We start from the raw sequence: 57,671 nt of genomic DNA, 5'->3' as shown, positions 1-57,671 counted from the left end.
TCTGATACCGTAAAAGCAGACTCTGTTGTTGGTTTATTTATAAGTTGACGGAGATGCCTTAACATACCATCTGCTATCACTTGAATTTTTAATTTAGAAAACTGTTCCCTACTATACATCCAAATAAAATGTAACTTTTCATCTTTCACCATTCCGATAACATCAATTAGATGAGACGGTTTGGAATCTGGAGCATGATCTAAAAATGTAAATCCTGTCTCTTGCATAAACAAAGAGTCCCTTGAAAACACCTGATCAAATTGGCCCAAATAGTTAAAGCTTATTGAAGGCTTTTGCTGATAAAACGGAAGTAATCCTTTATTCAAGTAACGTAAAATACCATAGTCAACTCCGCGATTTGGAATTCGACGTAACTGTTCTTTGACAGCCTTTAACCCTTCAATAGGTGTCTGAGTTCCTTGAAAATTGAGATGAACGGGATAAATACTCGTGAACCAGCCCACTGTCCTTGATAAATCAATACCTTCAATCATCTCTTCTCTTCCGTGTCCTTCTAGATGAATAGAAACGGTTTGCTGATTTATACAATCAACGATAGCTTGTCCTAATGCCGTTAATAGTACCTCATCAATCCTTGTCTTATGAGTGACTAGAACTTCGTATAACAATGTTTGTGTTTCTTCTATTCCTAGAGTCCTCGTCACTTGATCAATCGATTCTTCTGTTGTTTCTTGTATTGGATAGTCCATTGGAATTTTCATCGTTTCTTTTTCTACTTGTTCATTCCAATAATTTTGTACTTCTTTTGAAATACCCGAATCACTGTATGTCTGGAGTCGTTCAGACCACTCTTTAAAAGATGTACTTTTCGCAGGTAAGCGAACTTCTTGACCTTGTTTCATCTGGTTATATACCACCTGTAAATCTTCCAATAGGATCCTCCATGACACTCCATCTACTACTAAATGATGAATCACCCAGAATATTCGATCATTTCCAGTCAAGTTATCTTCAAAGTACAATACTCTCATTAACGGACCAGTAACTAAATTGAAACTAGCTTGATTAATGTTCATCTCTTCTTGTATTATTTTATTCCACTCTTTTTCATTAACTTGATTACGTTTTACAACATGGAGTACTGACAGCTCATCAGTCCCTTCATTTCTCTGCCTCCACGTTCCGTTTGGTAACTGTTCGTACCGGAAACGTAAAGCATCATGATGTTTCAGTAAATTTAATATCGCTCCCTCTAGTAATTTCACATTCAATCTTTCTTTTACTCTTAAAAGCATTGATTGATTCCAATGCTCTATATGTGGATGTTCTTGCTCGAAGAACCAGCACTGAATTGGAGTAAGAGGCACATCACCTATCACAATTCCCTGCTCCGCTTGTACTCCCTGCGTTTCTATAGCCACTTGTGCCAGCTCAGCGATAGTTGGGCATTCAAACATTTGCTTTGGAGTAAGTTTTAACCCCACTTGACTTGCTTGAGATATGATTTGAATACTGAGAATCGAGTCGCCACCAATTTCAAAGAAATTATCATAGATTCCCACCTTTTTAACACCTAATACTCGCTTCCAAATGGTAGTCAGTATCTGTTCGTTACTATTCCGAGGGCCAACACATTCACTATTAATCTGCTTTTCCTCTGGCATAGGTAAGGCCTCACGATCAACTTTACCGTTAGCTGTAAGTGGAATAGCTTCCATCGCCACAAATCCCGAAGGAACCATATAACTTGGTAGTTTCGCTTTAAGATACTCTCTCCACGCATCTACATTTCCATCTCCTACAACATATGCTACTAATCTTTTATCGCCCGGCTGATCTTCTCTTACAATTACAACTGCCTCTGTTACAGATGCATATGTATTTAAAGTAGACTCAATTTCCCCAATCTCAATTCTGAAACCACGTATTTTAACCTGATGATCAATTCTTCCACGATAATCTAGATTCCCATCTGGCAAATACCTAGCTAAGTCTCCTGTCCGGTATAATCTTGCTTTCGGATTACTACTAAATGGATGAGATATAAAACGCTCTGCTGTTAATTCAGGTCTATTTAAATATCCACGTGCCAATCCTGCTCCACCAATATAAAGTTCACCATCAACACCTATAGGAACAGGTTGTTGATAAGCGTCTAGTATATACACTTCTAAATCGGGAATCCGCTTTCCAATATTACTTCTTGAAGCATGCTGCACATCATCTTGAGTAATTGGATAATATGTAACATGAACTGTAGTTTCTGTAATTCCATACATATTAATTAACTGTGTTTTTTTCTCCCCATACCTTTGAAACCACGGTAACAAGCCAATAGGTTCTAACGCTTCTCCGCCAAATATCACGTAACGCAGCTGCAAATTTTTATTCTTATCTTCTTGTTCACACACTCGTATTAATTGGCGGAATGCGGAAGGTGTCTGATTTAGAACTGTGACTTCTTCCTCCACCAATAATTGATAAAAATCCTTAGGTGATCGACTAATCCAGTACGGAACAACAACTAATTTCCCACCATATAATAACGCTCCCCAAATTTCCCATACTGAGAAATCAAATGCATACGAATGAAAAAGCGTCCAAGTATCTTTTTCATTAAACTGATACAAACAATCCGTCGATTTAAATAACCGTATAACATTGTGATGCTCTATCATAACGCCTTTTGGATTTCCCGTTGATCCCGAAGTATAGATTACATATGCCAGATTTTGGGGACCGACACTAGAAACCGGCAAAGTCTTACTTTCTTTCCCAATCTCATCTTGATCACGATCCAGGCAAATCGACTCAACATTTTCTGGTAACCAGTTCAATTCTTTTAAACTTTCTTGCGTTACGAATAACTGAATGCTAGCATCTTCTAAAATATATTGAAGTCGCTGCTCTGGGTATGTAGGATCAAGTGGAACATAAGCCCCACCAGCCTTCAAAATCCCTAAAATACCTACAATCATTTCGAGGGAACGTTCAACGCACAGTCCAACTAAAGTATCAGGTCCTACTCCCTTTTTCTGCAGATAATGAGCTAACTGGTTTGCACGTTCATTAAGCTCCTTATAAGTAATTTTTTCTTTTTCATACGTAACTGCAATAGCATTTGGATAAATCATCGCTTGCCGTTCGAACATTTCATGAATAGTTACTTGAGGTGGGACATCCAGTTTAGGATTGTTGAACTCAACTAAACTTTTTCTTTTATCTTCCTCAGAAATGATTTCTATTTCAGCCACCTTCTGCTTTGGGTTTTCAAAAATATTTTCCAGTATCACTAGCATAACGTTAAAGAATCGTTCTATCTCTTCCTTAGAAAATAGCTCCTCACGATAATCAATATGTACATGTAAAGAGTCTATATCAATTAGATTTTCAATATGAACTGCAAAATCTTGTACTTCTTCACTGTTTGGAATCCATAGTGAGTCACCACTTTCATCACGATCCCTATAATCAATCGTAGTTCCGAAAAGTCTCACATTACTGTTATTCTCTTTATTAATCTGCTTTAATAACAAATCAAATGGATATTTCTGGTGTCTTAATGATTTACTTTGTTTTCTGGACACTCTACTAATAAATGAAAGTACTTCTTCTTCTGGATCAATATCCATTCTTAAAGGAACTGTACTCACCATCATTCCAATCAATTTTCGTTCCATTTTACTCATACGGTTGCCGTAAGCCATTCCTAAACCAATATCAAGCGATGAGGTCCACCGATACATGGACAACGAAAAAGCAGCAACAAAAAGAGTATATAAACTATTTTTGTATTCTTCAGAAAATTTTTCTATCTTTCTCTTCAAATGTTCCGTTAATATAAACGTCTCACGTGATGCTTTTGTACTAACTTGGTACGTATTATAAGGCTTCAATCCAGTCACAGATGGCAGTGTTTTAAATTCCTCTAACCAAAACTTTTGATCTTTTTGAAAGCGACTACTATTCAAGTATGTTTGTTCGTTGGTCAGAAATTGAACATATGAATTTTTAATTTCGCCTTCCTCATTCTCGTTATGCATGTCATAATAATATTTTGCAATCTGCTCAGTAAATATTTGAATTGATAAACCATCCATAATAATATGATGAACATTTCCAAAGACTGCACATTCATTATCGTTTAATTTTATTAAAGCGAAATAGTATAAATTTGAATTAAATAATGTAAACGTTTCTTTTGTTTTCTGCTCAATCCATTCCTCAAGCAAATTTGTATTCTCCACATTACTGAAATCAAAAAACTCAAATTCTTGTTCTTCATGTTTAGTAAAATATTGTTTCGGTTCCTGATGCCCATTTTCTTTTAACCTAATGCACAGACCGTCATTTTCACTGATAACGCGATTCACAACTTGGTTTAATTTTGAATAATTCATTTTTCGATGAAGTTTAAATAAAAATCTTAAATTACATATTCCTTTATCAGAATGAACGACTTCTGTATACCATATTCTTCGCTGCGGATGGCTTAATGGATAGCATTCCTCATTGGTCATAAAAATCTTCCCTTCAAAAATTATTTGCTCTTATAGGTTCGTGTTTATGTTTAGCCCATAAATATTTCTGCAGTGAAACTCCAATTACTCCAATAATAACAAGCCCAATCCCTCCATAAACATAGAGTTGAGTTACTCCAAACAAATGCACTAATGGACCACTCATAGCAGGAGAAATAATTAGAACTGCGTTTGTTAAACTGCTTTGTATACCAAATACTCTTCCTACTTGATCTTGATCGGATTCTATTTGTAAAATGACTTGATTAGATACAAGCATCAGCCCACTTCCGATACCAGCGATAAAACTAATTAAATAGGCTAAAACGAAGACCGTACCGGGCGTTATCAAACCAATCCCCCCAAAACCAATTCCCATTAAAACCATACCTCCACATACTACCCAGCCATATTGAAATTGTTTTAATTTCTGAGTTAGTAATGCACCAAGTATTCCGCCAAGACCAATAATAGAAATGATATATCCCATTTTACTTTTATCATGTGGGAATAAGCTCTTAAATAAAGTTGGGAATTGTGAGTCTACTAATTGTAATACTGCCATGGCTATTGTAACGAAAATCATGGTTGATAATATTATCCGATTAGATAACACATAACCCCACCCTTGTACCCAAGCGGTCCAAGTACTTTGTTTTTGCTTTTCAACAAATTCTTTCGATATAGTTTCTTTAAATTTTATTGTGGGTATCAGAACCAAGGTAGCTAATAAACAACTTATAGCTCTTATAATGAGGCAGAACTCTGGTTGAAACCAGCTCAGCAACATGCCCCCTATAAGTGGGCCTACTATCTTTGTACCCTGCTCTACTATTCCGTTGATACTTACTGCTTTAGTAAGCAAGTCCGGGGATACAATCTGTCTTGTTAGTGTTTGCTGTGCAGGATAATAGAAAACAATAAAAATGGAACGAATCATTAATGCCACTAAGAGCCAGTGGATATCTTGTACAAATAAAAGAGCAATTGTTATTAGACCAACCATTAGATTACAGAACATCATAATTGGAATTTTTCTAAAACGATCCGCAATAACACCTGCCCATGAGCCAAAAATAATTCCAGGAAGTGCATATGCAACAGGGATCAACCCAATCATAGTAGGATCTACTTCCCATTCAAACCCAACTATAGTCATAATCGCTAACATATCAATAAAAACACCAAGCATAAGCAATGAATAGGCAGAGAAAACTTGTAAATAAACCCTATTTCCTAATAGGCCTTTTGAATCAGTAGTTTTCATAAAAGCAAGCTCCTTAGGTTACTAATATAAACGCTTTTGCGTATAAGGTACCTCTTTATTAAACCTAATTAATCATTATTGACATCTCACCTAGAATTTAACTTCGTCAAAACTCAAATCGGTCTTATTTTTCGTATATTTAAAATAGTCAGACAAACGAAAGCGTACCTATTCCTTCATTTTTATATCAACTGTTACAAAATATATCTTTACCTTACACTAATAACAGCTAAACGTTGCCTTAATATAACCCTTTACAGTCGTTTACACATTCAATTCACATCCTTTTTAAAGTTGGCTTTTTTCTATCTCAAATACTATCACACAAATATTTCACCTACTATATTCATAAAGTTGAAATATTTGAATCAGAAAATTCGGATAAAAAAACCAAATCCACAAATCATAACAAACTATTATTTAGTTATATTTTCATTTTATAGTTAGCTTTAACCATAAGGGTATTAAGAATTAAGTTTTTTAATTTTATTAACATAATAGTTTAAAGAGACCGTAAATCCAACTAAACAAAAAAAATATACAATAAAGTATATTTTTTCTAATCCTACATATTTTCTATGCAAATTAATTCCAATAACTAAAGTTGATAATAAAAATATAATATTACCAATCACTAATGTACTCATAACAAGAATTGAATAATATAGTATTAATACTTCTGCACCTACTACCTATTCTATTTATTGGATATTTATACTTCAAAAAAATTACACATCATTCACAATTAAGATACATACCCAAAATATGATTTGAACGTTTTATTATATTTTAAGATAATATAAAATCAGTTTTTCTATAAGAGAACTTAATTTTTATGTAGTACGAAACTGTTAGTAATACAGTATATACTAATTTAGTTATAAAAACATTTAAAGACCACCTATTTCCATAAGTGATCTTTCTTTGTGATTCTGTATTTGTGCACTACTGTAGAAATATATCGTAGAAACGCTTTGTTTGCTAAATGTTTAGTTCTTTCCATTTACTAAAAAACATAACTTCATACACTTAATATCATATTCGTTAAATTGCAAACTATTATTTTGCCTTCTGTACAGGCAAACTACTAAAAATTAATTCAGCAACTTTTACATATCCTTTTGAGTTTGGATGAATTAAATCCTTAGACCAAAGCGTATTATCATTAACTAAATGATGATTCCAAAAATCAACATGATGAAGCTTATACTCTCTGCTCAGTGAATGTATAACTTCATTTGCCTCTAATAATTGTTCTTTTATTACTTGTTTTTTTTCAGAAGCAAAAGGAAGCCTAACTGTAAAATCTGGAAGGTTTGCTATAATAATATCAGCCCCTGCTTTACTTAATGTATTTATCATAAATTCCATATCGTTCTTATATGCATCGTGATTCCAACGTCCTTTTAAAACATCGTTTGCCCCTGCAATGAGACTAACCAAATCTGGATTAAAAGTTAGCGCTTTTTCCAATTGCTGCGAGCGAATTTCTTTAGTTACTAACCCACGCTTTGCAAAATTGGCATATTCTATATCGTTTTCACACAGTTGAACAAAATGATCTACCCAGCTTTTTAATGCAATTCCCTCAACTTCATCCCCTATCCCCTCTGTAAAACTATCGCCAATTGCTACAAATCGCTTCCACATATGTATTCCCCCTTTATTATTAACCATATCTATACTATACAATAGCTCACACCGTAATTGTTATTTCTAAGTGGTTTTCGATTTCAATTATATTCCACTTTACTATATTTATATTTAGAATCCAAAATTGACCGATTCCTAAGTATACTTAAGAATCGGTCATATTCATATATTTACTAAAGAGATAAAATCTATCTAGAAATTATACTTTTTTCAAAAAATTTATTGTTCTTTGTTTTGCCCAGTTGATACATTTCTTTTCGATTAAATGATATGAAACTATAGAAAAAAGTAGTGTCATTGCAATGCACAAAGTAAGAAGGAAAAAGATAGGTATCTTTGTATACAAAAGTTTAAATAATACCATCATGATTGGAAAATGACACAAATAGATACTGTATGAAATTTCTCCTAAATATACAAATACACTCTTATTTAAAAATGCTTTTACTTTTAGGTTACTCATAGCCATTATAATAAATATACTAACCCCCATTACGACACCCCAATCTTTTAATAAGAAAGTTGTATCATTACGGGAAAAACCATAAATTAAAATGGAATATAAATATAGAATAATCCCTAATGCAATAAGAAATCCTTTTTTAAATTTTTTCATGTTCCTATATGAGTAGATAAGTTTTTCCTGATACTTAAAAAGTAACATTCCAACCATAAACATAGATGTAAAATGCAGTGTATCAGCATAACCATTATAAAATCCTTCAGCTTTCCCAATATGCAACATATTAAGAACAACACTAATTAAAGAAAAGCTCAATGCAAATAGTATCGTTTTCTTCCAATTCAGTTTATAAAAAAGAAGGAATAACAAAGGAAACACAATAGATATACGCATTTCTTGAGCCAATGACCAAATAACTGGATTATAATTTTCCGTAAAAAAGTTATTAAGAAGCACAAAGTGGTTTAGAATATCTAATTTTGTTATAGACCCTTGCCACCTATCATAGAACCAATCCCGTAATCCTACCACTTCATACGACGAAAATAAAATAAATAAAACAAAGGTAACGATTATCCAAAAATAATAAGGAATATAGATTCTTACAAATCTCTTAATTAAATATCCCCAATAATTTGTTTTTGAATGATAAAGTGCCATAGATAACACAAAACCACTTAGTACATAAAAAACGATAACAGCTTCCCCACCCGCCCATAAAAACCTAAGCGGGGAAAATTTAATAGAATTAGGCAACGATGGTAGCATTAAGCAAAAATGTCCAAATACCACAGTAAGTGCCGCTAACCCTCGTATGGAATCTAATTCTTTTATTCTCTTACTCATAAAATGTTCTCCTTGTAAATTGTAAATTTTGCTGTTCATAAAGGCCAATATAAGAATGTAGTGGGAGAATTGTACATATTCTTTCTTTAAATTCCTAATATAAGCAGTATAAAGTTAATTTGACCTCCATTTCTTTATATACATAATGTAAAACAAAATATTTAATACAAAGAAAAGATTTTATTAAATTTTTATAAAGTGAAACATTTAGTTGTATCCTATAAAATTAGCTTTTTACTATATCAATCGCACTATCCCACATACCACTAAAAAAAGATCCTGTTTTACGTATAAAACGTGTAAACCAATTTGCTTGTTCCACATCAGATTTTGTTACAAGGTCTATTTGTAATGATTTACCTGATAAGAACCCAGGATCTGTAGTATCTTTAGGCGAGATAATCATTTTACTAATTGTTACACCTTTTTTAATAGGCACTTCTTGTTTTTTATTCAATACTTTAAATTCTTTTTTATAAATGTCTTTATTGCCCTTCGGCATTGGAAGTGAAACAGCTTGCTTCGTTTGAACTACTACATCTTTGTCTTTTGCATTTGCTACTCGCACTGTTTCATGCCCTTTTACTACTGAATCTTTTCTGTAGACATTCTTCACTTCAAAATTCGCAAATCCATAATCGTATAATTTCTTTGTTTCATCAAAACGTGCCGTATGAGATTTTGCTTTTATCACTACAGAAATTAGGCGCATACCATTTCTTTCTACTGTACCAGTGAAACAATCTCCCGCTTCTGGAGTCGTTCCTGTTTTCAAACCATCTACACCTTCATATTGCTTAATTAAACCTTTTAACATCCAGTTAAAGTTCGCCATATCAATTGGATATTTACCACCCTCTTGGAATGTTTTTTTAGGAATTTTTGCTGTATTTAATATTTGGGGGAAATCTTGAATAAGACGTTGTGCTAAAATTGCACAATCCCTTGCAGACATTTTATTTTTCTCGTCTAGAGTTGTCCCTTCTGGATGATATCCTTTTAAATCGTGATTTGTTAAGCCTGTAGAGTTTACAAATTTATAATCTTTCATTCCAAATTCTTTCGACTTATCGTTCATCATTTTTACAAAGTTGACTTCTTTACCAGCAATCTCTTCAACTAAAGCAATTGTTGCACCGTTTGCAGAGTAAATTGCCATTGCCTCATATAACTCTTTTACCGTATAAGAGCCACCATTTTCTAATGGAACGTTTGATAATGAGCGATCTTGCGAAATCTTATGTGCATATTCAGAGATTTTAACTTTTTGATCCCATTTAAGTTTTCCTTTATCCACCGCTTCATGAACTAAGTATTCGCTCATCATTTTTGTCATACTAGCAATTGCCAATGATTCATCTGCATTTTTTTCATATAAAATTTTCCCGGAATTTGCTTCTATTAAAATTGCTGATCCTGCTTCAACCTCTATAGCAGAAACTGTTTCCGCTGCTACTCTTCCAAATGTAACGAACATGCTACAAAATAGTGTAAGCACTGTTACTATTGCAATAAATCTCTTGCAAAACATACCTTTCACTTCTGTTACCTCCAATATTTTTATACTCAAAAAAAGCGTTATTCTAACATAATCTCAAAAAATAGACAGTGTTCTCAAATTGTATATACATATAAGACATTAGAATCGCTTTCATATAGACCATCTCATCCGACACTTTTAGGTGCCCTAATACTTTGTATTCCCACACATATCACTATTTTTAATCCCCTTATATTTTTCAAAATGATTCGTACTTTCATATTTTTTAGGATTACAATTAATAGACAATCTAAATAATACATTTGTTCCACATGTACAAAAAATAAAGTGAAACTTTAATCAGTTGTGGTCTTACTGCCCGTTAATGCTTTATTAGCTATCAAGGATTTTAATTACTCAATTCAGCTATTTGCTAGACTTATATTAGAGATGAATTTTCTTTAGTCTAAACTATTAGTTTTTTGTAATAAAAAAACTACACCCTATACTGGATGTAGTTTTTCTAACAGATTTATTTATTTTTCACTTCATTTTTATAAAAAGCAAATAATGGTTCGATGGATGGACTAGATAACAGCGGAATTGCCTTCTCAATCAATTTCCTATCCCAATCAAACCAACGCATTTCCATTAACATGTTTATTTCTGTATCAGTGAATCGTTTCTTTATTTCCTTAGCAGGATTTCCACCAACTATTGTATACGGCGGAACATCTTTACTTACGACAGATCCTGCAGCAACAATTGCCCCTTCACCAATAGTAACGCCAGGCATTATTATAGCATTCATTCCAATCCAAGCATCACTTTTTATGACTGTATCACCCTTAGGTTCATATGATTGTTCAATTTGCTCAGCGAATGGATATACTGTAATCCATTCTGAGTGATGATTATGGTTACCACCCATTAAAATGACTACTCCACTTGCAATGCAAACATAATTCCCAATAATGAGTTTATCAAGATGCCATCCCATCTGTTCAATTGGATTGAAAAGTGCTTGAGACTTAGCATCCCCCCACAAATACCTTACACAGCCATCTTCAAAATTTTGATGACTATAATAGCCTGAATAATAGGAGTACTCTCCCACTTCAATGAGTGGATTTGTTACTATATCTTTTATATACTTTGTTTCTGACCAATGATTAAATAATGGATACTTCATAACTTTATTCCTCGCTTCTAAGTATTATATATTTTGCTATTTACTTAGAAGCTTACTACGACAGCTACATTTTTTAGCTTTCTCAAACGACGAATCATTATCTTCAAGCCTTTCTTTTATACTAAAAAAAGCATAACGCAATACATTACACTAGTCAAATTGTGTAATTTTGAACACATCTTAAACAGCGTAATACTGCAATAAGAACATGAAAACACTCTAACTTTGATCCAAATAATATATTGATTACATTCAGTTTATATTTTGTAAAAAAATTTTAATTGCCATGACAAAGCAAACAATAACCACTATTGGTCGTATTAATGCCGTCCCTTTTGTAAGCACCATCTTCGCCCCAATATATGATCCTATAATTTGACCAAGCATCATAATCAATCCAATTGTCCAATCGATTTGGCCAAAAATAATAAAATACAACAAAGCAGCGAAATTACTTGTAAAATTCAAAATCTTAGCATTTGCAGTTGCCCGTGTAGCACTATATCCACATAAGAGAATGAACGCTAAAGCAATCAAGCTACCTGTTCCAGGGCCGAAGAAACCATCATAAAATCCAAGTAACGGAGCCACTGTTAACGCAAACAACAACATACTTATTTTTCTCGGTCGATCTTCGTTTGCTATATTTGGAGATAATAGAAAATAAAGACCAATAATAATAAGTAAAAAAGGTAATATCATAATTAGATATTCTGCCCGTATCTGTAAAACAAGCCATCCACCGAAAACGGATCCCAAAAAGGTCATTAAGATGGACAAACGCATATCTTTGAGATTAATTTCTTTCTTCTTAATAAAAATCATTGTTGCCATGAGGGTTCCGCTACTCCCTTGTAGTTTATTAGTTGCTATCGCTACAGAAGGAGACATACCTACTAATAACATTATCGGGATAGTTATCATACCACCGCCCCCAGCAATTGTATCTATCCATCCTGCTAATACAGCTACTAAAAATAGTAGTATGAGTAATTCAATAGTAAAATCCATACAAAGAATAGGGGCAGGCTTGAGCTATTATAACCCAAACCTCCCCATCGCCCCTCCTCTCTTTAAACTAGTTAATGATATCTGTAAAGTAACTTTCTTTCTGATCACGTAATCGGCTGGAAACGTACTGCCTGCAAACAATTCTTCTTCCGTACTTATTATCTCCAATCGGGATTTTATATTCTTCCTCAGATAACCTTTCCCTACCATGAGTTACATTTGTTTGTTTATCATAGTATGAATTTGGAATAATTAATAAATCTTCAGATGTAAGTGGAACCTTATAAGTGGGCGTTGTTCGTAAGAGTTCTAAAAATATGTCAAATTTCAATTTTTCTTCTTCACTTTCTCCCACATAAATCAATCTATTTTCTGCTCCATTCAAACAAGTTGCAATAATATCACCATTATCATCCAAAAATATAATTTGGTTTATTTCCCCTACAAATCCAGATATTTCACCATCCGCCATTCCTGCGATATGAGCAATAGGCATTTTACTTATCGCCAATATATCATCTTTACTGAAGTGATTTTCTTCAAGATGCTTTTGAAGTAATTTTGGCGTTCCAATATGAGTTTGAGTTTTTAAATTTAACACTCCTTTTAATAAAAGAGCATCAACTCTAGTAAATTTTCCACAAGTAATTTCAGACACTATTTGTTCCACGGATTTATTAAGTCTATTTGATACAATTTCTAAGTTCGTATTGAATGTTTTCAATCTTGCTTCAATATCTGATTGGTCTTTCATATCTGTATACACTGTGGCATCGTTATGTTGATAAAAGTTCCCACCACCGGTGCTTGCACCGACATTTCGCAAAACTTCATCGTTGTTCAAAGGGGAAATGAGGTGAAATCTATTTTTCCCTGCATGTTCGGATGGGTGAATTAAAGCATCATAATTAAAAAGTGTGGCGAATAGCCATGTGACCCATTCTGCATAAAAATATTTTTTCATTCTATCGTCTTCGTCTTCACCATAATTAAAACCTTTGCGATTCTCCCCAGGTAATAGGGTTTCCATAGGATCACATGGAATATTTTTAATAAGAGTAGGTGGTACGTTCCCACCACAATTCGCAACTTTTATCATATGTAGTAGTTTTTTCATGTCTGAATTCGAAGTTTTCTTTAAATAATCAATCAAACAATTAAGCCACTCTCTTGAAAAGCTTGCAGCTATTTCTTGATCACAAGTATAAGGATTATGAGTTTTTAATTCATGGTCTATTAGATTCTTCATTTTATCCTTCAATACATTAGGAATGCTAATTTCTTCGATTTCTGTAATCTGCAGTGTTCCTTTATTCATTATAAAACCTCCGTTGTTTTATTTTTTCACACCATATCTTCTATTGAATGAACTACCTACTTCTTTTTTGCTCCTTTGCTTTTCTTCAAAGCTATTAGAACTACCAATTTACAAATAAAAAACGTGGAGTATAAGAGATTTCTTCTTAGTCACATTTCCCCCACGAATCTCCGTTAAATTGGCAAATTTAATTTGAAAATCTGATTCATTTTCATACTTTATTTTCAAACTATGTTTATATGATTTTCAATTCAAGTAAGAGTATTTCATTTTCTAAAGTTTTCCTGAGTTTAAAATCAGAATTTTCAAGATAAATATATTGACACTAAAAATATAACACGAAACCAAAAAATGTAAATAAATAGTTTCTTTATAAAAAATAGTCAGACTATTTATAAGGTAATTCGTATTTCATTGAACCAACTACGGCCTCTCAATTTTATTGATAACAATAAAAAGGTCCCCTAAATGGTGATAGAGGACCTTTTTCCAAGTATATTCTATTTTAAATTTCTTACTTACCTTTTATTTTAAAAGATATTGCTGTAACTTCTTTATTAACAGTTCCATCCCGTTTGGACTTACAATAATCTTCCCATTCGCTAACGAAATATTGCTGTCTGAAATATCCCCTGTAAGTGCACAAGCTCTTGGTGATTGATATTTTCGTAAAATAATCTGGTCCTCTTCTATAAACATTTCAAGAGAATCTTTTTCTACAATTCCTAAACTCCGTCTTATTTCCATTGGAATAACAATACGCCCCATGCTATCTGCTTTACGAGTAATTCCTCTTGATTTCATAAAATGCCACCCTTTATATTTATCTAATATTACGGTATTTATTTTAGCAATAAATAACAATTAGGAATAGTTCGTATTACAGTACTTTTTTTAGGAATAAATACCAATTAGGAATAACTTATGTTAGAATTATTTCTTGTTTATTCTTGATTTTTAATATATTTATCCTTGATCATTTTTATATATTGTTTTCTTTCTGTTAATTCAAATATAAATAATGCCTTTTTTATGTATGTTAAACCAACTTCATTAGAGTGCTGAACTTTTAATAAAATTGCACCTTTTTCAAAAAACAATTCACCTAATAAGTATAAAGTATTCATATTTATAGCTAATTTTATGCCTATTTCACTATACTTTATTGCTTCTTCAAATTGATTTGCAAGGTGTAAACATTTTGTTAACGTATGAATGAGTCTTAATTTGATTTCTTTTTCTCTAGGGAATTCTATCTTATTAAAATTAATTAAACTTTGTTTTAATATATTTATGCTTTTCTCATAGTCTTCATTTTCTGCATGTATTATAGCAATTGAATTCATTATGCTTATTTCTTTTTCTGATAAAAAGTTACTACTACTTAAGGTTTGTTTTAGTGCTCTATTTAAAATGTCAAAAGCATTAATTGTTGCTCCATTTACATAATATATAGCAATCGCTTCATGCCATAATAGAAATTGTTTATCTTCTTTTGATTGGAAATTATTTTCGTTTTTCTCTTTTTTCACTATTTCGTAAAGCTCATTATATTCTTTTTGTTTCACACAATCTCTCATTACACATTTTACATTTTCAATATATTTTATTTTTTTGTTTTTCGTTAGCGCAAATATATAATTTGGATCAATACCAAGTCTTTCAGATAATTGATACAACAATATGCTAGATGGATAAATAATACCTTTTTCTATCTTACTAATTTGGCTTTGTGAACATATTCCATGACATAATTCAGATTGTGACATGTTTTTTTTCTTTCTAAGTTCTTTAATAATAATACCAAGATTGTAGAATTCCATCTTTCCTCCCTCAAATGTAACACTTTATGAGTATAAGAATATTTTCCAACTTTTAATGTAATGTAAAATTAATATAGTTACAATTACTAATTATATGGATTTATAGTTTCTTTTACAAACTTGTATCACAATACGAGAAATTATTAAAATATGGTTCACTAATAATCAATGGGAGTTTTATTCATCATCACTGATTATTAGTCCACTCCAGGTAGGCTTTTACAGGGAGTCCGACTTCTTTGCCACATCTAAATTTTGAGGTAGGAGTCTTACTACCTGCAAATAGCCAGATTAAAATAAATATGGTTTTTCACCTTTATTTCTTTTAATAGTTTCTTTTGATTTTTATATAGATAATTTCGAAGGAGCGTATTTTATGAAAAGAATGTTGACCGAAAGAGAGTTAGAAGTGGCTATTTATGTAGCAAAAGGATTTACAGATGTAGAAATTTCAAAAAAAATATATGTTACCCCTCGAAGAATTTCAACGATAATTAATCATATTAAAGAAAAATGGCATATTAATTCTAGAGTGGAATTAGGTATTTTAGTTTATCATTATGGTTTTATAGATGCACCCTTATTTTCAAATAAAGAAAATCATTTATTCGAAAAGGTTGCACAATAATTGGCCAAGTATAATGTGTTCATTTACAAATAAAAACAGAAAAGTCGCTGAACTTTTATTATTTAAGATAATTCTGAAGGTGATAGGCATGTATGGATTGCTAAAAGAAAAAATATAGATTGTATTTAGATATTTTAGTAAGAATGATTGTACCAGAAACTTTTAAAACCCCAATAATAGAGGACTCTTTGGATGTTTTATTGAAGGGATTCAAACGACTTTTAAAAGGTAAAAACATACCTTTAGACAATGTTTCTTCTTCAACAGCAAGTATAGCTTTTAATGTAGAAAATCCATCCATTTTGATTAAGCTTTTTTCAAAAAGGGTGGGTTTCTTCAGTTTATAGGAAAGGTATACTTAACTCATAAAAATTACAATAAAATAGGTAAAAATACCATCGCATCTTTACCTATCCTATAGATAAACAGGTTTTCATAAGAAATAGAAAACTCCACTGAACACTATAAATATATTATTTTAAATTAATTGGTTGTTGTTGAGTAATACAATGTATCATACCACCATTTTTATAAAGCTCTCTTACATCAATCCCCACAACTTTACGATCAGGATAAAGTTTTTGAATCATCTCATTTGCTATTTTATCATTAGGATCATTATAGTTAGGAACTAAGATAACTTGATTCGCTATATAATAATTAATATATGAACCTTTATAATCAAGCTGCTTCCCATTTTCTAATGTAACATTATTCTTGCTTAGCGGCAGATATACATACTTGTACTTATTCCCCTCAGCATCTTTTGCCTGCAACAACTTGTTAATATCTTTATCAGACGTTCCCCATTCAGCTAAATCTTTTTTGTTTAATGTTATAATAGTAGATTTATCGTGGAATTTTGCAAATCCATCAATATGAAAATCAGTAATATCTAAGTTAGGTACTCCATCTAACCAAATAAAATTTGTTACCCCAAGGTCACTAATATATTTTTCAATATCTTTTTCTGACAATTTTGCATTTCTATTTTTATTCGTCACAGCACTTCTAGTTAGTAAAGCAGTTCCATTACCATCTAATTCAAATGCGCCACCTTCAAGAACAAATTTATTCCAATCAATTCTTTCAATTCCTAACTGTTTACTAAGATTCTCACGAAGACGAGCATCTTTCTTATATGGTGTTTTCTTTCCCCATCCGTTAAATCCTGGGTCTAATATCTTTAGATTTTTGTCATTATCATAAACAAAAATTGGTCCAGTATCTCTCGCCCATACATCGTCAGTAGGTGCGATAAAGAAATCAATTTTCCCCATATTTACCCCGTGATCTATTAAAACCTCAGTAATTCTTTCTTTTTCTTCTTGATCATATGCAACAATATGAACTTTTTCGCCTTTACTTAAAGCATTTGTCATTTGAATCCAAATTGGCTCTACTTCTTGCTGATATTTTTGCCCATATGTAAATTCATGAGGCCATTGTAGCCATGTTCCTTCATGTTTGTTTTTTTCATCTGGCATTGTATACTTTCCTATTTGTTTTCGCACCTCTACTTTCTTCATATCTTTTCTTTGCGTTTTTTCAATTTCCTTCGCCTGAACTTTCTCAATCCCCTTCCCTAGAGCATAACCACTGAAAATAGATGTGGTTAGTATAGCACTCATACACAAATTCGTTATTTTTTTCATTTCTTAACCTCCTTTTCTGTCTTACTGTAAACCTTTACATAGTGTGAAGGTCAAGCTTTTCTGTTTGAATTATTTAAATATTTTAAATGTGAAATGTAATTTGAATCGAACTTTATACAAAACAAGTAAGAATCAACTATTTCTACTATAATCATCATTTTTTCATAAAATCTTACACTCTTTTCTTTTTTTATCCTTTTTATACTATGTACTGTATTATTTTCGAAAATAATACAGTACATGAAATTTCATATTAAATACATATTCATTCATTTATTAATTTGTTTATTCAGTTTATATTTAACTATTCAAAAGCAGTTACAATTCTCTCTTTCATTTTCTGTAATACTTCACTGCTCAATACTTTTTGACCAGTAGGAAGTTTTAATATGGCAGCGGCACCTTTACTAAGGTATATTTCTTGATCATTATTTTGATTTACTACCAATATTCCTTGCCCTTCAAATTCGAAATAACTAATATCTTTTGTTTCATTTGTATTATTCTTTATTGCTGTATATAATCCATATAAATCTTTACTTCTATTTTTTCCGCCCGTTCGAATCGGTTCAATATCATTCGCAACAATTAGTCCTTCTGGCTGCTCACCCTTCATAATAAACCACAGCTTTTCATTTGTTGGTAATAGTAAATTCTTAAATTCAGAGCTATTTAAAATTTGCTGTGCTGGAATTGTTGCATAGATTGGTAACGAAAATGGAGATGTTGTTATTTTTTCAAAACTTAAATTTTCAGAAGAACTTCCCTTACTATATTGATAATCTTTTAATGCGATCGATTGTACTGATTCACTTTTATTTTTTGATGCATAACTAATTTTACTAGCGAAAATAATAACGGTCATTAAGCACATGCACGGTATCACAAGCTTAAGTAGTTTTCCCATTTATGAACCCCCGCTTTTAATATTATTAGTTTGCATGGATATTATAAACAGTTTCACTCCACCAAAAATTATTATTGTTATGGAACGTACTGAAATTATGATTATAATGATCACCATACCAAGGGTCCATGTACGTTATATAATCTGTTCCATTTGTCCCTTTATAAAATCCATCAAGTACTACAAAGTGTCCGATGTTAGCTCCATTTTGCCACATAATGAGTGCAATCATCGGCTGATTACTATTAATTTGACTTTTGAACCAATCATACGATTTTGCTCCAGAACTTATAGCTGAGCTAACACCATATCCCGATAATCCATATTGTATTTCACGTGAAGTTGCAGGATTATTATATGATCCACCCTTAACATACCTAACGTACTGATCTTGTGAAGGAGTTTTCCCAAAATAATTTAAAACTGAAACCGAAGTGCCTGCCCAACACCAATTTGATCTTTCTTGTAATATGTTAGGTACAGATAATTTACGATCTATTGATGTATTTGGAGGATTTCCATTAATATACGCTGACGTTACATATACTTTTTTTCCATCTTTAAAATAATAAAACCAACGATTATCTAAATTTCCTGTCCAGTAATCTTTAACCGCTTCACCATACTCCCATCCTTTAAAAGATACTTTTGTATTTCCGGGAATCACATCTACAATATTTGCATTCAAACTTTTTGCCTCTCTAACATTTACATTCAATGGAGCTGTTGTTCCTGTAAATTCAACTTCCTCTGCTATTATTTTCTGAACACCAATAAAACTAAATGTGAAGAACAATAAAAACATACAAACAATAAAATGCTTTCTTCCCTTCATTTCTCCACCCCTTCATCAGTACTAAAAAACATCAACAATTCATCCTTATTAATTGTTCAAGCTTAATATTACATACTAACGAAAAATGACTTCTCATAAAGTGAAACTTTGATCAGTAGTGGTTTTATTCATCCCCCACTGATTGTTAGTTAAACCAATCGGGCTGCTCTGCAAATAGCGGGATAAATTCCAATACAAAAAAGGAGCCTATAAATTTTTATAGGCTCCTTTTTATTTCGTCGTTATTACTTAGCTAATTCTTTTGTACCCTTCATTACATCAATGAAGAATCCCCAGTTATTCACTACAGAAGAGATACTGATATGTTCATCTGGAGTGTGGACGTTAAAAATGTCTGGTCCGAATGAAATTGCATCTAATTCAGGCATTTTTTGAACGAATGCGCTACACTCAATCCCCGCATGCACAGCGAAGATTTCAATTTCTTTATTGTATTTTTCTTGATGCACTTTTTCAAATAAATTACGAATTTGTGAGTTTGGATTGTATGGCCATTCTGGATACTCTGACTCTATTTCAAATGTAGCACCAACTAATTCAGCAATATATTTGATTTCTTCTGCAACATGTTGTTTTAAACTACTTACAGAACTTCGCACTTCGTTACGTAATTTAATTTCATCTTGCAACGTTTCAATAACGCCTAAATTTGTTGAGCTTTCTACAAGACCTTTAATATCCATGCTCATACTTTGAATGCCATTTGGAATTAAGAATAATGATGAAATAAGCTGCTTTTGTGTCTCTTTAGCAAATACTTTTTCAACTTTTTCATCCAATTTTGTCAGTGTAACATGAACATCTGGATCAACAGCACGCATTTCTTCTTGTAATACACGTGTCCATGATTCTAGTTTTTCTTCTACTTGTCCTACATCTTCTGTACGAATTAAAATTGTAGCTACACTTTCACGCGGAATTGCATTCGTTTTTAATCCGCCGTGAACTTCACTTATGTTAAACTCCGTATGTGCTGATAAATCACGTAATACTCGTCCTAATACTTTGTTCGCATTACCGCGTTGTTTATCAATTTCCATACCAGAATGTCCGCCTTTTAGACCACCAACATATAGACGGTATGCATCCATATTCGCTGGCGTTTCATCCCAAATTACGGGAATTGTTTCAACAGCTTTCGCACCACCTGCACTACTTACAAGTAATTTATGATCTTCTTCAGAATCAATATTTATAAATATCTTTCCTTCAAAATGGTTTGGATCAATAGCAAAAGCCCCGCCCATTGTCGTTTCTTCTTCAGTAGTGATAACGACTTCAAGTGCTGGATGCGTAATTTCTTTTGAATCTAATAAGGCTAATGCATACGCAACTGCAATACCATTATCAGCACCTAAAGTTGTTTGATTTGCATATAACATATCCCCAATGATTCTTAATTCAATTGGATCTTTTTCAAAATCATGTACTGTTGCTTGATTTTTTTCGCAAACCATATCCATATGACCTTGAATAATAATAGCTGGTACATTTTCATAACCAACTGTTGCTTCTTTTTTAATAATGACATTTAATGCTTCATCTTGAATGACTTCTAAGTTACGCTCTTTTGCAAAGCCCACTAAATAATCACTAATTTCCTTTTCATTACCTGATCCTCTAGGAATCTTTGAAATTTCTGCAAAATGATAAAATACAGGGTGCTTTGTTAATTGTTCTAAAGTAGAATACATTTTTCAAGCTCCTTTCAAAATGAAAAAATAGTATGTAAGTCTTTTATCATTATACCATGATTCATTATTTTACCTTTCTTTTAACTTTTATTGTTCATTTTATGTAAAACACTCTTACAACATTGTAAGGGCATTGTAATCTATATCGATTTTTCTCATTTAATAATAGCCGTATACTTTTTAAAGAAACACATTAAAGGAGATAAAGAAAATGAAAAAGTTTTTAGCAATTATTACACTATGTTTATTATTTTCTAGTTTTACTATTGGCTGTGAGAGAGCGTCACTAAATAGAATTGGTAAAGATGTATATTACATGCAGATAAAAGGCGAAGGAACTATCGAAAAGGTAGATGGTAGAAACTTACGAAACTATACGCTGCCCGCATATGATGAAGATGGCGTCAAAAAACAAATTACATTTAGAAGTACAAAAAAAGAAAACAATCATAAATTAAATGCAGACGCGTTTTTACGCCTTTATGTAGATCAAGATGATAATAATAAAAATGAAATATCATCAATTGAAGTAAAGTCCTATGAAGAGATTCAGAAAGCAGATTTGCCTGAAAAAATAAGAGAAAAGTTTACTATTAAATAAAAAAACAAAAGAAAATGCTCTATGCATTTTCTTTTTTTCTTTTCACCTGTATATATTTTGAACTACTATTATTCATCAGTTTCTCTAACCGATTTATATTCTCCGTTAATGCACCTTTCACAAGAGAGAAATCTGTATTGGATTCTTCTTTTTTTTCTTTAAAAAACGAAGACTTTTGTACATTGACTTCAGCCATCTCTTCTCCCCCTTTTCAAAAAGATACAACCTTTTATTTATATTATATAGCAAATGTAGAAAGAGTGTACACTTATGATTTTCTTTTTAATTCTTCTTCTAATTCTTCTACTTGCTGCAACGTATCCCCTTTTATTAAAGAGAAATCTGTTGTATCTTCGTTATCTTCTTTAAAAAAATCATTGTCATAATCTTTTACCACTACAATCACCTCTACATGCTAGTGTAGGAATGATTGTCCAATTTTATTCAACTTTGTCGGATTTTGTTTTTAATTTATGTATATAAGAAAAGGACAGAAAAAGATTCTGTCCTTATTTACTAAAATAACTATGATGTATTGTTAAATTATATACATTTTCAAAATCCCGATCTTGCAGGTTATTTTTCTTTCCATCAATAACAATGAAAACGTCACTTACTATTTTTGCTGGTATAATCCCGACATTTTCTACTTGCACCGCTTTCTGCTCATTCAATTGCTCGATATGTTCTAACGGAACGATAATACTAAATTGCGAGCGAATACCACGAAAGTTTGTATTTAACTCTTTCGCGGCTTCAAAAACAACAATTTTCGCGCCAATCTTTTCCCCATATGAATCTAAAAATGCATTTAAGCTCTTTGTATATTCCTCTTCCATATGCCATTCCATCGTACCGAATACTGATGGATTAACATTTTGAATAATTGTCGTGTATATTTCTCCTCTCGCTTTAGATGCAATTAATGATCGTTTTATCGATTGAACTGTCTTGCCAATATCACTAAATTTCGCACCCCATATTTCTGAAATATTAGGTGTTAAAATGAACGCAATATCAACAAAAATAACCATCGCAGTAAACATTAAAAGATTTTTCCAGAGGGTTAAATCGATTCCTTTTATCATGAAATACACAGTGACAGATATGATAAACAAACCATACCAAGTCTTTCTAATACGTTGCTTTTTCTCCTCGTACAACTCCTCATTTTTCCAAAAAAAGAAAACAAGGACTACAAAGACAATCGCTAAAACAAATAAGCCAATTCGAATGTTAGAGATCATTAATCACATCACCCTCCATTCAAAAACTACTCACGATATCATTACATGCGCAAGTTGCTCTCTTTATGACAAAAGACGTGGACAAGCTTCTAAAATTAGCTACATCGCATATATATTAGAAGGTACCACGTCTTTTATCCTGCTATTTGTGGGCAGTAAGACCCCCACTGATTAAAGTTTTACTTTACCATGAGTCTATATTGTATATGTAGACAAGCATTCATTTCAAATTTTCGTATTAAAAAGAAATATGTTTCGGAATTTCCCCTTCAGGTACTTCTCCATCCATACTTAAATAATAATGACGAATCGGACGTAAGTTTTCGTCTAATTCATAAACAAGCGGAATGCTAGTGGGAATATTTAATGAAACTACACCATCACTTGAAAGGTTGTCTAAATATTTTACTAGCGAGCGAATTGTGTTACCGTGTGATGAAATAATTACTTTATTACCACTTTTTAATGTCGGCGCAATTTCTGAATGCCAATAAGTAAGTACTCTCTTCTCCGTATCCTCTAAACATTCAGTTAATGGAAATTCACCTTTTTTGAGTGTTTTATATCTTGGATCATTCGCTTCATATCGAGGATCGTCTTCAGTAAGAGCCGGTGGTCTTACATCAACACTTCTTCTCCAAATATGAACTTGCTCCTCACCATATTTTTGTGCAGTTTCATCTTTATTCAGCCCTTGCAATGCACCATAATGTCTTTCATTTAGCTTCCAAGATTTATGTATTGGGACCCAAGTAAGATCCATCTCATGAAGTACAATCCATAACGTCCGAATTGCGCGTTTTAATACAGATGTATAAGCCACATCAAAAGTATATCCGTTTTTCTTTAATATTGCTCCTGCTTCTCTCGCTTCACTTAATCCATTCTCTGATAGATCAACATCTGTCCATCCAGTAAAGCGATTTTCAAGATTCCATAAGCTTTGTCCGTGACGAATAAGTACAAGTTTTATCATTATAATTCCCCTTTCGGAAATGTGAATTTTATTGTTCCATTGCGTACACGTATAAAGTATCTAGTAATGTATCTTTTTATCCATTCACTCTATGACCAAATCATAGTTGCCAAATGTATGGATAAAATTTGTTCTTTTTCAAACGATAAAAACAGAAGTTTTTTCATTATTTTTGATCGACTGGTAGTTCACGTTTCGTTATCCAAGCATCAAAACCTGATCGGCTATTTGCCATTTCATTCATAACTTGGTGCCAATTGTCCTCATATGATTCACCAAATTTTGAAAAAATAGCACCCATTTGTTGTCTTTGTACATCACTCAGTTTTTTCTCTAAATCTGTACCTTTTTCTGTTAAAGACAACTGTTTCACACGTCGATCATGCATAGCTTCATTACTCTCAATTAAGCCCTTCTCCACAAGTTGACGTAGCGGTCCGTGGAGAGCTTGTTTACTTATTTCTAATAGTGATAATAACTCATTTACACTTATCCCTGGAAAACGTGCGATAAAAAATAAAATTCGATGATGTACTCGTTGAATGCCATATTCTTTTATAATTTCATCTGGCTTTTCAGTAAATGTTTTATATGCAAAATAAAATAATGCTAATGCCTCATTCATCTGTTCTTCTTTATGTTGTGTCATCTACTTTCCCCCTGTATGTAAATTATACCACAATCTAGTAATGAATATTTTAATCAACGCATTAGAACTTATTTAGTCTATTGAAACATTCATTGCATAATTAGGAGATGATTCATTTGAAAAAACAATATACTGTAAGTACATATTTATTGGATAGACTACATGAATTAGGAATTGAACATATATTTGGGGTTCCTGGTGATTATAATCTTGCCTTTTTAGATGATGTGGTAGCACATGAAAATTTAAAGTGGATTGGCAATTGTAACGAATTAAATGCTGCATATGCAGCAGATGGGTACGCTCGCATAAAAGGAATCGCTGCTCTTATTACTACTTTCGGAGTTGGAGAATTAAGCGCTATTAACGGTATTGCTGGCTCATATGCGGAAAACGTGCCAGTTATAAAAATCACGGGTACGCCACCAACAAAAGTAATGGAAAATGGAGCAATCGTCCATCATACGTTAGGAGATGGAAAGTTCGATCACTTTTCCAATATGTATCGAGAAATCACTGTGGCACAAACAAATGTAAAACCTGAGCATGCTGCTGAGGAAATTGACCGTGTTTTACGTGCATGTTGGAATGAAAAACGCCCGGTTCATATTAATTTGCCGATTGATGTATATAATAAACCAATTAATAAACCTACAGAACCAATTTTATATAAACCGATTTTAAGTAATAAAGAAGCGTTGGATAAAATGCTACTACATGCCACTTCAATAATAAATAACGCCAAAAAACCTGTAATTTTAGCTGATTTTGAAGTAGATCGATTTCACGCTAAAGAAAATTTACATCAATTTGTAGAAAAAACTGGGTTTCCCATCGCGACGTTAAGTATGGGAAAAGGAATATTCCCAGAAAAACACCCTCAATTTATAGGGATTTATACTGGTGATGTAAGTTCTCCGTACTTGAGAAAAAGAATTGATGAATCTGATTGTATTATTAGTATTGGTGTGAAGTTAACTGATACTATTACAGGCGGCTTCACACAAGGTTTTACAAAAGAACAAGTTATAGAAATCCATCCCTACACTGTGAAAATTATAGATAAAAAATACGGTCCAGTTGTAATGCAGGATGTTTTACAACATTTAAGTGATTCAATTGAGCATCGTAATAAAGATACCCTTGACGTTAAGCCATTTATTTTAGAATCATCACCTTTTACTGAAGAGTTCATCCCAAAAGCACAAATGGTCACACAAAAACGTTTTTGGCAGCAAATGTACCATTTCTTACAAGAAAACGACGTCTTAATTGTAGAGCAAGGAACACCTTTCTTTGGTAGTGCTGCTATCCCTCTACCTAATAACACTGCATATGTAGGACAACCGTTATGGGGATCTATCGGATATACACTGCCCGCTCTACTTGGTACACAGCTCGCCAATTTATCACGGCGCAACATTTTAATTATTGGTGATGGTTCTTTCCAAGTAACTGCCCAAGAGTTATCAACTATACTACGTCAAAATTTAAAACCGATTATATTTTTAATCAATAACAACGGATACACCGTTGAACGTGCCATTCACGGCCAAAACCAACCTTATAATGATATACAAATGTGGGATTACAATAAACTATCAATGGTATTTGGGTCAGAAGAAAAAAGTCTAACATTTAAAGTAGAAAATGAAGCAGAATTAGCAGAAGTCTTAACAAATATAACTTTTAATAAGAATCAACTTATCTTTATTGAAGTTATAATGAGCCAAAGCGATCAACCTGAATTGTTAGCTAAACTCGGGAAAAGATTTGGTCAGCAAAATTCTTAATATAAAAGCATAACCTAATTATACAATTGGTAGTGTAAAACTTGTTTTGAGAATAGTTTCGACACTCAAAATACATAAGGAAAAGGATGGAAAGCACCATCCTTTTCTATTTTAAGAGCATTCTTCGACTAACGCCCCGTATGACAAGCAAAAATTCTTAATCCATCTTTAACTTTATAGCTTTTGTCGCAATAAATGTTTTAATATGCTTATCTAATATCCTTGTTCCACCAAAATCATCCTCAAAAAAACCTGTTATAACAAAACCAGCTTCAATTTGGCCTTGGATTTGGTCTTCTAAAGTATGCGCATATTCTATTGTTTGATTTGAATCGATGTAATCTTGAACTTCATCCTCTGGTAAATAATCCAATGTTGATGAAGGAATTGAATGTTTAACATCAAGAATACCTTTTTGCTCTTGGTTATCATCAAAAATCCATAGTAACGGATTTGTAAATCCAGCAATAAGAATACCTTTATTCTTTAAAACCCTAGAAACTTCATCCCATACAAGATGAACATCTTTTACAAACAAATTAGAAACAGGATTTATAACAATATCAAAATATTCATCCTCAAAATCACCAAGGTCTGACATATCTCCTTGTACTGTTTTCAAAGTCAAACCATCCCGTTTTGCTACCTTTTCATCTTGTTCCAATTGCTTCTTAGATATATCAGTAACTGTTACATCTGCTCCAGCAGCAGCTAGAACAGGTGCTTGTTGTCCGCCACCTGATGCTAAGCAAAGTATCTTTAATCCATCTAATGACTTTGGAAACCACTTTCTAGGAACTGATTTTTCCGTAGTGACTGTAATCTCCCATTCACCTGATTTGCTTTTCTCAATAACCTCGCTACTTACAGGCTGCGTGTATCTAGAACCTTCTTCAACCTTCTTATCCCATGCATTACTGTTTTGTTGTGTAATATCCATTGCGATTATTCCTCCTAACGATCTAGTTGGATTTTAAGTGTAAACTTATTAACTATTTATGCTTTCCTTTTTCTATTAACCCGCCTGATAGTTCATACATAGTTGTCTATATTTATATTAACAGATAAACACTAATAATTACTAAAAATTCTAAAAAGACACAAAAAAAGCATTCCAAATCTGTTGACAATTGGAACGCTTTTTTATGTTATTTAGTTTTTCAAGCTTTTAACTAAATCCATTAAACAAATAAGCTATGCTTTTTCTTTTTTATTCAGCAAGAGTTAACTGCCAAGATACACCATACTTATCATTTAACCAGCCAAACTTTTTACTAAACGGATAAGAACCTAAAGGCATGAGAATTGCTCCATCCTGCGCTAGTTTATGAAAGACCGTTTCAATTTCTTCTTCTGTCTCACAAGTTACATAAAGAGACATAGCTGGAGTGAATGTAAAATTATGATTTACATAACTATCAATACACATAAACTCTTGGCCATTTAGCGTAAAAGTTGCATGAATTACAGTTCCCTCTTTACCAGGTCCATTTTCATCGTAGCGAGAAATACTTACAATTTCCGATTGATCAAATAGCGACGTATAAAAATTCATTGCTTCTTCAGCTTTGCCCTCAAACATTAAAAACGTAGTAATTTTTTGATTTGCGTTACTCATATGGAGACAGCCCCTTGTTATGTATTTATGTAAAACATACGTCACTCAAAAACCGAACGTATATTCCTATTAATATATTGTCTATAAAAACGATGAGTTTGTCAATTATCTACTTTATTATTTCTTCTTAAATAATGCTGTCCAAAGAAATGATTCTCCAAACATTTCATTCGGTTGTTTCATTTGTTTCATCCTTCTAATCTCAATTACCTCAAATTCTTTAAATATCTCTCTTAACTTTTCTTCCGAGTATGCAAGACCACCTTGTAGACTCCATTCTCTATATACGTCCCAATCTGTTATTTCTGATCCATTTCGCTCATCTAAATCGCCTGCTGCAAAACATGTTAATCCGAAATAACCACCCGATTTTAATGAGTTTTTAATTAAATCCACATAATTTATTCTTCTATGCGGTGGAATGTGATGCAAACAGCCCGAATCATATACAAAATCAAATTCATTTTGAACCTCTAAATTAAAAATTGAATCACAAATAAAATGAATTTCTACCCCTTTTGCCAATGCCCTCTCTTTTGCCCAGTTAATGCCTTCTACAGATAAATCCACTGCTGTTACATCAAATCCTTCATTCGCTAGATAAATTGCATTTCTACCCGGACCACATCCAAGTTCTAATACTTTCCCTTTTAAAACTCTCTCTTTTTGTATATAAGAAACTAGATTCTCATCTGGAACATTTTCAAAAAACGGAACATCCTTTTCTCTATTCTCATAAAACTCATTCCAAAAGGGTTCAGCAGGTCTTAATAATGAATCGAGCATTTTTAAAATATCTTCTTGTGTGTGTAACGTTTCACTTTTCATTTGTACCCTCCATATTTCAATAGTCAGAAAATCATTATATAACTATCCGAACATTCGTACAAATTAAAGCTCCACATTTTATTTTTTCTTTATTTTTTTAATTACTTTAAATACGGTAAATGAAATTATAAACTTTACTCTTATGGTGCAAATGCATACCAACCTAATCTTAAAATACAAAAAGAGCCACAAATTTTGTGACTCCTTCTGCATTAATAATTGTATCAGGATTTTTTATTATATATATCGATTTCTCTATTAACAAACGATATAACTCTTCATCCCAATTACCACTTCACACTTTAACGACCACGTCTTTGCTGACCTTGCTTTGTACTACCTTTTTTATTACTTGGCTTATTAAATGATCGGTTATTTTCATTTCTAGAACTATTTCTCGAACTATTTCTTGAATCACTTCTCGAGCTATTTCTCGAATCACGTCTTGATTCACTTCTTGAACCTTCGCGGCTATCTCTTTGACGATTTTGACCTGATTTCTTCGGAGCCGGCTTTGGTACCGGTTTTCCATTTTCATCTACACGTTTTATCTTCGGTTGTTCGATTATTTCTCTTTGTATTGGTGCACCAAGCGTTTTTTCAATTTCTTCTAAATGTTTTTCATCTTTCGCTGCAACGAACGTAATTGCAAGACCTGATCCACCTGCACGTCCTGTTCGGCCAATGCGGTGAATGTAACTTTCTACATCTTCAGGGATATCAAAATTAAATACGTGCGTTACACCATCTACATCAAGTCCACGAGCTGCTACATCCGTTGCGATTAAGTACTGAATTTTAGCTTCGCGGAAACTCTTCATAACTCTTTCACGTTTCGCTTGAGGTATATCACCATGAAGTTCAGCACAATTATAACCTAGTCCTTTTAAATTATCATAAAGCTTACTTGCTCTAACCTTTGTACGACAGAAAATAACTGCTAAAAATGGCTGATCACGATCCATAACAAAACGAAGTGCATCTGGCTTTGCACGATCTGTTGTCTCAATGACACGCTGTTCAATTGTATCTACCGTTACTTCTTCACTTTGTACTTGAATCATTTGCGGCTCATCCATATAACGCTTCGCCAATTTTTTAATATCTTTTGGCATCGTTGCTGAGAATAACATCGTTTGTTTACTACCAGGTGTCTCATCTAAAATATCTTCAATATCATATAAGAAACCAAAATAAAGCATTTGATCCGCTTCATCTAATACAATCGTTGAAAGATTACTTAAATCAATTGTTTCACGTCGTATATGATCTAATAATCGTCCTGGTGTCGCTACAACAATATGTGTATTACCTTTTAATTTTCTCAATTGTTGTGCTACATCTTGTCCGCCATATATCGCTAGTACATTAATATCTTCTCTTTGAACAAGCATTTTTTTAATTTCAGTTGTAATTTGCAGGGCTAGTTCCCTTGTTGGTGCAACAATTAAAGCCTGAACATCACTAGACTCTGGATCGATTTTTTCTAAAATCGGTAACACGAATGCTAACGTTTTACCCGTTCCTGTTTTCGCCTGCCCAATAATATCTTTACCTGACAGAATAACAGGAATTGCCTTCTCTTGAATTGGTGTTGCTTCTGTAATTCCATTTTCACGTAATGTATGATTAAAAGTTTCACTAATTCCTAATTCTAAAAAGTTTTTCAAATAGACCACTTCTTTTCCTTATTTTTCACATTAGCTTTCATTGTACCATTTGTTTCGCCAAATATGAAAAATAAAAAAATTCTTATCTTCTTTTTTTATATTCATCCTGTACTAGATGAACAAATTCTTTTTGCTTTTTCTCAGATTTTATTAATGCTTCCATGTTAGTAGAAGACAAAATGAACTTCTTAATTTTTCTATTACTCCAAATTAAACTTGTATACTTTGTATCTTCGTGTAGCCTTCGAAACCACTCAAATTCACTTAATTTTGCGATATGGTGTTTCAATTTCATGTCATTTCGAGGATAAAATATAATTACAGGGTGCTAAAATTGAACAAGAAATTAATAAAGATTTTCTGTATATTTTAATAACTAACGAATTTGTTCTAGGACAGCCGAGCTAACTTCCTTGTTCCAAAGGTTATTTCTCACGATTTATATCAATGCTAATAACCGCATGGCTTCCTTTTTGATATTGATAATTGCGTTATAGTCACGACAGATTGTCAGTTTACATAATAGCAGTTCTTTTTTGTTGCCGCAACGACTACACACCTTTGTAGAAGGAAACCATTTATCTATTTTTACAAGCTTTTTTCCTTAGTCGTGTAGCTTATATGCTAAAAATTTCGTGAACATCCGCCAACCGTTATCCGCTACACTCATACCAAAGCGAAGTGCTCATGACATTCCTTTCATATGTATCTCTTCTATTGCTACAACATCAAAATTCGCAGCTAATTTTTTAGACTTATGATGAAGAAAATTTTCACATTGATTGGCGATCTTTTTATGCACCTTCGCTACATGAATGCTTTGTTTATTCCAGCGCTCTGAACCTTTCACACGTCTTGCTAATACTTAATCTTTCTGACATTTGATGATAAAAGCGAGGATAATTGGCTTTCTCATCTTCACTACTCATGTATAATTCAGTCATTACGAAGTCTAATCTAACTACACTTGCTACTTCTTTCTGAACGATTCCCTTTTCAAATTCAGTCAAAATAGCCACGTAATACTTGCCAATTGGTGTCATCGAAATGGCGCATGATTTGATGATATGGTTTTACGATATCTCTCTATGTTACTTAAGTTTCACCATTTTCAATTTTGTTAATTTGATATAACTATAAAACAACATAATATTCCATCCACTCGATTCGTTGTATAAGATTTTCTACTTTACCACTACAAAAATTCTTATACGCAGTTTGCAAATTTAATTACGCATTAGCTAATGCTAATGAATCGACTTCTTTCAACTATTCATAATTAAAAAAGCATGTGGAAAGATACCACCTCTATACTGAAAGACATCGCGAAGGAAAAAAATATTAGTGAGGTTGTATTCTTGAGGGATTTTGAGCTTGAAGATACATACGGAAATAAGAAAAATAAAAATGTCATGAAGATTAATTACAATCGTAAAACAATAAATACATTTAATTTTGATAACTTTTCATCTAATACCATCCCTACTACAGCCAAACAATAATGGCAACATTCTGTTGTAGAAAACAAATAAAGCCGACTCATAGAGTCGGTTTTTTATTTTGATTATCGTTTCAAGGACTAATTTATTTGCATATCGATATAATTCGCAAACGCAAAAGCACAAGTTATCATTTTGTTCTCTCCAGTTCCTTCTCTTGTACCTTGAATTGTACAATTTTGAAGATTAACGCTTGTAACCGTAATTGTTATTGCATTGTTTGGAGTTTCATCATATTCCAAATGTACACTCACGTTGAAACCAGCTGCATTCAAATCACTCGCTAATTTTAAATTACTCGCTATTGCATTGCACAAGCTATTACAATTGTTAGTATTACCTCCACCTGGTGGTTTTGGTGGTTTTGGTGGTTTTGGCAACTTCTCATCAAATCCTTTTCTAATAAATTTTATATTCAATACATAATATTCTTTCTCAAAAGAATTGATTATGGAGTTTGTCCCATAAAAAATTAAAAATTTTATGAGTTTCACATATGGTATTTTACAAACAGGACTTAAACAAAAAAATGCCCCACAGGACGCCTCTTTTTTCATTCATTCTCTTGTATAATGTTTACGAAACATTTCCATAATGCTAGTAGCGGTGTTAGGTGATAGATGAGTATTTTAATAATGGAATGGAACTTTTACTCGATAAAGATTCCTTTTTAGAAAAATATGTTTGTATAAAAATAGAGTATAGAGAATATGAGAACCAAAGATATTATATTTATGCTTTTAATAACGACCTGCCAGAGTGGCATTTTAATAAGGGCAAGTTAACCATAGTTATACAAGATAAAGAAATTATAGATTCAATAAAATCACAAGTATTCTCTCTTGAAATAGGGGGTTTTTTTGAAAATAATGTAAAAAAAGATTTAGAAAGACCGTCTAACACAGAATATACCAAATACTGGATTAGTGAATTTTGGAAGCATATACCTGAAAAAACTAAATAATTGATTGTCGCTTTACGAATTGCACTATTTGTTCTCATGATTGCATCAGCTAGAGTAGCGGCTGTGACGAAAAGAAAAAGCACCACCTTTTTGGCAATGCCTTTAAAACCAACTTTACTTTTTAATTTCCCGTTGTATCCCGCTGCGAATACACCTGTAATATAGTCGATGGCTACTATAATAACGAGAACTTTTAATGTCGTATCCCACTCTCCTAAAAAGTACTCGCAATAGCCACCAAAAGCAGTAATAAAAAATTTTAACAATATATTAACACGTTCCATTCCATCTCTCTTTTTTTACAACTGGTTAAAATTTTTTAATCGATTGCCAAAATTTCCAGATTGCCTACCGTTGTTCTCCCTTTTATTTTTTTCAGCTTGCTTAATTCTTCTTTATCCTGTTTTAACGCTTCTACTAAAGGAGAATTATCATCAATGATATCATTAGCGATTTCCATAAAATTAATAATTTTATGATAGGTCAGATTATTCTCCTCGCAATATTTTTCTAAACTAAAATAGGATAACTTATTTAAGTCATTTAGCATTTTTATCGTTTCTAAAACTTTAGCCCATCCTAAAATACTCATTTAAAACAACTCCTTTAAGTTTATTGTTAACTTATTTTCCCCGAAAGAACCATATTTATTCTTTCAAAAATAAAAAGAGAGACTATAATAACGCCTCTCTTATTTTTTATTAGTTTAAAATAATAAACTCATCTTCCCCTATGACCTTTGTTTAAATATATAGGTCTCTTATACATATATATTTAAATTTTACGGAAAATCGTTTTTTTATTGTTTTATAGAGAAAATCTTCCTCCATGATAGCAATAATACTGTGCTGCTTTAAAACTTTTAATCCTATTTAAAGACTGTTTCGCTTTTTCTATATCCAAACAAAAATTCGGATTAGCTATTACTAACTCACGATTCTCTTGAACAGCCGCATCTCCCGTAATTACACAATCTAAATTCGGAAAATATAATGAAATATGCCCCGAGGTATGTCCTGGCGTTGCCACTACTTGACATTCATTATTCAAAATCATTTGACCATCATGTACTTTTTCATCGACGGAAATATGTTTTATATTTTTTAACTGTTGTATAAACCATTTGCCAAATTCTTTTTCTTCATTTGGCATACGTTCTAACATTTCTTCAGCTTGAACTAACCTCTCTGATTTTATATCACCATTAATATAGTTAGATTCAATTTCACTAGCAATAACATTAATATTTGGATATTTCACTTTAAAATCATATACAGCCCCTATATGATCGTCATCATAATGGGTAATAATTATATTCTTTAAGTTTTTCATCTCATATCCATGTTTTAATATTGCATTTTCAATTAAAGGTAAAAAACTTGGATATCCTGTATCAACTAACGTTAATTCATTATGTAATATAATTAAACTTGGATAAATACATTGTTTTTGCCCGTTAAATTCGAATTCAATTGGTAGTTCTATTATTTTCATTTTTCTTCCCCCATACCGCTTATAAAATGCATAATAATAACTAAATCACCCACATACATTTTACAATATATATAATATGTAACGGAACACTGTGAATCGTTTCATAATCCAAATTATATTATTTTGAACAGGTATTCCCCTATTTTTATGGAAATATATAATTAAGAAAAACAATAAAATTGATTAATCTCTCACTTCTTTGTCCATCCTTTTAAAAAATCTATGTTTTTGTAAAAGGAGTGTTTATATGGAGAAACAGACACTTTGGAAAAAGTTCAAAAAAAGCTCTGTAAACCTCGGTAAATCCAGCGTATATGAAAGTATTATTTTATTCTACACAATGAAAAAGAAAGAATTACCTACTAAAGCAAAATTCATAATATTAGCCGCTTTATCTTATTACGTATTAACAATCGATTTCATTCCAGATATAGCTGCTATTATTGGGATTGGCTTATTAGATGATGTTTTAGCAATCGCTGTAGCGCATAAATACGTTATGAGACACGCAGATGCTGAAATTCGAGAGAAGAGCAAAGTAAAGATGGAGTCATTATTTACTTCAGCACAAGCATAATTAAACTATCTAGTCATTTACCATGAGAGCATTGCAGAATAAATTCCTAAACAGTAAAAGAATTTCTCTTAGTCCTCAAACCGTAAACAAATAGGGTGTCAGCACTTATTCCTAAGTTCTGGCACCCTTTTATTTGTTCTTATTTCTATCTGTTATACAGTTGCATGTGTCCCCTTATACAAAACTGCTATTGCCGCGACTATAAGGATCATACCCATAAAAGCAGGTGCAGCATGACCAAGCGATACATAGATTTGCCCTCCAATAATAGGACCAATCATTCTTGCTAAAGCTTGAATAGATTGGCTTCCACCTTGAATCCTTCCTTGTTCACTAGAACTAACAGACTTTGAAAGCATCCCGTTGAATGAAGGTCCGAAAATTGAATCCCCAAAACCATACATCAGCATCCCAACGATAAGTAGTGGATAGAGTGAAAACAAAGCTGATGCCGCAATAAAACTGTATCCTATAATCTCCGAAACCATCCCAAGAATTGCTATTTGTTTATCACTAAGCTTAATCAAAAGCTTTGGCATGATAAAACTTTGTGAAACAATGTCTTGAAAACCCAAAATTGAAAACATAAGTCCGATTAATGCAGGTTTCCAACTGAAAGTATCCATTGTAAATTGCGTGAAAATTGCTTGTAAAGATCCGTTAGGTATCCAAAGTAAAAACGCTGAGACAAGTAACCACTTTAAATTTTTCATGGAAAGTATGTTTGCTAGCTGTGCAAAAGGATTTAACCTTACAAAAGTAATCTCTTTCAACCTATTATTTTTTTCAAGGCTCTCAGGCATATATTTGATTCCATATACAACATTTATTAACGTTATGATTGCACCAAAATACATAGGTACAGTATCACCAAACTTGGCAAGTATCCCCCCAATGGTTGGGCCAATGATAGTTCCCGCACCTACAACTGCACTCACCCATCCAAAGTATTTCGTTCTCTGCTCTTTTGGAATAATGTCTGCAAAATATGCGAAGATAGTACTTATGCTCCCGCCTGTTATTCCTTCTATTATGCGTCCAGCAAATAGTACCCATAAAGCTCCTCCTATACCAAAAACTAAGTACCCAATTGCAGAACCAAATAAGCATATTAAAAGTAATGGACGACGCCCATATTTATCGCTTAAAGCTCCGAGTACTGGGGCAGCTAAAAACACGCAAGCCGCATATACGGAAGTTAGTAGTGTAACAACTAATGCTTGTTCTTCTGGATTACTTATATATGGCTGTACTAAGAATGGAACTACAGGCATGATGATACTGAAACCTATACCACAAAGAAATACAGAAATAAGTCCGAATAGTAAAGCATGTTTATCTATGTTTTTTTCAGTTTCCCTTTCATTTTGTGATCTAAATATAGACATTTAACTTCTCTCCTCAAAACATTTTTGTTGCTTCGTCAATAAAAATGATAACTCCATTTTGTTGATTAGTCAACAAAAATAACATAATAAAAAAGCAGCCTATTCTCATTAGAGTAAGGCTGCCTTTTCATTATTAAAATGTATTACGATTTAATATGTATACCTTGTTTCTTTATTTCCGCATCCAAATGTCTACTATACTTTTCCACAAAGCTAATTATACTGTTGAATTCTTCTTCAGTTACTTGCTCAAATACAGCTTTATCCCGCTCTTGAAACTCTTTATGCAAATTTTCATGGATTTTATAAATTTCTTTCCCTTGTTCGGTAAGCCTAAAATAAATTTCTTTCTTATTTTCTGACTTTTGGTAGCTTTCAACAAGGCCTTTTTGTATGAGCTTCTTAGTCATTCTACTTATAGCACCGCGAGTCACATAAAAAGCCTCTGCGAGTTGTGTCACGTTAGAATCTGCATTGTTTTCAATATATTCAATGCAGTGGACTTCAGAAGACTTAAAACCTTTAAGACCTTCTTCCATCTTATCTTTATTAAGCCAAACCAGCTTATTATAAAATTCCCTGAAACCGTTCATGACCTGTTCTTCTTTATTCATGACCTGCCCTCCTCACCGCTCATTAGCATATTAAAACTATTATATTAAATTTCTGCTTATGTTTCGACAATATTGAAATAATTATTGTAACATTCAAGATATGTGTAAAAATTGGCGCTTAAATAAAACAATTCATTAAACAGCAAATTTATTGCTACTTACAGTAAACGGTAGACAAAAAGTAAGAGCTAAGATCATTTCTCTTAGCTCTTCTTTTATAAAACTATTTCACTTCATTAGCGACAAAAAAGTGCTCACATACACTTGATATGCGCTGTAAGTCCACGTTCCCACCGGATATAACAGCTACTACTTTTTTCCCTTTTATATAACTATCAACTTTTCCTGCAAGAAGTGCAGCAGTTGCTAATGCACCTGCACCTTCTACAACAGCTTTCCCACGTTGTAATAAATCTTTCATCGCTACTTCCAGTTCTTTTTCTGATACAGTTACAATATCATCTACTAATTCTTTTACAATTTCAAATGTTAATTCCCCTGGTATTTTAACTGCGCAACCATCTGCAATAGTAGGTGCCTCATAATGTTCTACGATTGCTCCTTTATCGTAAGATGCCTTCATTCCATGAACATTATCTGCTTGGACACCAATTATATTAATCGATGGATTAAAAGATTTCAATGCTACAGAAATACCAGAAATAATTCCGCCTCCACCTATTGGTACAATAACAGTATCTACATCCCACATATCATCAAGAATATCTAATCCAATTGTACCTTGACCAGCCATTACCTCTACATCATCATATGGATGTAAGTATGTCTCACCTGTTTCCCTTATAATTTCTTCACATTTTGCCTTTGCATCATCAAAGGTTTCACCATGTAAAATCACTTCAGATCCATATCCTCTAGTTGCTTCAACTTTCGCCTGCGGTGCAGAAATTGGCATAACAATTTTACTCTTAATACCGAGTAAATGAGCAGATAATGCAACTCCTTGTGCATGATTACCTGCTGAACATGCAATTACACCTTTTTCTTTTTCTTGATCCGTGAGCCGCGACATTTTATTAAATGCGCCACGGAATTTAAAAGAACCCGTTAATTGCATATTTTCTAATTTCAAATGAATTTCTCCGCCCGTTTTACTAGTCAAGTAAAAAGATTTTACTAATGGCGTTTTACGAGCATTTCTATCTAGAATCTTGTGAGCTTTTTTAATATCGTCTATATGTAATGGTAGTTTTCTAGTTATCATACTTACACCTCTTCCAATGTTCTATTCCTAAGTTTTCGTAAGTCGTAGCTCCTTTATACGAAAAGAAAAAGTCTTTATATATGTACCCCACTCTGAAATAAACACATTTGCAAACAATTTAACATCCTCTTCATATCACGTTCTTTATAATGATTCAGGCATGCAATTTGGATCCAGTTATTCTTTTGTAAATACGCTGATTCATAATGGACAATATATCCTTGTAAAGCTAACGCATCACCTACCGTTTTAGAAGACTGACCTTCGCTTAATTGAATTGTAAATATAATTTTCGTGGCATGTTCTTTAGGTGAAACAAGCTTTAACCCCATATCAGTAATAACTTCTTCAATATACTCGTATGTCTCTTTAATTTTTACAAATACCTTTTCATCTTCAAATCTCTTCAACGCTTCTTGCAATGCATAAATTAAATTCCATGATTGTGAGTATGGAATGCTTTCATTTTCTTCATACATACCAATGTCCATATAGGCCGGCACAGCCTCGTTTATTTTTACAATGTGGTTATGAAAAACGAAAGAAATTCCTGTATATGATTTAATCGCTTTACCGCTAACACCACTTGCAAAATACACATCCTTTAAGTCTAATGGTATTGCTCCAATTGAGCTTATGCAATCTACACATAGTTTTATTTGATTCTCGTTACAAAGAGTGTTTAGCTCGTTTAAATCGTTTAACATTCCAGTAGATGTTTCATGATGAACAAACCAAAGCCATTCATAATTTCCAGTTGTCATGATTTCTTCTAATTCGGTATAAATAAATGGATCTCCCATTTCCTTTTTATAAGTATCAAAATGTAACTGTGCTCGTTTTGCATGTCCAACTAATCTATTACCAAATTCCCCATTTGTTAATACTAGTCCTTTCCCTTTTAAAGAACGTAACTGTAAAGCGATCGCATCATTTGCTAACGTCCCTGTTCCTAACATAAGCTGTACATGTTTTGCTTTTGTCATGTAAAGTAACCGTTTTTTCACATTGTCCATCATCACTTGAAATGACTTAGAGCGATGCGAAATAGGCCGCGTAGAAAATGCCTTTCGAACGTTCTCTTCAATATCTACTGGACCAGGTAAAAACGTATATTCTTTCGTCATAATCCCCCCAACGCTCGATTCTTCAAACATAGCAGGGGTAACATACATTGGCTGAAAGGCCGCTTCTTCTGTACCAACTAACGTATGGAAAACTTTGAATCCCATTTGCTCATATAAAGCTAGTTCACGTGTTGTTGCAGAAATGAGTGCTAATTCATATCCATTTAGAAGCAAATAACGATGTAGAAAACGGATTAATCCTAACAACGCTCTTCCATTCCTATATTCACGTTCTACTGAAAGTAAACGAATTTCATACACTTTTTCTCCATGCTCTTGCAAATAAACATCTAAATTTGAAATTTTATAATCTAACGAGAATGGTCGTTTTCCCCGCACCGCGACCATACCTACTAATCTATCCTCATCTAAACAAATTAAATATGTATTTTCTTCATGAAACCGATCTATACGATACCGGTCTTTCGTTTCTTCATGTTGCGGAATCTCTTCTACAAAAGTTTTATAATTTAATTTATGTATACTTTCAAATTCCCAATCTTGATCAGCAACTTTATAAATTAACCCCATGCCTTATCTCCTTTATCTATTTAATAAAAAATGATAAGTGGAGATTATCCCCACTTATTAAACATTTATTTTATTCTCGATTTACATATAGAATAAGTACAATAATCATTCCACTTAAAATAGTCGTAACAACAGAATAAGAATAAAGAATCATACAAATTGGTAAACAAGCAATCGTAATTAGTCCTGGCTTCGTAAATCCTTTGAATATTAAATAAAATACAATAAAAATGCCTATGAGGGTAAGCGCTATCAAATAATCAAATGCAATTAATCCTCCAATAAATGTTGAAATACCTTTACCGCCCTTACCTTTAAATAAAACTGGGTAAATATGTCCAATAATAACGGCCAATAATGTTAACATTACGAATGTAGGGTCTTCAAACAGATATTTTGCAACAGTAACAACGATTGCCCCTTTAATCGCATCCCCAAAAAATGTAGCGATGAAATACCCTTTTCCATATACGCGCCCCATATTTCTTGCGCCAGGATTTCCGCTTCCTTCATCCCTAATATCAACGTTATGTCTCAATTTTGTTACTATATAAGCGGTCAATATGTTTCCAATTAAATAAGAAGCCACCAAATATAAAAACTGCATACTATTAATCATGTAATCATTCACTTTCTAAATAGGAATACATATACAATATTCAATTACTACGTATATTGTACGTTTTTAACATACATCCCTTTATACATTTTAACATCATATTTTTACAAATCATACAAAAATTCTCATGCGCTATTTTTAAAAATATATATCCCTCATTAAATAATATGTTCCTTTCACTGCCATTTCTGCTTGTGATACGAATGTAATTTCTTTCATACTTTCTTCACAGCATTTCTTAAATGCAGCAAATATTTCAGGAACTAAACGCAATATACTGCCACTTACTGCAATTGGAGTTGAGCGCTTAAATTGCATCTTGTTATAAACATCTACCGTAATTCTTGCTAATTCCTTTCCAGCTCGCATTATAATTTCATGCGCATCATCATTGCCATTTCTCGCTGCCTGAATAACTAATGGCGCGATTGCTGCAATTTTATCTTTAGAAGAAGTATATACTAAGCTTTTTATATGAGACGGTGTCAAAAGTTGAAACTGCCTTTGAATATTCAAACTCAATGGACAAAGGCTGATTCCTTGATCGAATTGAATTGTCATTTTCTTTAAAGCTTGTAATGCAATCCAATATCCGCTCCCTTCATCACCTAAAATATGTCCCCATCCACCGCTATACTCATTCACTTCTCCTTTCTTTCCGATACAAATTGCCCCTGTACCACCTATAGTTAATATTCCATCCTTACCTTTTAAAGCAGCTGCATGCGCGATCATTGCATCATTAAAAATTTCAATTTTTGTTCCGTATTTCTTTTTTAAACGTAATGTTAATTCATTTGTATTCGCTCCGCTTATACCAGCTAATCCTAAACAAATACAAACGCAATGCTCATTTATTAAATTCTTCTGGCATTGATTAATTGCTTCCATAATATGCAAAAGCGCCTGATCAAAATCTATTAATACATTTCCAAATCTGCTCGTACCTCTTACAACTTCATTTCCATTTTGATCAAATGCAATTGCCTCTGTCTTCGTTCCCCCGCCATCTACTCCAATCATATACTTCATATATTCGCCTCATTTTCATTTACATATTGGAGAGAATGTTACATTCCCTAAAACCACGGAATTCTTAGCACCTGTTGCGCTCGGCACATTACTCGGATTACGATGATACGTTTCGTTTGCTAAAATAGCAAATGCAATCGCTTCTTTCGCTGCTGAAGAATGACCAATATCCTCTTGTATACATATACTACATTTCTCTTCTCTTAATCCATTCCGTATCATTTCAACAAGTGTATTATTATAACTTCCACCACCACCTAAAATCACCTCATCAATGTCATAATACGGTAAAATACACTCCTTATAATGATGAACAATTGAACATGCTGTAAACATCGTGACAGTTGCCAATATATTTCTTTTACTATGCTTTTCAAATCGATTTAATAATTCAGTCACAAACGCTTCTCCAAACTGTTCTCTACCTGTTGATTTTGGTGGTTTCACGTTCAAAAATGGATGGTTCATACAGTATGTTAAAATTTCATCTACAACCACCCCTTGACTTGCGATCCAACCATTTTGATCATATGGTACATGAAATAATCTTTGACATACTTCATCGATTACCATGTTACCTGGTCCAGTATCAAAAGCAATAACACTCTCATTACTTCGTTTACTTGGAACCACTGTAACATTACCAATCCCGCCAATATTTTGCAGTAGTCTATTTTTAGTTTGATGCCGATATAAAATAATCTCTGAATATGGTACAAGTGGTGCACCTTGTCCCCCTGCCGCCATGTCCATCGTTCGGAAATTCGAGATAACCGTCGTGTTCGTTTCATATGCTATTACTGCTGGTTCCCCAATTTGCAACGTTGAAGAAATAATATTCCCTTCTTGCTTTGGCTGATGATAAATCGTTTGTCCGTGAGAGCCTATTAAATCTAATTGTATCAAAGGAAAATTGGCCTCTTTACAAACTTCCTTTACAGCATTGGCGAAGCATAAACCAAGTTTAAAATTTAAACTACATATAAGTTGGACATTCGAACTTTCAATTGATAACGCTTGTTGGATCTCATTTTTCATATCATTACAAAATGGAACAGTAGTAAAATGGATGAGTTCGATTTTAGAATCTACACCACTTCCTTCTAAATGAACGAGCGCTACATCTATTCCATCTAATGAAGTACCAGACATTACCCCTGCAATATACATAACGTGCATGACCTCCTATTTACTAAAAAACAATCATGTAAGTAACGAACGTACAACCAATCGAAAACAATATAAATCTAAAAAACAACTGAGCTTTCGATGCAAACGATCCATCAATGAAAGAAACAACTACCGTAAGCAAAACGCTTGCCGCAATACTTGTAACAAGCCAGATACTATACATTTGTGATAGATTTAGCATGCCTAATAAAGGGACAAAAAGTAAATTTGCACAAATCACTCCAAATAATAATAAAAATACGCCTTTATAACTAAATTTTATATTCATTCTATTTCCCCCTTTCTAGTTTTAATGTGAAAGAAGTGATAGACAAAAAGTCTATCACTCAAAATAACAGCGTGCAGATTAAGGATTAACAGATTCCCCGTCACCATTTTTTTCAATTTCAAGCATATTTTTGTCGTACATTTTAAAGAATGGTAAATAAATAAGGAACGATATTGCTATATTTATAAAAACTAATACAATCGCACGCCAATCTCCACCTGTTGCTAAATATGCACCAATTGGAGCAGGTAGTGTCCATGGCGGCATAATATGCGTTGGTGTTACAAATCCCATCGCAGTTGCTGAATATGCAACAGTTGCTGTTACAAGTGGTGTAATGATAAATGGGATAATTAAAATTGGATTTAGTACAATCGGTAATCCGAATATGACTGGTTCATTAATATTAAAAATACCTGGAACAATACAAGTTCTTGATAATGCTTTCGAATATTTCGATCGACCAAATATAATCATAGCTAATACAAGCCCTAACGTCGCACCAGAACCGCCAATCCATATAAACCATTGATATAACGGCTCTGGTGAAATAAATGGCAACTGATCTGCTCCACTAGCAACTGCTTCTCCATTTTTCCCTAGGTATACTTCCCATAATGGCCTAGCAACAGTTCCAACAACCGACACACCATGGATTCCGAATGACCAAAAAAACGTAATTAAAAACACTGGAATCATTACACCGAAGTAACTATCCCCAGCTTTTACTAATGGTGCTGCTAATTTATCAACAACATGGTGTAAATCAATGCTAAAAACGACAGTTACTAGACTCATTATAATAATAACGAATGCTGCAGGTATAAGTGCTTCAAATGAACGCGATACAGATGGCGGTACTTGTTCTGGCATTTTAATCATTACATTTTTCTTCTTACAAAATCTTAAAATCTCTACGGATAAAATAGAAACAATCATCGTCACAAATAATCCATGACCTCCGAGATTTGTCATCGGAAGCATGAATCCTTTTTTATCAATTAACTCAGGCGTTAATGTTAAAAGTAGTGAACATACCGCGAGCTGTGCTCCTGATAAAGCATCTAATTTATAACTTTTCGCTAAATTATATCCTATTCCAAATGCGATATATAAAGACATAATAAACATGGTTAAACGATATGGTATCAATATACTTGTTTGATTCTTTAATGCCCAAACTGATATGAAACTATCTTTCGGCAGTGGTGGAAATGCTACTATTAAAAAGAAGCTTCCTACTATAATAAATGGTAACGCCGAAATAACTCCATCACGGATTGCTTGTAAATGTCTCTGCTCAGAAAGCCTTGCCATCGGTCCAGATAAGTTTTTATCAAGAAACGTGACAAACTTATTCATAACGTTTCCCCCTAACTTATTAATTCATTTACAGTTTTTAATAAAGTCGGGCCACCAAGCGGTGTGTATGCTTGCGGCGGTATGATGCCACACGGAATAGATTCCTCCTCTGCAAATTTTTTTACAGAGTCAAATCGGTGTCTTATTTGAGGTGCCACCATTACGACATCCCAGCCATTCTTTACTTCTTCCTCTACCTCATTCGTTCCAATTGCATGCACTTCCATGTTCACACCATTTTTCTCCGCTTCTTTTTTTAAAGCGTTTACAACAATTGCACTGGACATTCCTCCAGAACAGACGAACAAAACTTTCATTTATTAATCCTCCTATACTTATAATTTATTACCCTTCAAATGAAAGGAAGTTTCACTTTACTAACAAGCATATGAAGTAGTAAATGAATTTAGTTATAATGAAAGTGAATTTCATTAAAAATATTTTTCCTATTAAATTAATGTTTCAATATGCAATTTTCTCTATTGCAAAGTCAACCTCGCCTCATATATTATTTTAAATAATCATATGATAGGGAGGCGTATAAATGATCGTTAAACGTTTATTAATGATATGTTGTATCGTCATCTTGTTCATCCCTTTCTCTTTCATTCCCCCTCACTTTACTTATGCTGAAGTAAATACTACGTACAAAAAACATGAATTACGTGCTGTATGGATTGCATCTGTTCTGAATATTGATTGGCCCTCAAAAACTGGCTTACCCATTGAAAAACAGAAACAAGAATTTATAAGATTATTAGACAATGTAAAAAGCACTGGTATGAATGCAGTTGTTGTACAAATTAAACCAACCGCTGATGCTTTCTATCCTTCAAATTACGGTCCTTGGTCTGAATACATTACAGGAACACAAGGAAAAGATCCTGGTTATGACCCGCTCGCATTTATGATTGAAGAAACTCATAAAAGAAATATAGAATTCCACGCTTGGATTAACCCATACCGAATAACGATGAATCACACCGATATAAATCGATTATCAAATAATCACCCTGCAAGGCAACATCCCGATTGGGTTGTCCCTTATGGCGGAAAGTTATATTACAATCCCGGTATTCCGGAAGTGAAAAAATTTATAACAGAAGGCGCTTTAGAAATCGTACAAAATTACGATATTGATGCGCTGCATATGGATGATTATTTTTACCCATATAAAGTAGCCGGTGAAGAATTTCCAGATCAGAAAACGTACGAAACATATAATAACAGTAGATTTACAAATATAGAAGATTGGCGACGTAACAATGTAAATGAACTTGTAAAAGATTTAAATACTGCTATAAAACAAGAAAAATCATATGTAAAGTTTGGCATTAGTCCGTTCGGCGTATGGCGAAATATAGCTGACGATCCCACTGGCTCTAACACAACCGCAGGCCAAAGAAACTATGATGACCTTTATGCTGACACACGTGAGTGGATACAAAAAGGATATATTGACTACATTACACCGCAAATATATTGGAATATAGGTTTCACCCCAGCTGCATATGACATATTAGTAGATTGGTGGGTTAAAGAAACAAATAACAAACCGATTCACCTATACATTGGTCAAGCGGCCTATAAAATTAATAATAACTCCGTCCCTGCTTGGTCTGATCCAGAAGAATATCCAAGACAAATTGCATTAAACCGGCTATATCCTGAAATAAAAGGTAGTATGCATTTTAGCTTAAAAGATATTAATAACAATCCACTTGGAGTTAAAGATAGACTCTCAAAAGACATATATAAACATCCTGCATTAATCCCGCCTATGCCTTGGATTGATCATGATCCACCAAAACAACCGACTTTAAAAGGTGCCATTCCAAGAAATGAAGGTATTGCAATTGGCATCATTGACAATAGAGATAATGATTCTGCTTATTACGCTATTTACCGCGCGAATGGGAAAAATGAAGTGGATATACAAAACCCAAAAAATTTACTTACTACTGTAAGAAAAACAAAACTTGGAGAAATTTATGTAGATAAAACCGCTATTTCCGGAGAAACGTATACCTATGTCGTAACTGCAGTTGATCGATTGCATAATGAAAGTGTGGCTTCTAGTAAATCTACTATTCAAGCAAAATAAAAGTAAGAGCCCCCATTTTTTTGAATGCGGGCTCTTACTTTTATTTTCGTAGTTCACTATATTGAATATGAATTCTATTCTCAGGGTTTTTATCTACTGTGTAAAGTACAAATAAGAAGAACCATTCTAGTGGCTTCATTAAAATATAAACAAAATCAGCCGACCATTTCGTATTAATATGTTTACTAATCGGATAACCGTATTTATCATAAAAATTACGAATAACTTTATGACATTTTGGTACCCGCTCCTCAATTACATTTTCAAAAGCGTTCGCAATTAATAACTGTCGATTAACTGTAATTCTTTCCCCATGCCTAATTCCTGCTCGTAATGGCTTAACGATGTTTTTATGGCCTTTCACAGAAACTGTACATAAATAATGCCCATCCCCGGAGACAATTTGAGGACTTGGGGCAGGAATCTTAGAATAATTAAAACTACTTGTTTCCATAAACACTCTTATAAAACTATCTGGTTTTTGGCCAAACAGTATTAAAATAAATTGAACAATTAACAAGACAGGAAATAAACTTATCATCCAGACGGTAGCCATTTTTTGATATCCAAAAGAAATACGATACAGCAATAATATAATTCTGTTGCTCTGCGTATAATCTTTCTCATTCTGAGATTGTATGAAATAACCTAATGTATTTCTTAATTTAGCTAAGAATAATAGACTAAAGGCAAGCATTCCAACTTGAATACAAAAGACTGGAATGTATCTCAATCCTCCTAATTCCGTATAAAAGGCAAAGCCTGTATGGGTAATATAGATGAATGTATATACAATGTTTACTATCATTAAAGTACTATAAAAAATATAAAATATTGGTGAAAGTTTTATTAAGCCTGTTGTTAATTTCCAATACGAAACTCCACCTAAAATAACTAAGAGAACTACTATCGTAATGTGGTCATGGGCTAAAGAAGCATATTGATCAGACATCATTCCGTTCTTTTCAAATTTATGTAATGGTATTCCTGCTCTTACATCATTTGCATTCCACATAATACCTAAACCAAAGATAAAATAACTCAAACCCAGTGATAATATTTCCTGTGGCTCGAACTTTAGTATACTTGAGGAATTCTCCTCCTTCGATTGGAAACTATCCCAAGCTTTACTAATAGGGTAGCCAAGAAATATAAATAGAATTACAAATAGTATAACTAACTCAAATAGCACAATATCATACCCCTTTTATAATAATTGTTTACACAAAGTATAAAAAAACACTCTATATTTTACCATTTATTAACGTTTGTATATATAATTTCACAAAAGATTGCACTCTCTAAATTCACAAAAAAAAACGCCTAAAAGCTGAAACATTCAACTTTTTAGGCGATCTCTTCTATTTATTCTTAAACTTCTCAGTCGCTGCCCTCATCTTCACATTTAAATCGTGATCAATCGAGTCGCGAATATCTCGCTCTACTACTTCCATTTCTTTTTTGAAATTTTCCAAGTAGATCTTCAGTTCTTCTTCCTTCTCTGGTCTTTGTGAAGGTGGTAATTGTACTACCAACGATAACATGGCCGTTAAATCTTTCATTAAGAATGTTTCAAGTTTATGTTGTTGTTCAAACATGCGTTGCTCTTGATAGTACGGAAGTGCATTTAATACCGAAATTGTAATATCATCAACCGTTCTTTGTAATGAAGGATTTATTGAGCGTTTATACGCTTGAATTGTATTTAATGCGTCTGGATAACGGTCATAAAAATACAATTTGTAAAATGATAAGTCTGTCGGTTTTACAGTTTGCTGCGTTTCTTGTCTTAAGAAATCTTTCACTTTCATCGCAGCCACATCAATATCTTCATTCGTAAGCTTTTTCGTAGTTTTTGCCATTACATGCACTTTTTTCTGCTTTTCTTTCGGTAACATCGAGAAGACTTGCTCTCTCGTCCGTTGACCTGATGCACAAAATAGAGTATTTAATGTATTTTGTTCTTTCTTTCCTTCGGTGCGAATCCAGCGATAAAACAGTGGATGTTGTGTAAATTCTTGTAGAAACGGTATTGATTTGTTTGATATCTTATCTAGAGAATCTTGCGCTCTTTTATATGGCTTCGTCCATGAAAAATACAGTTTCCGCCCGAAGTATACGACTAAAACAACGACAGTAAATGCTATTAAAAGCAATGTACCGAGTAGTAATAGTACTGTTTGAATGAAACTCATTTGTTCACCTCCTCTAATAATCCGTTATTTCCTTGGACGCTGAATGAGTTTCTGCTTCATCTCATCATTAAATGTGTCTAGTTCAATAACGAACTTCTTGCTTGACTCAATAATACGTTCTGACGATTTTTCAGATGCTTCAATTGCAGCGAACACATTTTGGAATGATTCACGTAATTTATCCATGCTAATAGCAGGGTTTTCAAGCAATTTCGTCGTTTCTTCTGTATTTTGTTTTAACGCTTGAGAATTACTTAATACCATCGATTCAATTGCTTCATTCGTCGCATTTACGGCATCAATTGTTTTCCGTTGATTCGTTAATGCAAGCTGAATAGCAGCTGAAACTGTTACAACGTTTTGTGTCATCGTAATCGCATTACGTATCGCCTCTGTTAATTTTTCATTATTTTTCTTAATGATGTCTACAGAAGCTATAGATTGTAATAATACACTTTTCGCTTGCTGCATATTACGTGTACGTACAAGTATCTTTTCTAATGCATCGTTAATTAACGGAATATCCCTTTGACGCTCTGGGTTTTGTTTCTCAGCTTCAAGCATGCCAGCAAGCTTTTTCCCTAAGTATACTTGTTTATCAAGAGCATGAATTTTATCGTGCGATTGTTCTTTTAACATTTCAAGACCAACTGTATCCTCTTGTAAGTTATCACGACCAATTAGAAGGGATCTAATAATTTCCTCAATTTGCTTATCTATAGATTGATATTTATGCACGTATGTTTCAAGTGGATTTTTCTTAAATACTTTAAACATAATTTTCTTCATACCACTTGCTTTTAATGAATTCGGATCAAGCTCTGATACTACTTTGCGTAATTCTAACAATGTATTTGGAATTTCTTCATTCTTTCCATTCATCATCGCTGTGACAGGACGTTTTAATGCTGATAACGTTTGTCCTGCTGCTTGTTGTTCTTTATCCCCCAAATCTCCTAGCTGCGACAATACTTTTGATAAATCTGTATTTTGCTCGCTATTTAACTTTTGTACATAAAGATCGGCTTCTTTATTTAATTCATCAAGTTCTTCATCTTTTATAACTGTATCAACCACTACTTCTACATTATTATCTTTCACAATGGATACAGGTTCTTTTTTCTCGAGTTCAGTCAACAAAATCGCTCCTTTATTTATATGTGCGAATTTATATGCACTATATTTCATCAATTATATCGTATTTCATACACATTCTGATTGCTTGAAATCGATTTTTTTAGAAATGTCTGTTTATGCAGTCATTCCCTGTTTCTTACTATAAGTATACCTGTAATCAACATAATTTTCCTCAGACTTAAGACCTAGAGAACTACATGCTGAAGGCGGATTCTTCATATATTTCCTAAATAATTTACGTTCTTTTAATCGTGCTACACTCAATCTTTTGACATTCACCCGTTTTCAATGTGATAATTCTATTACACTCACTTCTATTTATTTTTGCGAGCTACAAATGCTCCCTTTTGAAACGCTAATAACACTGTTTCAAACGTATCATCTTCTTCAATCATTTTTATAAACTCATCTAATTCACTTGCATGAGAAGTTGCATTATCAACAACAAGAAAACCTTTTGGCTGTAACATACGTTTTATATGCTCAAACCACCACATGTATTGCGTACGCTCTGAATCTAGGAAAATAAAATCAAATGAATCATCTAGTTGTGAATCTAAAAATGCCCCTGCTTCTTGATTGTGAACATCAATCATTTGTAAAAGGTTTGCCTTTTCAAAATTGACAAGTGCCTCTCCAACTCGTTCTGAAGAAAGCTCTACAGTTGTTACATTTCCATTTGTTTCTTCTACCGCATTAGCTAACCACAATGTAGAATAACCATTAGAAGTTCCGATTTCTAAAATGTTTTTTGCATTACACCCTTTTACTAAAATTGATAAAAATTGCCCCATCTCACGAGAAATATTCCGTAATTTTTCTTCCCGTATTTTTTTATTCCGATCATGCTCTTCTCCATATTGTTCAAGTTGAAGTAATAACGAATCTAACGTATCCATTCTTTTCATCGCCTTTCCAAGCAATATGATGAAAAAGCTCTTGCTGCCCGTCTACTTTTATTATATGCGAAACGAAATCCTTTTTCCCGTTATATGACAAAGATTTATAATTTTTTATAGCATATTGTTTCGTTTTTTGGTAAAGTTAATTTCTACGTGCAATTATTCCATTCATATTATTTCATATTAAAATTGCAGTTATTAAATTATATAAACCCCATTTAAATGAATCGGTATTTCAAATTCAATTAAGCGCCCTTTTCGGACGCATTTTCTTTGTTTATATATTTCCAGAAGAAAGGATGCTTACAAATGAACGTGATTAGCTTAGATGCTGCTCGAAAACGAAAGCAGCATAAAAAATTAATGATTACTATACCGATTATTACACGTATTTATGAAGAAGACGGGGAAATTAAATTTGAGGTAGCTGGCGAAAAAGATGTACCTCTTGAAATGTTAGAAAAATAATAAAAAAACGCATTTCTAAAGAAATGCGCTTTTTTATATTTTTACATTTAAATGCATAAGTTTTTCAGGATTAACCATCATATAAATATTTGAAATTTTCTCATCATCAAATGCAAACGAAAGAACATATGTTACTTTATTATTTATCGTAACTATAACTCCTGGTATACCATTAACCATTTTGAAATCAACAGTGTACTCTTCTGTCAATCGTTGTGCAATCCCAAAGAACAAACGTATAATTCGATCTGCAGAATAAATCGGATTGATCGCAGTTGTAACTTTACCGCCACCATCAGCTTTGAATATAGCATCTATTTTTAATACTTCCAACATACCTTCCGTATCCCCACACTGTAATGATGCTACAAACTTTTCAACATAAGAAGCCATTTTCTCCGTGCTTAATTTTGATTGCTTCGGTTTCTCCAACATGCTTTTTCGTGCACGTTGAAAGATTTTTCTACAGTTCACACTACTCTTATCAACAATTGAAGCTATTTCTTCGTATTCATAACTGAAAACCTCTCTTAATATGAAAACAATCCTTTCTACCTCAGATAGTTGTTGTAAAAGTAATAAATATGCGGTGGAAAGGGATTCTTTCATTATAAATGACTTTGATGGCTCATCACTCTCGTCTACAAGTGGCTCTGGTAACCACATCCCTACATACACGTTACGTTTATGCGCTGCCGATCGTAATTTATCAATTGAACGATTTGTCGCCATCTTACATAAATATGCTTTCATATTTTCTATAGATTGAGGATCTTCTATATTATTTAGCGAGATAAATACATCCTGAACGATATCCTCAGCATCCATAACACTCCCAAGGATTCTGTATGCTAACGAAAATAATAATGGTTGATACGCTTCATATAACTGCTCCGTTTCCATGATGAACTGCCTCACTTTCATATTGCTTTAAAATGTGTAACGCTGCTCGTTTCCCGCTTGCTACCGCAGCATCAGCTAATATTTCATCATGCCCTGCCCAATCTCCTGCAACATAAACACCTGGCATTTCAGGTATATTAGGACCCGGCTTTTCAACACGGTCAATATGAGGAAAATCATGTACTACTGTTATTTTCGGTAAATATTGCTGTGCAACAACTTCTCTTTTCCAATTTGGATGTAACAACTCCATCGTACTTTCCAACTGTTCTTTATCTTCATGAATATGATTCATCTCTAGCACAGGATTATGGTACTTAATTAGACTCACTGCAATTGATCCATCTTCACTTAATTTAGCTGCTCTCGATTGATTTGTGAAAAATATAGGTTGATCTAATCCTAATACAAATTGATGTGTAGGATTGGGTAATTGTCTCAAGCCAATATCTAATGCAGCAACAGTAACCGGTACCGATTGTTCATTCCATCTATGCAAACTTGTTCCTTCTGCACCTTTTATTATTTTACAAGCCTCTTTTGGCGGAGTCGTCACGATGACTGTATCTACTGCAAAAACCTCATCATCAACACAATGTATTCTTTGTTTATCTTCATAATGCTCTATTTCCAAAACATGCTTTTTAGCCAAAAATTTTACCCCGACATCATTCGCTAAATCTCTTAATTTTGCTATTATCGTCTCCCAACCACCATCTACATAAAGCACTCCTTCTTTTATAGAAAGCTGTATTTGCTTTAGTACAGATGATGCTAATTGTATTGTAGGAGCAAACGTATATGTTGTTGTCCGGCATAGCGCATAAAATATATTACGAACCATTGGATCTTTTATTTCATTTTCTGCCCATGTAGTTAGACTCATTTTCGGAACTTCTCCTACATCTAAATTTCCTAAACGAATCATAAGACGTGAGAATTGTACTTTTGCAGACCACGAAAGTAGTGGTGTTGATAAAATTGAGCGAAAATCTGTTGGGATGGTGAATATATCCCCTTTCCATATTCCATGTGCTTTTGTAGATGGTATTCCACCTGGAAGATTCAAACCGAGCTCATTAAAAGTTATAAACGCTGCCCCGCCTCTATATAAAGCATGTGCACCAAGATTCATGCAGATTCCATTTTTATTTATAGTCATCCCTCGGCCACCGAATTGACTGGATTTTTCTAATACAATCACTTTCTTTCCAGCTTTCGCTAAATATATAGATGCTGTTAATCCAGCAAGCCCACCGCCAACAATTGCTACATCAAATGTATTCATAATAAAATCCCTCCTTATCGTTCTACATACAAGACGAACGATTAAGGAGGGATGTGACATGAAAATAAATTTTTATTACCCTACTTTATTTCATTACTTTTTAATTCGGTCATATTGCATACGAAATAACTCAATTGCAAATGGAATATCCTCTTCACTCTTTATATAATAACTGATCCATCCTGATTCAGGTAATACGTGATGTGGTTTTACCAATCCTTGCTTCACTAATTCATCTCGCTTTAACTTCGGAAATGGTAAATCAGCTAATTTATCACCATGAAGATGGCCAAGTTCTTTCTTACCATAATTTATTTCAATACCACCAAATCGATGCGGTTTTTCAGAAACACCCGCCCAGCTGAGTACTTCATTTCTAATCATTTCACTAAATGACATGAACATTCACTCCTTATAAATGATTGATGTACTTTTAAATTAACATTTTCATTACTTTTTTCCATCAATCCAAAGTATGAATGGGAATACGAATATAGTTTAATCTTTATACTTTATTCTTTATGGAATAAGTGAATTTATTAAGCTACCGACAACAGCACAAAACAAAGACTAGACACATATCCTAATTTTGTAACCTAACTTACCTATAGAAAGGCGGGTAATACAATTGACTGCCAACATCGACTATACCTCCCCTTCAACCAATTTTACTTATGATGTAAATAAAAGTAATTTTTTTCGGAAAGATGCCCAAAATTATATAAATGTACTTGGTATTAAACAATTAAACACTTTAGAAAATACTTCTTTATTAGATATTTATTTAAGTACAGGAAATGTTGTAGAACCACATATTCATCAAAATGCAGCTGAACTTGTTTATTGTATTTCAGGGTCTGCTGTTGTTTCTTTACTTAATCCATTTACGAATCAAATATTAAACTTACCGATAAAACCGGGGCAAGTTGCCAACATTCCACAAGCGTGGTGGCATTATGAAATTGCTACAGCTGATAATACTCATTTATTAGCTATTTTCAATGCCCCAGCGCCAGAAGTTATTTTCGGTTCTGATATTTTAAGATTAACTCCTGCTCATATGATGGCCCATACTTACTGCCTCAATGAACAACAATGGAAACAAGCGGTTTCTCCTATTCAATCAACTACTGTTATTGGCCCTCCGGCAAACTGCAATCAAAACCGTGGAATGAAAAATTACCCAACCCATCCCCTCCCTCAACAACATAATCCGTATCCCCAAGATTCTTATTACTTTCCTCTTTACTGGGGCTATTAATTTGTAAATTTTTAAAAGAATCATCATTTATCTCCTAGGAAAATACCGAGGAGATTTTTTTATTGTATGTTCTCTTCCTATTAATAATAGTAACAATTGATAGTGTACATACATATAATATTTATATATTAAATTGGAGGTGATAGTACTATGAGTAATTATAACTATCGAAAAAACTACTCTTATAATAAAAATAGTAGCTCTTCAGCATCCTCTCAATCTTCCAATTCTCAATCTTCCAATTCCCAATCGCAAAGAGACTTAGCCGAGCAAGGCTATGTAAAGAAAAAAGGATGTAACTGCAATAAAAATAAATAGTTTATTTTATGGATGAATTCTTTTTTTAAAGAATTCATCTTTTTTTCTGATCGAAAATTTTTAAAGTTACATAACTTATTCCTTAAATGAGAAAGGGTAAATTATACTTTTTTATACGAACTTAACAAAGAGTAATTGTTCAATTGATTTATTACTTATTTTCCAAAAAAATATAGTCCTTCCTAAATTTATTAGGAAGGACTATATACAAACCCCTGTTTAATTTCCTACTAAACATTGTAACAAATTAAACGATATTAATACCTGCACTTACAAATCCAGCAACTGCAGCTATTGGACTTGCTGCTGTTAATGAAACATACAGTAGTATTTTATCTCCAGCCGCTACTGGAATAGCTTCAGCAATGATTCCTGATGCTGTAGAACCAATCGCTATTGCGGCAAATGCTGGTGTTAATAAAAGAGGTGCGCCTTGTACTGTAAACGTATTGCTTGCTGCAGGTGCAGTTAATATTTGTATTTGCACTTGAACAGGTGATAATGGAGCTAAAGCAGCTGTTGCACTAAAGAAACCAGCTAATGACGTAATAACCCCTGCGCGTGGTGCTACAAATGCATAATCACCTACACCTAATGCTAATGTGATACTTGTTCCACCAGTTAAAGCTACACCAGGCTGACTAAATCCAAATCCAAGAAGAGTTCCTGTATTAGCTATTAACGCGTTAACTAACGCAGATGGTGTTGTACCTGAAGCAAATGGAATAATAGCTCCGCCACCAGTTGCTCCTGTTGCACCAGTTAAGCCTGTTGCACCAGTTAAACCTGTTGCTCCCGTTGGACCTGTTGCTCCTGTTGGACCTGTTGCTCCTGTTGCTCCTGTTGCTCCTGTTGCTCCTGTTAGGCCTGTTGCTCCTGTTACTCCTGATGGACCTGTTGCTCCTGTTGCTCCTGTTGCTCCTGTTGCTCCTGTTGCTCCTGTTGCTCCGCCTCCTGGACCTGTTGGACCTGTTGGACCTGTTGGGCCGCCTCCTGGAGTAGCACCAATTAATTGAGTTAATAAGTTTAATAAAAGTTGTAAGCTTGCAGGGTCAATAATTAAAGAGAAGAAGAATGGTGCAAGAGCACTGTAGAATTGTTGTAATAAAGAAAGTAATTGGCTTAGATTTGGGTTAGGAGATTGTAGTAAATTAATAATACTTTGAATTAATTGTTTTAAGAAATTCCCTTCTGGAGAAGGTGCTAATTCATTTAGTAAGTTCAATAGTTGAGTAAACAAATTGAGTAAAGCTAATCTGTTTGCATCACTTGGATTTGCAAAAAACGCTGCAATAGCCGAAATTAAAGAGTTTAGTAAAGTAATTAATCTACCTAATTGCTCACTAGTAATTGGAACTGTTTGTGGATTGTTACAGCAATCTGGAGTGAAAACAATCGGATTATTGCAGTGGTTATGACCGAAACAATTATTACTTGTCATTTATGTCCTCCTTACTTGTTTTATATTTGAGTTTTTCCTATTATAAGGATCATAAAGTTGTAAAAGAGTATGTGTTATATATTGACTTAAAATAGGAAACATGAAATATAATTAAACTTGCAAACGCTATTTAATTATGTTCATGACTCACATATTAATTATATGTTTTTAATAATTGACTGCTTAGATTAAATACCTAAACTTAAGAGTTTATTTTATTTTTCCACGTTTATCTCTTAGGTTTAAATACACATATTAATTTGAATATACTCAACAATTAACAGTGCCATTTTTTTCATATAAATATACCTTATTTCTTTACTAAGATTGTGTTCTCTTTTTTAAACATGAAGCCGTTTGTATTATAGAGAACTCTCATATACTATATTGAAAAATTCATTTTATATTTTATTCCAATACACTATGAAAAGGATTGAAGTTAAAATTCCTATCATTCAACCATTTATAACAGCTAGAAATTGAATGTACCTTCACTTAACTTTAACTATTCAAATATAAAACAAAAAGGACAGATTCCTTTTCATTAAGGAACTGTCCTTTTAATTAATAATGATAAATTGTAATATAATTGAAGATCCTTGCGATGGTGGTTGCGTATCCAATAAAGTTAATTTACCAGCACTCACTTCATATAATGGTTGTGGTTGCAGTATTCCGTTAACAAACAAATTAATATAAGAAACTTCACTAGGAGACAAAATATTCGTTGTACCATATTGAGGTATCCCGTCAGCATCTGTATATATAAGTTTCTCTCCATCTGCAAAAGTGTAATATAACAAATTGGTTGTGGTTATAGGACCAATGCCCCCAGTAGGACCTGTTGCTCCTGTTGCTCCCGTTATCCCTATTGATCCGGTTTCTCCAGTTGGTCCCATTTCTCCGGTTGCTCCTGTTATTCCAGTCGGCCCCGTTTCTCCGATCGACCCCGTTATTCCGGTTGCTCCTGTTATTCCGGTCGGTCCCGTTTCCCCGGTTGCTCCTGTTATTCCGGTCGGTCCCGTTATTCCGGTTGCTCCTGTTATTCCGGTCGGTCCCGTTTCTCCGATCGACCCCGTTATTCCGGTTGCTCCTGTTATTCCGGTC

At 33.1% G+C, this 57,671-nt stretch carries 55 protein-coding genes and 1 pseudogene (1 of these 56 running past the window's edge); 8 read left to right on the top strand and 48 right to left on the bottom strand.

The features are described 5' to 3' along the window. The 10 genes from IBT51_RS10605 to IBT51_RS10560 all read right to left on the bottom strand — a co-directional run. Positions 1-4,481, bottom strand: partial view of a non-ribosomal peptide synthetase gene (locus tag IBT51_RS10605; RefSeq protein ID WP_200458355.1) — the 5' portion only. The gene continues 76 nt to the left of window position 1, outside the view; only the first 4,481 of its 4,557 coding nucleotides appear in the window; it begins with the start codon at positions 4,479-4,481; its stop codon lies off the left edge, out of view. A 13-nt stretch (positions 4,482-4,494) separates the two neighbouring features. Continuing rightward, positions 4,495-5,748 carry an MFS transporter gene (locus IBT51_RS10600; RefSeq protein WP_000858613.1) on the bottom strand — a complete coding sequence of 418 codons (1,254 nt, stop codon included), beginning with the start codon at positions 5,746-5,748 and terminating at the stop codon, positions 4,495-4,497. 1,059 nt (positions 5,749-6,807) lie between these two features. Then, positions 6,808-7,398 carry an SGNH/GDSL hydrolase family protein gene (locus IBT51_RS10595; RefSeq protein WP_142374169.1) on the bottom strand — a complete coding sequence of 197 codons (591 nt, stop codon included), beginning with the start codon at positions 7,396-7,398 and terminating at the stop codon, positions 6,808-6,810. A gap of 202 nt (positions 7,399-7,600) precedes the next feature. Continuing rightward, positions 7,601-8,749 carry an acyltransferase family protein gene (locus IBT51_RS10590; RefSeq protein ID WP_088024106.1) on the bottom strand — a complete coding sequence of 383 codons (1,149 nt, stop codon included), beginning with the start codon at positions 8,747-8,749 and terminating at the stop codon, positions 7,601-7,603. Between the two features lie 187 nt (positions 8,750-8,936). Beyond that, positions 8,937-10,250 carry a D-alanyl-D-alanine carboxypeptidase family protein gene (locus tag IBT51_RS10585; RefSeq protein WP_346655900.1) on the bottom strand — a complete coding sequence of 438 codons (1,314 nt, stop codon included), beginning with the start codon at positions 10,248-10,250 and terminating at the stop codon, positions 8,937-8,939. A gap of 472 nt (positions 10,251-10,722) precedes the next feature. Continuing rightward, the gene (locus IBT51_RS10580) at positions 10,723-11,382 is read right to left on the bottom strand and encodes a CatB-related O-acetyltransferase (protein WP_000876934.1); all 660 of its coding nucleotides are present in this window, start codon (positions 11,380-11,382) and stop codon (positions 10,723-10,725) included. A gap of 252 nt (positions 11,383-11,634) precedes the next feature. Next, positions 11,635-12,393 (bottom strand): TSUP family transporter, encoded by a 759-nt coding sequence (locus IBT51_RS10575; protein ID WP_029442323.1) that lies wholly within the window; start codon positions 12,391-12,393, stop codon positions 11,635-11,637. A gap of 67 nt (positions 12,394-12,460) precedes the next feature. After that, a complete protein-coding gene (locus tag IBT51_RS10570; RefSeq protein ID WP_098678374.1) occupies positions 12,461-13,711 on the bottom strand; it encodes a hypothetical protein in 1,251 nt (416 codons plus the stop codon). A 525-nt stretch (positions 13,712-14,236) separates the two neighbouring features. Then, positions 14,237-14,515, bottom strand: coding sequence for an AbrB/MazE/SpoVT family DNA-binding domain-containing protein (locus IBT51_RS10565; RefSeq protein WP_000842216.1), 279 nt, complete (start codon positions 14,513-14,515; stop codon positions 14,237-14,239). 140 nt (positions 14,516-14,655) lie between these two features. After that, positions 14,656-15,534: a helix-turn-helix domain-containing protein gene (locus tag IBT51_RS10560; RefSeq protein WP_200458356.1), complete on the bottom strand. Its 879-nt coding sequence runs from the start codon at positions 15,532-15,534 to the stop codon at positions 14,656-14,658. A 376-nt stretch (positions 15,535-15,910) separates the two neighbouring features. On the opposite strand from IBT51_RS10560, the gene IBT51_RS10555 reads away from it, so the two are divergent. Continuing rightward, positions 15,911-16,162, top strand: a complete 252-nt coding sequence (locus IBT51_RS10555) for a response regulator transcription factor (protein WP_000827555.1) — start codon at positions 15,911-15,913, stop codon at positions 16,160-16,162. A 143-nt stretch (positions 16,163-16,305) separates the two neighbouring features. Further along, positions 16,306-16,509, top strand: a complete 204-nt coding sequence (locus tag IBT51_RS10550) for a hypothetical protein (RefSeq protein ID WP_154816433.1) — start codon at positions 16,306-16,308, stop codon at positions 16,507-16,509. 126 nt (positions 16,510-16,635) lie between these two features. Here IBT51_RS10550 and IBT51_RS10545 read toward each other — a convergent pair whose 3' ends face one another. From IBT51_RS10545 to pepD, 4 genes are all read right to left on the bottom strand, one after another. Beyond that, complete coding sequence (locus tag IBT51_RS10545) at positions 16,636-17,817, bottom strand: agmatine deiminase family protein (protein ID WP_023521943.1); 1,182 nt, start codon at positions 17,815-17,817, stop codon at positions 16,636-16,638. A 304-nt stretch (positions 17,818-18,121) separates the two neighbouring features. Beyond that, on the bottom strand, positions 18,122-18,724 hold the full coding sequence (locus IBT51_RS10540; protein WP_200458357.1) for a hypothetical protein: 603 nt from the start codon (positions 18,722-18,724) through the stop codon (positions 18,122-18,124). Between the two features lie 25 nt (positions 18,725-18,749). Continuing rightward, the gene (locus IBT51_RS10535) at positions 18,750-19,559 is read right to left on the bottom strand and encodes a C39 family peptidase (RefSeq protein ID WP_053564490.1); all 810 of its coding nucleotides are present in this window, start codon (positions 19,557-19,559) and stop codon (positions 18,750-18,752) included. Positions 19,560-19,804: 245 nt separating this feature from the next. After that, positions 19,805-21,274 (bottom strand): beta-Ala-His dipeptidase, encoded by a 1,470-nt coding sequence (gene pepD / locus IBT51_RS10530; protein ID WP_200458358.1) that lies wholly within the window; start codon positions 21,272-21,274, stop codon positions 19,805-19,807. Between the two features lie 211 nt (positions 21,275-21,485). Here pepD and IBT51_RS10525 point away from each other — a divergent pair, with 211 nt between their 5' ends. Continuing rightward, a complete protein-coding gene (locus IBT51_RS10525) occupies positions 21,486-21,875 on the top strand; it encodes a YxeA family protein (protein ID WP_000713869.1) in 390 nt (129 codons plus the stop codon). A gap of 19 nt (positions 21,876-21,894) precedes the next feature. Here IBT51_RS10525 and spoIISB read toward each other — a convergent pair whose 3' ends face one another. The 5 genes from spoIISB to IBT51_RS10500 all read right to left on the bottom strand — a co-directional run bounded on the left by spoIISB (position 21,895) and on the right by IBT51_RS10500 (position 24,747). Beyond that, positions 21,895-22,071 (bottom strand): stage II sporulation protein SB, encoded by a 177-nt coding sequence (gene spoIISB / locus IBT51_RS10520; RefSeq protein ID WP_088024060.1) that lies wholly within the window; start codon positions 22,069-22,071, stop codon positions 21,895-21,897. A 72-nt stretch (positions 22,072-22,143) separates the two neighbouring features. Beyond that, the gene (locus IBT51_RS10515) at positions 22,144-22,272 is read right to left on the bottom strand and encodes a hypothetical protein (RefSeq protein WP_000237818.1); all 129 of its coding nucleotides are present in this window, start codon (positions 22,270-22,272) and stop codon (positions 22,144-22,146) included. A gap of 112 nt (positions 22,273-22,384) precedes the next feature. Further along, positions 22,385-23,122, bottom strand: a complete 738-nt coding sequence (locus IBT51_RS10510; RefSeq protein WP_200458359.1) for a type II toxin-antitoxin system SpoIISA family toxin — start codon at positions 23,120-23,122, stop codon at positions 22,385-22,387. Between the two features lie 238 nt (positions 23,123-23,360). Then, positions 23,361-24,098, bottom strand: coding sequence for a 2,3-diphosphoglycerate-dependent phosphoglycerate mutase (gpmA, locus tag IBT51_RS10505; RefSeq protein WP_053564492.1), 738 nt, complete (start codon positions 24,096-24,098; stop codon positions 23,361-23,363). Positions 24,099-24,264: 166 nt separating this feature from the next. Then, a complete protein-coding gene (locus IBT51_RS10500; protein ID WP_053564493.1) occupies positions 24,265-24,747 on the bottom strand; it encodes a MarR family winged helix-turn-helix transcriptional regulator in 483 nt (160 codons plus the stop codon). 107 nt (positions 24,748-24,854) lie between these two features. On the opposite strand from IBT51_RS10500, the gene IBT51_RS10495 reads away from it, so the two are divergent. Further along, on the top strand, positions 24,855-26,540 hold the full coding sequence (locus IBT51_RS10495) for an alpha-keto acid decarboxylase family protein (RefSeq protein WP_078401833.1): 1,686 nt from the start codon (positions 24,855-24,857) through the stop codon (positions 26,538-26,540). 157 nt (positions 26,541-26,697) lie between these two features. On the opposite strand, the gene IBT51_RS10490 is transcribed toward IBT51_RS10495, so the two are convergent. The 10 genes and pseudogenes from IBT51_RS10490 to IBT51_RS10445 all read right to left on the bottom strand — a co-directional run bounded on the left by IBT51_RS10490 (position 26,698) and on the right by IBT51_RS10445 (position 34,613). Continuing rightward, entirely contained in the window at positions 26,698-27,480 is a 783-nt protein-coding gene (locus IBT51_RS10490) for a class I SAM-dependent methyltransferase (protein WP_053564495.1), read from the bottom strand. Between the two features lie 270 nt (positions 27,481-27,750). Beyond that, positions 27,751-28,158, bottom strand: coding sequence for a VOC family protein (locus IBT51_RS10485; protein ID WP_000063589.1), 408 nt, complete (start codon positions 28,156-28,158; stop codon positions 27,751-27,753). Positions 28,159-28,275: 117 nt separating this feature from the next. Next, on the bottom strand, positions 28,276-28,986 hold the full coding sequence (locus tag IBT51_RS10480) for a class I SAM-dependent methyltransferase (protein ID WP_053564497.1): 711 nt from the start codon (positions 28,984-28,986) through the stop codon (positions 28,276-28,278). A 302-nt stretch (positions 28,987-29,288) separates the two neighbouring features. Beyond that, on the bottom strand, positions 29,289-30,665 hold the full coding sequence (locus tag IBT51_RS10475) for a DEAD/DEAH box helicase (protein WP_088024071.1): 1,377 nt from the start codon (positions 30,663-30,665) through the stop codon (positions 29,289-29,291). A 73-nt stretch (positions 30,666-30,738) separates the two neighbouring features. Further along, a complete protein-coding gene (locus IBT51_RS10470; protein ID WP_200458360.1) occupies positions 30,739-30,951 on the bottom strand; it encodes a hypothetical protein in 213 nt (70 codons plus the stop codon). Between the two features lie 144 nt (positions 30,952-31,095). After that, positions 31,096-31,925: pseudogene (locus IBT51_RS27010) on the bottom strand (RNA-guided endonuclease InsQ/TnpB family protein); the annotation flags it as partial. A 310-nt stretch (positions 31,926-32,235) separates the two neighbouring features. Next, positions 32,236-32,712 (bottom strand): hypothetical protein, encoded by a 477-nt coding sequence (locus IBT51_RS10460; protein WP_200458361.1) that lies wholly within the window; start codon positions 32,710-32,712, stop codon positions 32,236-32,238. Positions 32,713-32,887: 175 nt separating this feature from the next. Continuing rightward, entirely contained in the window at positions 32,888-33,403 is a 516-nt protein-coding gene (locus tag IBT51_RS10455; RefSeq protein ID WP_200458362.1) for a phage holin family protein, read from the bottom strand. Between the two features lie 35 nt (positions 33,404-33,438). Beyond that, positions 33,439-33,711: a hypothetical protein gene (locus IBT51_RS10450; protein ID WP_065212739.1), complete on the bottom strand. Its 273-nt coding sequence runs from the start codon at positions 33,709-33,711 to the stop codon at positions 33,439-33,441. 215 nt (positions 33,712-33,926) lie between these two features. Beyond that, on the bottom strand, positions 33,927-34,613 hold the full coding sequence (locus IBT51_RS10445) for an MBL fold metallo-hydrolase (RefSeq protein WP_200458363.1): 687 nt from the start codon (positions 34,611-34,613) through the stop codon (positions 33,927-33,929). A 247-nt stretch (positions 34,614-34,860) separates the two neighbouring features. On the opposite strand from IBT51_RS10445, the gene IBT51_RS10440 reads away from it, so the two are divergent. Then, positions 34,861-35,190 (top strand): YkvA family protein, encoded by a 330-nt coding sequence (locus IBT51_RS10440; RefSeq protein ID WP_000415089.1) that lies wholly within the window; start codon positions 34,861-34,863, stop codon positions 35,188-35,190. A 152-nt stretch (positions 35,191-35,342) separates the two neighbouring features. On the opposite strand, the gene IBT51_RS10435 is transcribed toward IBT51_RS10440, so the two are convergent. From IBT51_RS10435 to IBT51_RS10390, 10 genes are all read right to left on the bottom strand, one after another. Next, positions 35,343-36,578, bottom strand: coding sequence for an MFS transporter (locus tag IBT51_RS10435; protein WP_200458364.1), 1,236 nt, complete (start codon positions 36,576-36,578; stop codon positions 35,343-35,345). 143 nt (positions 36,579-36,721) lie between these two features. Beyond that, entirely contained in the window at positions 36,722-37,192 is a 471-nt protein-coding gene (locus IBT51_RS10430; RefSeq protein WP_200458365.1) for a MarR family transcriptional regulator, read from the bottom strand. Positions 37,193-37,415: 223 nt separating this feature from the next. Next, the gene (gene tdcB / locus IBT51_RS10425; protein ID WP_061661061.1) at positions 37,416-38,417 is read right to left on the bottom strand and encodes a bifunctional threonine ammonia-lyase/L-serine ammonia-lyase TdcB; all 1,002 of its coding nucleotides are present in this window, start codon (positions 38,415-38,417) and stop codon (positions 37,416-37,418) included. Between the two features lie 74 nt (positions 38,418-38,491). Continuing rightward, a complete protein-coding gene (locus IBT51_RS10420) occupies positions 38,492-40,075 on the bottom strand; it encodes an aminotransferase class V-fold PLP-dependent enzyme (RefSeq protein ID WP_200458366.1) in 1,584 nt (527 codons plus the stop codon). A gap of 70 nt (positions 40,076-40,145) precedes the next feature. Then, positions 40,146-40,694 carry a glycerol-3-phosphate 1-O-acyltransferase PlsY gene (plsY, locus tag IBT51_RS10415; RefSeq protein ID WP_075719135.1) on the bottom strand — a complete coding sequence of 183 codons (549 nt, stop codon included), beginning with the start codon at positions 40,692-40,694 and terminating at the stop codon, positions 40,146-40,148. A gap of 138 nt (positions 40,695-40,832) precedes the next feature. Further along, positions 40,833-41,726, bottom strand: coding sequence for a BadF/BadG/BcrA/BcrD ATPase family protein (locus IBT51_RS10410; protein WP_088024084.1), 894 nt, complete (start codon positions 41,724-41,726; stop codon positions 40,833-40,835). Positions 41,727-41,741: 15 nt separating this feature from the next. After that, positions 41,742-42,896: an anhydro-N-acetylmuramic acid kinase AnmK gene (gene anmK / locus IBT51_RS10405; protein WP_200458367.1), complete on the bottom strand. Its 1,155-nt coding sequence runs from the start codon at positions 42,894-42,896 to the stop codon at positions 41,742-41,744. A 22-nt stretch (positions 42,897-42,918) separates the two neighbouring features. After that, positions 42,919-43,185 (bottom strand): hypothetical protein, encoded by a 267-nt coding sequence (locus tag IBT51_RS10400; RefSeq protein WP_049107814.1) that lies wholly within the window; start codon positions 43,183-43,185, stop codon positions 42,919-42,921. A gap of 78 nt (positions 43,186-43,263) precedes the next feature. After that, complete coding sequence (locus IBT51_RS10395) at positions 43,264-44,547, bottom strand: PTS sugar transporter subunit IIC (protein ID WP_001032277.1); 1,284 nt, start codon at positions 44,545-44,547, stop codon at positions 43,264-43,266. 11 nt (positions 44,548-44,558) lie between these two features. Continuing rightward, positions 44,559-44,864 carry a PTS sugar transporter subunit IIB gene (locus tag IBT51_RS10390; protein WP_000865907.1) on the bottom strand — a complete coding sequence of 102 codons (306 nt, stop codon included), beginning with the start codon at positions 44,862-44,864 and terminating at the stop codon, positions 44,559-44,561. 227 nt (positions 44,865-45,091) lie between these two features. Between IBT51_RS10390 and IBT51_RS10385 the strand changes: the two genes are divergently transcribed. Next, the gene (locus tag IBT51_RS10385; protein ID WP_200458368.1) at positions 45,092-46,651 is read left to right on the top strand and encodes a glycoside hydrolase family 10-like protein; all 1,560 of its coding nucleotides are present in this window, start codon (positions 45,092-45,094) and stop codon (positions 46,649-46,651) included. A gap of 40 nt (positions 46,652-46,691) precedes the next feature. Here the strand turns inward: IBT51_RS10385 and IBT51_RS10380 are convergent, their stop codons facing one another. From IBT51_RS10380 to IBT51_RS10365, 4 genes are all read right to left on the bottom strand, one after another. After that, positions 46,692-47,843, bottom strand: coding sequence for a DUF6688 domain-containing protein (locus IBT51_RS10380; RefSeq protein ID WP_029442296.1), 1,152 nt, complete (start codon positions 47,841-47,843; stop codon positions 46,692-46,694). A 169-nt stretch (positions 47,844-48,012) separates the two neighbouring features. Next, the gene (locus IBT51_RS10375; RefSeq protein ID WP_000008372.1) at positions 48,013-48,846 is read right to left on the bottom strand and encodes a DUF3974 domain-containing protein; all 834 of its coding nucleotides are present in this window, start codon (positions 48,844-48,846) and stop codon (positions 48,013-48,015) included. Positions 48,847-48,870: 24 nt separating this feature from the next. Then, on the bottom strand, positions 48,871-49,983 hold the full coding sequence (locus tag IBT51_RS10370) for a toxic anion resistance protein (RefSeq protein WP_000137402.1): 1,113 nt from the start codon (positions 49,981-49,983) through the stop codon (positions 48,871-48,873). A gap of 314 nt (positions 49,984-50,297) precedes the next feature. Continuing rightward, on the bottom strand, positions 50,298-50,891 hold the full coding sequence (locus IBT51_RS10365; RefSeq protein WP_088024113.1) for an O-methyltransferase: 594 nt from the start codon (positions 50,889-50,891) through the stop codon (positions 50,298-50,300). A 303-nt stretch (positions 50,892-51,194) separates the two neighbouring features. Between IBT51_RS10365 and IBT51_RS10360 the strand changes: the two genes are divergently transcribed. Next, positions 51,195-51,353 carry a hypothetical protein gene (locus IBT51_RS10360; protein ID WP_001100984.1) on the top strand — a complete coding sequence of 53 codons (159 nt, stop codon included), beginning with the start codon at positions 51,195-51,197 and terminating at the stop codon, positions 51,351-51,353. A 33-nt stretch (positions 51,354-51,386) separates the two neighbouring features. Here IBT51_RS10360 and IBT51_RS10355 read toward each other — a convergent pair whose 3' ends face one another. The 3 genes from IBT51_RS10355 to IBT51_RS10345 all read right to left on the bottom strand — a co-directional run bounded on the left by IBT51_RS10355 (position 51,387) and on the right by IBT51_RS10345 (position 53,943). Then, the gene (locus IBT51_RS10355) at positions 51,387-52,256 is read right to left on the bottom strand and encodes a sigma-70 family RNA polymerase sigma factor (protein WP_200458369.1); all 870 of its coding nucleotides are present in this window, start codon (positions 52,254-52,256) and stop codon (positions 51,387-51,389) included. Then, positions 52,234-53,544: a phytoene desaturase family protein gene (locus IBT51_RS10350; RefSeq protein ID WP_200458370.1), complete on the bottom strand. Its 1,311-nt coding sequence runs from the start codon at positions 53,542-53,544 to the stop codon at positions 52,234-52,236. The genes IBT51_RS10355 and IBT51_RS10350 overlap by 23 nt, the downstream gene beginning before the upstream one ends. A 93-nt stretch (positions 53,545-53,637) precedes the next feature. Then, the gene (locus IBT51_RS10345) at positions 53,638-53,943 is read right to left on the bottom strand and encodes a luciferase domain-containing protein (RefSeq protein WP_000010317.1); all 306 of its coding nucleotides are present in this window, start codon (positions 53,941-53,943) and stop codon (positions 53,638-53,640) included. Between the two features lie 229 nt (positions 53,944-54,172). Here IBT51_RS10345 and IBT51_RS10340 point away from each other — a divergent pair, with 229 nt between their 5' ends. Continuing rightward, the gene (locus tag IBT51_RS10340; protein WP_088024096.1) at positions 54,173-54,805 is read left to right on the top strand and encodes a cupin domain-containing protein; all 633 of its coding nucleotides are present in this window, start codon (positions 54,173-54,175) and stop codon (positions 54,803-54,805) included. A 565-nt stretch (positions 54,806-55,370) separates the two neighbouring features. Here the strand turns inward: IBT51_RS10340 and IBT51_RS10335 are convergent. Together IBT51_RS10335 and IBT51_RS10330 are read right to left on the bottom strand one after the other, a co-directional pair. Beyond that, positions 55,371-56,564, bottom strand: a complete 1,194-nt coding sequence (locus IBT51_RS10335; protein WP_200458371.1) for an exosporium glycoprotein BclB-related protein — start codon at positions 56,562-56,564, stop codon at positions 55,371-55,373. Positions 56,565-57,124: 560 nt separating this feature from the next. Continuing rightward, positions 57,125-57,671: DUF4183 domain-containing protein (locus IBT51_RS10330; RefSeq protein WP_200483279.1), on the bottom strand; the 547-nt coding region annotated here is incomplete at its 5' end.

The sequence above is a fragment of the Bacillus sp. S71 genome (assembly GCF_016625265.1).
Taxonomy (GTDB): domain Bacteria; phylum Bacillota; class Bacilli; order Bacillales; family Bacillaceae_G; genus Bacillus_A; species Bacillus_A cereus.
The sequence above is the reverse complement of the archived record's forward strand: the minus strand, read 5'-3'. Positions and strand labels throughout refer to the sequence as shown.

Excerpts from the sequence above, each read along its gene's own strand:
- IBT51_RS10600 (WP_000858613.1), bottom strand. The coding sequence starts at position 5,748 with ATGAAAACTACTGATTCAAAAGGCCTATTAGGAAATAGGGTTTATTTA.
- IBT51_RS10595 (WP_142374169.1), bottom strand. The coding sequence starts at position 7,398 with ATGTGGAAGCGATTTGTAGCAATTGGCGATAGTTTTACAGAGGGGATA.
- IBT51_RS10590 (WP_088024106.1), bottom strand. The coding sequence starts at position 8,749 with ATGAACAGCAAAATTTACAATTTACAAGGAGAACATTTTATGAGTAAG.
- IBT51_RS10580 (WP_000876934.1), bottom strand. The coding sequence starts at position 11,382 with ATGAAGTATCCATTATTTAATCATTGGTCAGAAACAAAGTATATAAAA.
- IBT51_RS10575 (WP_029442323.1), bottom strand. The coding sequence starts at position 12,393 with ATGGATTTTACTATTGAATTACTCATACTACTATTTTTAGTAGCTGTA.
- IBT51_RS10570 (WP_098678374.1), bottom strand. The coding sequence starts at position 13,711 with ATGAATAAAGGAACACTGCAGATTACAGAAATCGAAGAAATTAGCATT.
- IBT51_RS10565 (WP_000842216.1), bottom strand. The coding sequence starts at position 14,515 with ATGAAATCAAGAGGAATTACTCGTAAAGCAGATAGCATGGGGCGTATT.
- IBT51_RS10560 (WP_200458356.1), bottom strand. The coding sequence starts at position 15,534 with ATGGAATTCTACAATCTTGGTATTATTATTAAAGAACTTAGAAAGAAA.
- IBT51_RS10555 (WP_000827555.1), top strand. The coding sequence starts at position 15,911 with ATGAAAAGAATGTTGACCGAAAGAGAGTTAGAAGTGGCTATTTATGTA.
- IBT51_RS10550 (WP_154816433.1), top strand. The coding sequence starts at position 16,306 with ATGATTGTACCAGAAACTTTTAAAACCCCAATAATAGAGGACTCTTTG.
- IBT51_RS10545 (WP_023521943.1), bottom strand. The coding sequence starts at position 17,817 with ATGAAAAAAATAACGAATTTGTGTATGAGTGCTATACTAACCACATCT.
- IBT51_RS10540 (WP_200458357.1), bottom strand. The coding sequence starts at position 18,724 with ATGGGAAAACTACTTAAGCTTGTGATACCGTGCATGTGCTTAATGACC.
- IBT51_RS10535 (WP_053564490.1), bottom strand. The coding sequence starts at position 19,559 with ATGAAGGGAAGAAAGCATTTTATTGTTTGTATGTTTTTATTGTTCTTC.
- pepD (WP_200458358.1), bottom strand. The coding sequence starts at position 21,274 with ATGTATTCTACTTTAGAACAATTAACAAAGCACCCTGTATTTTATCAT.
- IBT51_RS10525 (WP_000713869.1), top strand. The coding sequence starts at position 21,486 with ATGAAAAAGTTTTTAGCAATTATTACACTATGTTTATTATTTTCTAGT.
- spoIISB (WP_088024060.1), bottom strand. The coding sequence starts at position 22,071 with ATGGCTGAAGTCAATGTACAAAAGTCTTCGTTTTTTAAAGAAAAAAAA.
- IBT51_RS10510 (WP_200458359.1), bottom strand. The coding sequence starts at position 23,122 with ATGATCTCTAACATTCGAATTGGCTTATTTGTTTTAGCGATTGTCTTT.
- gpmA (WP_053564492.1), bottom strand. The coding sequence starts at position 24,098 with ATGATAAAACTTGTACTTATTCGTCACGGACAAAGCTTATGGAATCTT.
- IBT51_RS10500 (WP_053564493.1), bottom strand. The coding sequence starts at position 24,747 with ATGACACAACATAAAGAAGAACAGATGAATGAGGCATTAGCATTATTT.
- IBT51_RS10495 (WP_078401833.1), top strand. The coding sequence starts at position 24,855 with ATGATTCATTTGAAAAAACAATATACTGTAAGTACATATTTATTGGAT.
- IBT51_RS10490 (WP_053564495.1), bottom strand. The coding sequence starts at position 27,480 with ATGGATATTACACAACAAAACAGTAATGCATGGGATAAGAAGGTTGAA.
- IBT51_RS10485 (WP_000063589.1), bottom strand. The coding sequence starts at position 28,158 with ATGAGTAACGCAAATCAAAAAATTACTACGTTTTTAATGTTTGAGGGC.
- IBT51_RS10480 (WP_053564497.1), bottom strand. The coding sequence starts at position 28,986 with ATGAAAAGTGAAACGTTACACACACAAGAAGATATTTTAAAAATGCTC.
- IBT51_RS10470 (WP_200458360.1), bottom strand. The coding sequence starts at position 30,951 with ATGAAATTGAAACACCATATCGCAAAATTAAGTGAATTTGAGTGGTTT.
- IBT51_RS10460 (WP_200458361.1), bottom strand. The coding sequence starts at position 32,712 with ATGAAAAAAGAGGCGTCCTGTGGGGCATTTTTTTGTTTAAGTCCTGTT.
- IBT51_RS10455 (WP_200458362.1), bottom strand. The coding sequence starts at position 33,403 with ATGGAACGTGTTAATATATTGTTAAAATTTTTTATTACTGCTTTTGGT.
- IBT51_RS10450 (WP_065212739.1), bottom strand. The coding sequence starts at position 33,711 with ATGAGTATTTTAGGATGGGCTAAAGTTTTAGAAACGATAAAAATGCTA.
- IBT51_RS10445 (WP_200458363.1), bottom strand. The coding sequence starts at position 34,613 with ATGAAAATAATAGAACTACCAATTGAATTCGAATTTAACGGGCAAAAA.
- IBT51_RS10440 (WP_000415089.1), top strand. The coding sequence starts at position 34,861 with ATGGAGAAACAGACACTTTGGAAAAAGTTCAAAAAAAGCTCTGTAAAC.
- IBT51_RS10435 (WP_200458364.1), bottom strand. The coding sequence starts at position 36,578 with ATGTCTATATTTAGATCACAAAATGAAAGGGAAACTGAAAAAAACATA.
- IBT51_RS10430 (WP_200458365.1), bottom strand. The coding sequence starts at position 37,192 with ATGAATAAAGAAGAACAGGTCATGAACGGTTTCAGGGAATTTTATAAT.
- tdcB (WP_061661061.1), bottom strand. The coding sequence starts at position 38,417 with ATGATAACTAGAAAACTACCATTACATATAGACGATATTAAAAAAGCT.
- IBT51_RS10420 (WP_200458366.1), bottom strand. The coding sequence starts at position 40,075 with ATGGGGTTAATTTATAAAGTTGCTGATCAAGATTGGGAATTTGAAAGT.
- plsY (WP_075719135.1), bottom strand. The coding sequence starts at position 40,694 with ATGATTAATAGTATGCAGTTTTTATATTTGGTGGCTTCTTATTTAATT.
- IBT51_RS10410 (WP_088024084.1), bottom strand. The coding sequence starts at position 41,726 with ATGAAGTATATGATTGGAGTAGATGGCGGGGGAACGAAGACAGAGGCA.
- anmK (WP_200458367.1), bottom strand. The coding sequence starts at position 42,896 with ATGTATATTGCAGGGGTAATGTCTGGTACTTCATTAGATGGAATAGAT.
- IBT51_RS10400 (WP_049107814.1), bottom strand. The coding sequence starts at position 43,185 with ATGAATATAAAATTTAGTTATAAAGGCGTATTTTTATTATTATTTGGA.
- IBT51_RS10395 (WP_001032277.1), bottom strand. The coding sequence starts at position 44,547 with ATGAATAAGTTTGTCACGTTTCTTGATAAAAACTTATCTGGACCGATG.
- IBT51_RS10390 (WP_000865907.1), bottom strand. The coding sequence starts at position 44,864 with ATGAAAGTTTTGTTCGTCTGTTCTGGAGGAATGTCCAGTGCAATTGTT.
- IBT51_RS10385 (WP_200458368.1), top strand. The coding sequence starts at position 45,092 with ATGATCGTTAAACGTTTATTAATGATATGTTGTATCGTCATCTTGTTC.
- IBT51_RS10375 (WP_000008372.1), bottom strand. The coding sequence starts at position 48,846 with ATGAGTTTCATTCAAACAGTACTATTACTACTCGGTACATTGCTTTTA.
- IBT51_RS10365 (WP_088024113.1), bottom strand. The coding sequence starts at position 50,891 with ATGAAAAGAATGGATACGTTAGATTCGTTATTACTTCAACTTGAACAA.
- IBT51_RS10360 (WP_001100984.1), top strand. The coding sequence starts at position 51,195 with ATGAACGTGATTAGCTTAGATGCTGCTCGAAAACGAAAGCAGCATAAA.
- IBT51_RS10355 (WP_200458369.1), bottom strand. The coding sequence starts at position 52,256 with ATGGAAACGGAGCAGTTATATGAAGCGTATCAACCATTATTATTTTCG.
- IBT51_RS10350 (WP_200458370.1), bottom strand. The coding sequence starts at position 53,544 with ATGAATACATTTGATGTAGCAATTGTTGGCGGTGGGCTTGCTGGATTA.
- IBT51_RS10345 (WP_000010317.1), bottom strand. The coding sequence starts at position 53,943 with ATGTCATTTAGTGAAATGATTAGAAATGAAGTACTCAGCTGGGCGGGT.
- IBT51_RS10335 (WP_200458371.1), bottom strand. The coding sequence starts at position 56,564 with ATGACAAGTAATAATTGTTTCGGTCATAACCACTGCAATAATCCGATT.